The sequence below is a fragment of the Salmonella sp. 32010601201800023SM genome, from assembly GCF_017572235.1.
Taxonomy (GTDB): Bacteria; Pseudomonadota; Gammaproteobacteria; order Enterobacterales; family Enterobacteriaceae; genus Salmonella; species Salmonella enterica.
On sequence record NZ_JAGEQS010000005.1, the window covers coordinates 1 to 57,047 of the forward strand.

General features: G+C 52.3%; 58 protein-coding genes, 2 pseudogenes and 1 other annotated feature (1 of these 61 running past the window's edge). Of the genes and pseudogenes, 44 read left to right on the forward strand and 16 right to left on the reverse strand.

Features of this window, described 5'->3' with window-relative positions; all coding sequences use genetic code 11:
- Both J4617_RS23060 and J4617_RS15310 read left to right on the forward strand, forming a co-directional pair.
- Positions 1-106, forward strand: a pseudogene (locus tag J4617_RS23060) (hypothetical protein); the annotation flags it as partial.
- 121 nt (positions 107-227) lie between these two features.
- On the forward strand, positions 228-1,454 hold the full coding sequence (locus tag J4617_RS15310) for a DUF3748 domain-containing protein (protein ID WP_000809945.1): 1,227 nt from the start codon (positions 228-230) through the stop codon (positions 1,452-1,454).
- Position 1,455: 1 nt separating this feature from the next.
- Here J4617_RS15310 and J4617_RS15315 read toward each other — a convergent pair whose 3' ends face one another.
- Positions 1,456-1,788 carry a YceK/YidQ family lipoprotein gene (locus J4617_RS15315; protein ID WP_001675643.1) on the reverse strand — a complete coding sequence of 111 codons (333 nt, stop codon included), beginning with the start codon at positions 1,786-1,788 and terminating at the stop codon, positions 1,456-1,458.
- A 242-nt stretch (positions 1,789-2,030) separates the two neighbouring features.
- Positions 2,031-2,104: a sequence feature (ROSE (Repression Of Heat Shock gene Expression) occurs in the 5'-region of heat shock genes and acts as an RNA thermometer to modulate expression.), on the forward strand.
- Here J4617_RS15315 and ibpA point away from each other — a divergent pair.
- The 6 genes from ibpA to J4617_RS15345 all read left to right on the forward strand — a co-directional run bounded on the left by ibpA (position 2,098) and on the right by J4617_RS15345 (position 6,569).
- Positions 2,098-2,511 carry a small heat shock chaperone IbpA gene (ibpA, locus tag J4617_RS15320; RefSeq protein WP_001532742.1) on the forward strand — a complete coding sequence of 138 codons (414 nt, stop codon included), beginning with the start codon at positions 2,098-2,100 and terminating at the stop codon, positions 2,509-2,511. (Overlaps the previous feature by 7 nt.)
- A 109-nt stretch (positions 2,512-2,620) precedes the next feature.
- Positions 2,621-3,049: a small heat shock chaperone IbpB gene (ibpB, locus tag J4617_RS15325; protein WP_001246919.1), complete on the forward strand. Its 429-nt coding sequence runs from the start codon at positions 2,621-2,623 to the stop codon at positions 3,047-3,049.
- A gap of 188 nt (positions 3,050-3,237) precedes the next feature.
- Positions 3,238-4,899, forward strand: coding sequence for a putative transporter (locus J4617_RS15330; RefSeq protein ID WP_001279787.1), 1,662 nt, complete (start codon positions 3,238-3,240; stop codon positions 4,897-4,899).
- A gap of 443 nt (positions 4,900-5,342) precedes the next feature.
- Positions 5,343-5,690, forward strand: coding sequence for a YidH family protein (locus tag J4617_RS15335; RefSeq protein ID WP_000703964.1), 348 nt, complete (start codon positions 5,343-5,345; stop codon positions 5,688-5,690).
- Positions 5,680-6,042 carry a DUF202 domain-containing protein gene (locus J4617_RS15340; protein ID WP_017465922.1) on the forward strand — a complete coding sequence of 121 codons (363 nt, stop codon included), beginning with the start codon at positions 5,680-5,682 and terminating at the stop codon, positions 6,040-6,042. The genes J4617_RS15335 and J4617_RS15340 overlap by 11 nt, the downstream gene beginning before the upstream one ends.
- Entirely contained in the window at positions 6,039-6,569 is a 531-nt protein-coding gene (locus J4617_RS15345) for a radical SAM protein (protein ID WP_000147830.1), read from the forward strand. Before J4617_RS15340 ends, J4617_RS15345 begins: the two co-directional genes overlap by 4 nt.
- An 81-nt stretch (positions 6,570-6,650) precedes the next feature.
- On the opposite strand, the gene dsdA is transcribed toward J4617_RS15345, so the two are convergent.
- Positions 6,651-7,973 (reverse strand): D-serine ammonia-lyase, encoded by a 1,323-nt coding sequence (dsdA, locus tag J4617_RS15350; RefSeq protein WP_000427986.1) that lies wholly within the window; start codon positions 7,971-7,973, stop codon positions 6,651-6,653.
- Between the two features lie 17 nt (positions 7,974-7,990).
- Positions 7,991-9,328: a D-serine transporter DsdX gene (dsdX, locus tag J4617_RS15355; RefSeq protein WP_000543317.1), complete on the reverse strand. Its 1,338-nt coding sequence runs from the start codon at positions 9,326-9,328 to the stop codon at positions 7,991-7,993.
- Between the two features lie 225 nt (positions 9,329-9,553).
- Between dsdX and dsdC the strand changes: the two genes are divergently transcribed.
- Complete coding sequence (dsdC, locus tag J4617_RS15360; protein WP_001522218.1) at positions 9,554-10,477, forward strand: DNA-binding transcriptional regulator DsdC; 924 nt, start codon at positions 9,554-9,556, stop codon at positions 10,475-10,477.
- Between the two features lie 63 nt (positions 10,478-10,540).
- The gene (locus J4617_RS15365) at positions 10,541-11,626 is read left to right on the forward strand and encodes a cellulase family glycosylhydrolase (protein ID WP_000238925.1); all 1,086 of its coding nucleotides are present in this window, start codon (positions 10,541-10,543) and stop codon (positions 11,624-11,626) included.
- Here J4617_RS15365 and emrD read toward each other — a convergent pair.
- The 4 genes and pseudogenes from emrD to J4617_RS15385 form a co-directional block, all read right to left on the reverse strand.
- Positions 11,553-12,737, reverse strand: a complete 1,185-nt coding sequence (emrD, locus tag J4617_RS15370; protein ID WP_000828737.1) for a multidrug efflux MFS transporter EmrD — start codon at positions 12,735-12,737, stop codon at positions 11,553-11,555. The genes J4617_RS15365 and emrD overlap by 74 nt on opposite strands.
- 202 nt (positions 12,738-12,939) lie before the next feature.
- The gene (locus J4617_RS15375) at positions 12,940-13,800 is read right to left on the reverse strand and encodes a DMT family transporter (RefSeq protein ID WP_001531658.1); all 861 of its coding nucleotides are present in this window, start codon (positions 13,798-13,800) and stop codon (positions 12,940-12,942) included.
- A 92-nt stretch (positions 13,801-13,892) separates the two neighbouring features.
- Positions 13,893-13,982: a type I toxin-antitoxin system toxin TisB gene (gene tisB, locus J4617_RS15380; RefSeq protein WP_000117642.1), complete on the reverse strand. Its 90-nt coding sequence runs from the start codon at positions 13,980-13,982 to the stop codon at positions 13,893-13,895.
- Positions 13,979-14,093 (reverse strand): annotated as a pseudogene (locus J4617_RS15385) (hypothetical protein). Before J4617_RS15385 ends, tisB begins: the two are co-directional and overlap by 4 nt.
- A gap of 522 nt (positions 14,094-14,615) precedes the next feature.
- Here J4617_RS15385 and ivbL point away from each other — a divergent pair.
- The 3 genes from ivbL (at position 14,616) to ilvN (ending at position 16,803) form a co-directional block, all read left to right on the forward strand.
- Complete coding sequence (gene ivbL, locus J4617_RS15390; protein ID WP_001541152.1) at positions 14,616-14,714, forward strand: ilvB operon leader peptide IvbL; 99 nt, start codon at positions 14,616-14,618, stop codon at positions 14,712-14,714.
- 106 nt (positions 14,715-14,820) lie between these two features.
- Entirely contained in the window at positions 14,821-16,509 is a 1,689-nt protein-coding gene (ilvB, locus tag J4617_RS15395; RefSeq protein WP_000168439.1) for an acetolactate synthase large subunit, read from the forward strand.
- Between the two features lie 3 nt (positions 16,510-16,512).
- On the forward strand, positions 16,513-16,803 hold the full coding sequence (gene ilvN, locus J4617_RS15400) for an acetolactate synthase small subunit (protein ID WP_001171826.1): 291 nt from the start codon (positions 16,513-16,515) through the stop codon (positions 16,801-16,803).
- 1 nt (position 16,804) lies between these two features.
- Here the strand turns inward: ilvN and J4617_RS15405 are convergent, their stop codons facing one another.
- A complete protein-coding gene (locus tag J4617_RS15405) occupies positions 16,805-17,590 on the reverse strand; it encodes a DeoR family transcriptional regulator (protein ID WP_000448642.1) in 786 nt (261 codons plus the stop codon).
- Positions 17,591-17,914: 324 nt separating this feature from the next.
- Between J4617_RS15405 and rbsK the strand changes: the two genes are divergently transcribed.
- From rbsK to J4617_RS15480, 15 genes are all read left to right on the forward strand, one after another.
- Positions 17,915-18,835, forward strand: coding sequence for a ribokinase (gene rbsK, locus J4617_RS15410; protein WP_000350272.1), 921 nt, complete (start codon positions 17,915-17,917; stop codon positions 18,833-18,835).
- A 30-nt stretch (positions 18,836-18,865) separates the two neighbouring features.
- Positions 18,866-20,182, forward strand: a complete 1,317-nt coding sequence (gene fucP, locus J4617_RS15415) for an L-fucose:H+ symporter permease (protein WP_000998358.1) — start codon at positions 18,866-18,868, stop codon at positions 20,180-20,182.
- An 11-nt stretch (positions 20,183-20,193) separates the two neighbouring features.
- The gene (locus J4617_RS15420; protein ID WP_000213210.1) at positions 20,194-21,207 is read left to right on the forward strand and encodes an aldose 1-epimerase family protein; all 1,014 of its coding nucleotides are present in this window, start codon (positions 20,194-20,196) and stop codon (positions 21,205-21,207) included.
- 74 nt (positions 21,208-21,281) lie between these two features.
- Positions 21,282-21,872: a transcriptional regulator UhpA gene (gene uhpA, locus J4617_RS15425; protein WP_000633672.1), complete on the forward strand. Its 591-nt coding sequence runs from the start codon at positions 21,282-21,284 to the stop codon at positions 21,870-21,872.
- The gene (gene uhpB, locus J4617_RS15430) at positions 21,872-23,374 is read left to right on the forward strand and encodes a signal transduction histidine-protein kinase/phosphatase UhpB (protein ID WP_001091264.1); all 1,503 of its coding nucleotides are present in this window, start codon (positions 21,872-21,874) and stop codon (positions 23,372-23,374) included. The genes uhpA and uhpB overlap by 1 nt, the downstream gene beginning before the upstream one ends.
- Before the next feature lie 9 nt (positions 23,375-23,383).
- Complete coding sequence (locus J4617_RS15435) at positions 23,384-24,712, forward strand: MFS transporter (RefSeq protein ID WP_017465921.1); 1,329 nt, start codon at positions 23,384-23,386, stop codon at positions 24,710-24,712.
- Between the two features lie 142 nt (positions 24,713-24,854).
- Complete coding sequence (gene uhpT, locus J4617_RS15440; protein WP_000879181.1) at positions 24,855-26,246, forward strand: hexose-6-phosphate:phosphate antiporter; 1,392 nt, start codon at positions 24,855-24,857, stop codon at positions 26,244-26,246.
- Positions 26,247-26,438: 192 nt separating this feature from the next.
- On the forward strand, positions 26,439-26,891 hold the full coding sequence (locus tag J4617_RS15445; protein WP_001519640.1) for a DUF1198 domain-containing protein: 453 nt from the start codon (positions 26,439-26,441) through the stop codon (positions 26,889-26,891).
- Positions 26,892-27,267: 376 nt separating this feature from the next.
- Positions 27,268-28,011: a GntR family transcriptional regulator gene (locus tag J4617_RS15450; RefSeq protein WP_000854956.1), complete on the forward strand. Its 744-nt coding sequence runs from the start codon at positions 27,268-27,270 to the stop codon at positions 28,009-28,011.
- A gap of 17 nt (positions 28,012-28,028) precedes the next feature.
- The gene (locus tag J4617_RS15455; protein WP_001152237.1) at positions 28,029-28,502 is read left to right on the forward strand and encodes a PTS sugar transporter subunit IIA; all 474 of its coding nucleotides are present in this window, start codon (positions 28,029-28,031) and stop codon (positions 28,500-28,502) included.
- Positions 28,499-28,786: a PTS sugar transporter subunit IIB gene (locus tag J4617_RS15460; protein WP_000041396.1), complete on the forward strand. Its 288-nt coding sequence runs from the start codon at positions 28,499-28,501 to the stop codon at positions 28,784-28,786. Before J4617_RS15455 ends, J4617_RS15460 begins: the two co-directional genes overlap by 4 nt.
- A 75-nt stretch (positions 28,787-28,861) precedes the next feature.
- Positions 28,862-30,220 carry a PTS galactitol transporter subunit IIC gene (locus tag J4617_RS15465; protein WP_000997824.1) on the forward strand — a complete coding sequence of 453 codons (1,359 nt, stop codon included), beginning with the start codon at positions 28,862-28,864 and terminating at the stop codon, positions 30,218-30,220.
- Positions 30,213-31,697, forward strand: coding sequence for an FGGY-family carbohydrate kinase (locus J4617_RS15470; RefSeq protein WP_001113549.1), 1,485 nt, complete (start codon positions 30,213-30,215; stop codon positions 31,695-31,697). Before J4617_RS15465 ends, J4617_RS15470 begins: the two co-directional genes overlap by 8 nt.
- Before the next feature lie 62 nt (positions 31,698-31,759).
- The gene (locus J4617_RS15475; protein WP_001131802.1) at positions 31,760-32,620 is read left to right on the forward strand and encodes a class II aldolase; all 861 of its coding nucleotides are present in this window, start codon (positions 31,760-31,762) and stop codon (positions 32,618-32,620) included.
- Between the two features lie 9 nt (positions 32,621-32,629).
- A complete protein-coding gene (locus tag J4617_RS15480) occupies positions 32,630-32,899 on the forward strand; it encodes an HPr family phosphocarrier protein (protein ID WP_000621109.1) in 270 nt (89 codons plus the stop codon).
- A 350-nt stretch (positions 32,900-33,249) separates the two neighbouring features.
- On the opposite strand, the gene J4617_RS15485 is transcribed toward J4617_RS15480, so the two are convergent.
- The 3 genes from J4617_RS15485 to J4617_RS15495 all read right to left on the reverse strand — a co-directional run bounded on the left by J4617_RS15485 (position 33,250) and on the right by J4617_RS15495 (position 34,880).
- Positions 33,250-34,029 carry a hypothetical protein gene (locus J4617_RS15485; RefSeq protein ID WP_000353908.1) on the reverse strand — a complete coding sequence of 260 codons (780 nt, stop codon included), beginning with the start codon at positions 34,027-34,029 and terminating at the stop codon, positions 33,250-33,252.
- A gap of 184 nt (positions 34,030-34,213) precedes the next feature.
- The gene (locus tag J4617_RS15490; protein ID WP_001274841.1) at positions 34,214-34,537 is read right to left on the reverse strand and encodes a DNA-binding transcriptional regulator; all 324 of its coding nucleotides are present in this window, start codon (positions 34,535-34,537) and stop codon (positions 34,214-34,216) included.
- Complete coding sequence (locus J4617_RS15495; protein ID WP_001217953.1) at positions 34,521-34,880, reverse strand: type II toxin-antitoxin system RelE/ParE family toxin; 360 nt, start codon at positions 34,878-34,880, stop codon at positions 34,521-34,523. The genes J4617_RS15490 and J4617_RS15495 overlap by 17 nt, the downstream gene beginning before the upstream one ends.
- 215 nt (positions 34,881-35,095) lie before the next feature.
- On the opposite strand from J4617_RS15495, the gene nepI reads away from it, so the two are divergent.
- Complete coding sequence (gene nepI / locus J4617_RS15500; RefSeq protein ID WP_001004798.1) at positions 35,096-36,289, forward strand: purine ribonucleoside efflux pump NepI; 1,194 nt, start codon at positions 35,096-35,098, stop codon at positions 36,287-36,289.
- A 59-nt stretch (positions 36,290-36,348) separates the two neighbouring features.
- Here the strand turns inward: nepI and J4617_RS15505 are convergent, their stop codons facing one another.
- A complete protein-coding gene (locus J4617_RS15505; RefSeq protein ID WP_017465920.1) occupies positions 36,349-37,731 on the reverse strand; it encodes a glycoside hydrolase family 1 protein in 1,383 nt (460 codons plus the stop codon).
- A 105-nt stretch (positions 37,732-37,836) separates the two neighbouring features.
- Positions 37,837-38,130 carry a YicS family protein gene (locus tag J4617_RS15510; RefSeq protein WP_000824212.1) on the reverse strand — a complete coding sequence of 98 codons (294 nt, stop codon included), beginning with the start codon at positions 38,128-38,130 and terminating at the stop codon, positions 37,837-37,839.
- Positions 38,131-38,326: 196 nt separating this feature from the next.
- Here J4617_RS15510 and dagR point away from each other — a divergent pair, with 196 nt between their 5' ends.
- The 8 genes from dagR (at position 38,327) to J4617_RS15550 (ending at position 47,037) form a co-directional block, all read left to right on the forward strand.
- A complete protein-coding gene (gene dagR, locus J4617_RS15515) occupies positions 38,327-41,125 on the forward strand; it encodes a transcriptional regulator DagR (protein WP_001252672.1) in 2,799 nt (932 codons plus the stop codon).
- Between the two features lie 218 nt (positions 41,126-41,343).
- Entirely contained in the window at positions 41,344-41,769 is a 426-nt protein-coding gene (locus tag J4617_RS15520; RefSeq protein WP_000214106.1) for a PTS sugar transporter subunit IIA, read from the forward strand.
- 10 nt (positions 41,770-41,779) lie between these two features.
- Complete coding sequence (locus tag J4617_RS15525) at positions 41,780-42,265, forward strand: PTS system mannose/fructose/N-acetylgalactosamine-transporter subunit IIB (RefSeq protein ID WP_001284295.1); 486 nt, start codon at positions 41,780-41,782, stop codon at positions 42,263-42,265.
- Between the two features lie 145 nt (positions 42,266-42,410).
- The gene (locus J4617_RS15530; protein WP_000380259.1) at positions 42,411-43,160 is read left to right on the forward strand and encodes a PTS sugar transporter subunit IIC; all 750 of its coding nucleotides are present in this window, start codon (positions 42,411-42,413) and stop codon (positions 43,158-43,160) included.
- Positions 43,157-44,017, forward strand: a complete 861-nt coding sequence (locus J4617_RS15535; RefSeq protein WP_001519740.1) for a PTS system mannose/fructose/sorbose family transporter subunit IID — start codon at positions 43,157-43,159, stop codon at positions 44,015-44,017. Before J4617_RS15530 ends, J4617_RS15535 begins: the two co-directional genes overlap by 4 nt.
- 3 nt (positions 44,018-44,020) lie before the next feature.
- Positions 44,021-45,130 (forward strand): D-glucosaminate-6-phosphate ammonia lyase, encoded by a 1,110-nt coding sequence (gene dgaE / locus J4617_RS15540; RefSeq protein ID WP_000188468.1) that lies wholly within the window; start codon positions 44,021-44,023, stop codon positions 45,128-45,130.
- Positions 45,117-45,860 (forward strand): 2-dehydro-3-deoxy-phosphogluconate aldolase, encoded by a 744-nt coding sequence (locus J4617_RS15545; RefSeq protein ID WP_001186147.1) that lies wholly within the window; start codon positions 45,117-45,119, stop codon positions 45,858-45,860. Before dgaE ends, J4617_RS15545 begins: the two co-directional genes overlap by 14 nt.
- Before the next feature lie 235 nt (positions 45,861-46,095).
- Entirely contained in the window at positions 46,096-47,037 is a 942-nt protein-coding gene (locus J4617_RS15550) for an Rpn family recombination-promoting nuclease/putative transposase (protein ID WP_000749540.1), read from the forward strand.
- A 42-nt stretch (positions 47,038-47,079) separates the two neighbouring features.
- Here the strand turns inward: J4617_RS15550 and J4617_RS15555 are convergent, their stop codons facing one another.
- A complete protein-coding gene (locus J4617_RS15555) occupies positions 47,080-47,982 on the reverse strand; it encodes an EamA family transporter (RefSeq protein ID WP_000535970.1) in 903 nt (300 codons plus the stop codon).
- Positions 47,983-48,487: 505 nt separating this feature from the next.
- On the opposite strand from J4617_RS15555, the gene J4617_RS15560 reads away from it, so the two are divergent.
- The 5 genes from J4617_RS15560 (at position 48,488) to cigR (ending at position 52,923) form a co-directional block, all read left to right on the forward strand.
- Entirely contained in the window at positions 48,488-49,183 is a 696-nt protein-coding gene (locus tag J4617_RS15560; protein WP_000392694.1) for an MgtC family protein, read from the forward strand.
- Between the two features lie 219 nt (positions 49,184-49,402).
- Positions 49,403-52,129, forward strand: coding sequence for a magnesium-translocating P-type ATPase (mgtA, locus tag J4617_RS15565; protein WP_000131288.1), 2,727 nt, complete (start codon positions 49,403-49,405; stop codon positions 52,127-52,129).
- A gap of 21 nt (positions 52,130-52,150) precedes the next feature.
- Complete coding sequence (gene mgtR / locus J4617_RS15570) at positions 52,151-52,243, forward strand: protein MgtR (protein ID WP_001082117.1); 93 nt, start codon at positions 52,151-52,153, stop codon at positions 52,241-52,243.
- 12 nt (positions 52,244-52,255) lie between these two features.
- A complete protein-coding gene (gene mgtU, locus J4617_RS23145) occupies positions 52,256-52,342 on the forward strand; it encodes a magnesium transporter protection protein MgtU (protein ID WP_252515021.1) in 87 nt (28 codons plus the stop codon).
- Between the two features lie 101 nt (positions 52,343-52,443).
- Positions 52,444-52,923, forward strand: a complete 480-nt coding sequence (cigR, locus tag J4617_RS15575; RefSeq protein WP_001065324.1) for an anti-virulence regulatory inner membrane protein CigR — start codon at positions 52,444-52,446, stop codon at positions 52,921-52,923.
- 228 nt (positions 52,924-53,151) lie between these two features.
- On the opposite strand, the gene J4617_RS15580 is transcribed toward cigR, so the two are convergent.
- Complete coding sequence (locus J4617_RS15580; protein WP_000106461.1) at positions 53,152-53,832, reverse strand: isochorismatase family protein; 681 nt, start codon at positions 53,830-53,832, stop codon at positions 53,152-53,154.
- Positions 53,833-54,615: 783 nt separating this feature from the next.
- On the opposite strand from J4617_RS15580, the gene J4617_RS15590 reads away from it, so the two are divergent.
- Complete coding sequence (locus J4617_RS15590) at positions 54,616-55,473, forward strand: transcriptional regulator (RefSeq protein ID WP_001278062.1); 858 nt, start codon at positions 54,616-54,618, stop codon at positions 55,471-55,473.
- Between the two features lie 10 nt (positions 55,474-55,483).
- A complete protein-coding gene (locus J4617_RS15595) occupies positions 55,484-55,948 on the forward strand; it encodes a hypothetical protein (RefSeq protein ID WP_001521985.1) in 465 nt (154 codons plus the stop codon).
- A gap of 94 nt (positions 55,949-56,042) precedes the next feature.
- Here J4617_RS15595 and misL read toward each other — a convergent pair whose 3' ends face one another.
- A protein-coding gene (misL, locus tag J4617_RS15600) for an intestinal colonization autotransporter adhesin MisL (RefSeq protein WP_017465919.1) crosses the window boundary here: on the reverse strand, positions 56,043-57,047 show its final stretch. Its footprint extends 1,848 nt past the window's final position; 1,005 of the gene's 2,853 nt are visible here — the last part of the coding sequence; its start codon lies off the right edge, out of view; its stop codon occupies positions 56,043-56,045.

Below are 57,047 nucleotides of genomic sequence, written 5' to 3' on the forward strand. Positions count from 1 at the left end.
TGGCGAGGCGGTGGCGGCCTGGGAGATGATGCTGAAGTTACTGCCGGCGGGTGACGCCCGGCGGGCGGTGATAGAGCGCAGTATCCGGCTGGCGCAGGAGAAATAAGACCCTGACGGCCCGGTGGCGTGACGCCATCGGGCCTGGCTATCCCAACGATACGCTAAAGCCTGAAAGTGAAGCCCGTGTGCAGTATGATGACGAGCATCGTCTCTTATCAGGACATCCCATGAAACAAATCACCTTTACGCCGCGCCATCACCAGCTTACCAACACCAATACCTGGACACCTGACAGCCAGTGGCTGGTTTTTGATGTACGGCCTTCAGGCGCGTCATTTACGGGCAAGACCATTGAGCGTGTCAATGTGCATACCGGCGACGTGGAGGTGATTTATCGCGCCGTGCAGGGCGCGCATGTCGGTGTGGTGACGGTGCATCCTGCCGACAATCACTATGTGTTTATTCATGGCCCTGAAAACCCTGATGAGACGTGGCATTACGATTTCCACCACCGCCGGGGCGTTATTGCAACGCCGGGGGGCGTGACTAACCTCGATGCGATGGATATTACTGCGCCGTATACTCCCGGCGCGCTGCGCGGCGGTAGCCACGTCCATGTGTTTAGCCCGAACGGCGAGCTGGTGAGTTTTACCTATAATGACCACGTTCTGCATGAGCGAGATCCGGCGCTGGATCTACGTAATGTCGGCGTGGCCGTGCCGTATGGGCCGGTAACGGTACCGGTTCAGCATCCGCGCGAATACAGCGGTAGCTACTGGTGCGTACTGGTTAGCCGCACGACGCCTGCGCCGAGACCTGGCAGCGATGACATTAACCGCGCCTATGAAGAGGGCTGGGTGGGCAACCGCCAGATCGCCTTTATTGGCGATACGCTGTCGCTGACGGGCAAAAAAGTCCCGGAGCTGTTTATTGTCGATTTACCGTGTCATGAAAACGGCTGGAAACAGGCAGGCGACACGCCGCTGACGGGAACCGAATCAACGATGCCATCGCCGCCGTTGGGCGTAGTTCAGCGGCGTCTTACCTTTACTCACCAGCGTGTTTATCCTGGACTCACTAACGAACCACGCCACTGGGTCCGCAGTAATCCGCAGGCGACGGCGATCGCCTTTTTGATGCGGGACGATAACGGCGTAGCGCAACTGTGGCTGATATCGCCGCAGGGAGGCGAGCCCCGGCAGTTAACGCATCATGCGACCGGCGTACAGTCAGCGTTTAACTGGCATCCGTCGGGTAAATGGCTGGGACTGGTGCTGGAAAACCGGATTGCCTGCTGCGACGCACAAAGTGGGAGGATCGACTTCTTAACCGCCAGGCACGACAACCCGCCGTCTGCGGACGCCGTCGTTTTTTCACCGGATGGGCGACACGTCGCATGGATGGAAGAGGTGAAAGGGTTCCGTCAGCTATGGGTGACGGAAACCGGGCGATAAATCAGGGAGGAGGCATCTTCGCCGGGGGGATGACGGCATTGGTCATTTTCGTCTCCTCCTCGCTTTTCTCGACGCGCGATCTTACCGAACTGTCTTTGCGGAAGATGTCCCACGGCAGAAGGATCGTATCCATCACGGCGGTAAACGGCATATCCAGGATGGCCAACGATTTGGTGCCCCAGTTTGTCTCATCGTTACCGATCATCGTAGCGCTGGCGCGCGTGCCAGGATAAGTACCCTCTTTACCGCCGGTGTGCGACATGACGCTTGAACAACCGCCTAATAAAAGCATCCCATTCCATATTATCAGCGTTAACCACACGTTTTTTATCATCACTCATTCATCTGTTGGTTGTCGTTATTTGCATGATGAGTTATAGCGATCCGTTGCTAAAAATAACATCACCAGTACGTGGCACTGTGGCGGTAATCGCACTTTAACAATCAGTGCTGTCCCAACCAGTCTATGCAATAGCCAATAAACTGCAAAAAAAAGTCGGATTAAAATACTTGAAAAGTACGTATTCAGACCCATTTATAAGACGTAGTGAATAGAAGGGCACGCCTGATGGGTGTTCTGGCAATCCTGGCCTGTCCATGATGGAAGGTCTGACATTCTCGCTGATTTCAGGAGTTTATGATTATGCGTAACTTTGATTTATCCCCGCTGTACCGTTCTGCCATTGGTTTTGATCGTCTGTTTAACCTGCTTGAAAATAACCAAAGCCAAAGTAATGGCGGCTACCCTCCGTACAACGTTGAGCTGGTAGACGAAAACCACTACCGCATCGCCATTGCCGTTGCCGGTTTCGCGGAAAGCGAACTGGAGATTACTGCCCAGGATAATTTACTGGTGGTAAAAGGCGCTCATGCGGACGAGCAGAAAGAACGTACTTACCTGTATCAGGGCATTGCCGAGCGTAACTTTGAACGTAAGTTCCAGTTAGCGGAGAACATTCACGTTCGCGGCGCAAACCTGGTCAACGGGCTGCTGTATATCGAACTGGAGCGCGTGATTCCGGAAGCGAACAAACCGCGCCGTATCGAAATTAACTGATTCCGTCGGGTCGCGTTGCGCGGCCTGTCATCCCATGCTCGCCGTCAGGGAGCATATTCGCACGTAAAGTGTGAAGGTAAAAACTCGCTTCTTAGAAGGAGAAATGATTATGCGTAACTACGATTTATCCCCACTGCTGCGTCAATGGATCGGTTTTGACAAGCTGGCCAATGCGCTGCAAAACAGCGGCGAAAGCCAGAGCTTCCCGCCCTATAACATCGAAAAAAGCGACGATAACCATTATCGCATTACCTTAGCGTTAGCCGGTTTCCGTCAGGAAGATCTGGATATTCAACTGGAAGGCACGCGCCTGACGGTGAAAGGTACGCCGGAACAGCCGGAAAACGAGCCCAAATGGTTACATCAGGGCCTGGTCATGCAGCCTTTTAGCCTGAGCTTTACGCTGGCTGAGAATATGGAAGTTTCCGGCGCGACGTTTACCAACGGCCTGCTGCATATTGATTTAACCCGTAACGAGCCGGAAACCATTGCGCCGCAGCGTATCGCCATTAACGAACGCTCCGCATTAAATAGCTAATAAGCTCCTTGCCTTGCCCCGCCAGAGATGGCGGGGCTTTTTTGTGCTACGAAAAAGGGTAAGACGCTGCCGAAGTCAGGACGTCTGGGCGGTTTTGTAACATGAGAATGTGCGCCATGCTGTATATATGCCTTAACGGTTCAGTCATAATCCCTATAAATTGAAATGTTACTCACAGGGAAGAAAAGATGAGTGATATCGCATTGACGGTCAGCGTTCTGGCGTTGGTGGCGGTTGTCGGTTTATGGATCGGCAACATTAAAGTGCGCGGTGTCGGCTTTGGTATTGGCGGCGTTCTGTTCGGCGGTATTATCGTCGGCCACTTCGTCGATCAGGCTGGGGTGACGCTGAGTGGCGATATGCTGCACTTTATCCAGGAATTCGGCCTGATCCTTTTTGTTTATACCATCGGCATACAGGTGGGGCCGGGGTTTTTCGCCTCGCTGCGCGTTTCCGGGCTGCGTCTCAATCTGTTTGCTGTTCTGATTGTGATTATGGGCGGGTTGGTCACCGCGATTCTGCATAAAATTTTCGCTATTCCGCTGCCGGTGGTGCTGGGGATTTTCTCCGGCGCAGTCACCAATACGCCTGCGTTAGGGGCGGGTCAGCAAATCCTGCGCGATCTGGGAACGCCAGTGGATCTGGTGGATCAGATGGGGATGAGCTATGCGATGGCGTATCCGTTTGGCATCTGCGGTATTTTGCTCACCATGTGGCTGATGCGGCTGATTTTTCGCGTTAACGTCGAGGCGGAGGCGCAGAAGCACGAATCCTCTCTCGCTAACGGTCATTCATTAATTCAGACAATGAATATCCGTGTCGAGAATCCGAACCTCAATAATATGGCTATCCAGGATGTGCCGATCCTGAACAGCGATAAAATCATTTGCTCACGCCTGAAACGCGATGACACGCTGATGGTGCCGTCGCCGGGGACGATTATCCAGGCAGGCGACCTGCTGCACCTCGTCGGCCAACCTACCGACCTGCATAACGCGCAACTGGTGATCGGTAAGGAAGTGGACACCTCGTTGTCGACGCGCGGCACGGATTTACGTGTCGAGCGTGTGGTCGTCACCAACGAAAAAGTGCTCGGCAAACGTATCCGCGATTTGCACTTTAAAGAGCGTTATGACGTGGTTATCTCCCGCCTTAACCGCGCGGGCGTTGAGCTGGTCGCCAGCAGCGACGCTAGCCTGCAGTTTGGCGACATTCTCAATCTGGTGGGGCGTCCTGCCTCGATTGATGCGGTAGCCAATGTGGTCGGCAACGCGCAGCAAAAACTCCAGCAGGTGCAGATGCTGCCGGTGTTTATCGGCATCGGATTAGGGGTTCTGCTTGGGTCAATCCCGTTGTTTGTGCCGGGATTCCCGGTCGCGCTAAAACTGGGGCTGGCTGGCGGGCCGCTGATCATGGCGCTAATTTTGGGGCGTATCGGCAGCATCGGTAAGCTGTACTGGTTTATGCCGCCGAGCGCCAACCTCGCGCTGCGTGAATTAGGCATCGTTTTGTTTCTGGCGGTCGTTGGGCTGAAATCCGGCGGCGATTTTGTCGATACGCTGACACAGGGCGAAGGATTAAGCTGGATTGGCTACGGTATTTTCATCACCGCTATTCCGCTGATTACCGTCGGTTTGCTGGCGCGAATTTTTGCCAAAATGAACTACCTGACGCTGTGCGGGATGCTGGCCGGTTCGATGACCGATCCGCCAGCGCTGGCATTTGCCAACAATCTTCATGCCACCAGCGGCGCGGCGGCGCTCTCTTACGCGACCGTCTATCCGTTAGTGATGTTCCTGCGTATTATCACGCCACAACTGCTGGCGGTGATTTTTTGGGGAATGGGTTAGCGCCTGATGGCGCGTTGCTTATCCGGCCTATGCACTGTGTTAAATCCAGGCTGGATAACGCGCGCCGCACCGGCCACACTTCTGCTCTTCTTCTTATCTTCTTCCTCAATGAACGCGCTAATCAGCGTAATGGCAACGAGCATAATTCCAATTTTTTTCAGTTAGTTATCAATCTTCATCGCCTTTTTTTTCGGCGCGACGGGTGGTTTTTCAGCTTTTAATTCGGCAATAATGCCTTTCCTGGCGGTGGCGTTGAAAAAGGTCGCAACTGAAATGAAAAATAGCGGGAATGAGCGCGGTTGCGCCGAAACACGTCACCAGTGAACTACAGTTATTTTGCAATAAGATTCCCTTGCTGCGGGATAATGTGAAGCATATCAGCAACAACGTGAGTGGTATTCTGAAAACGAACGGGAATACATAAGAACGTAAAAGGAGTCGTCATGAAGATTTCCCGCCTCGGAGAAGCGCCGGATTATCGCTTCTCACTGGCAAATGAGCGCACCTTTCTGGCGTGGATTCGCACCTCGCTGGGATTTCTGGCGGCAGGCGTCGGTCTTGATCAGCTCGCCCCGGATTTTGCCACGCCGGTGATCCGTGAACTGCTGGCGCTACTGTTGTGTCTGTTTGCGGGCGGCCTGGCGATTTATGGCTATCTACGCTGGTTACGTAATGAAAAAGCGATGCGCCTGAAAGAGGATTTGCCTTATACCCATAGCCTGTTGATCATCAGCGTTATTTTGATGATTGTCGCGGTGATAGTGATGGGGCTGGTACTGTATGCCGGATAGTCGTAAAGCCCGTCGGCAGAACGATCCGGGACTGCAACCGGAGCGTACGTCGCTGGCCTGGTTTCGCACGCTGCTGGGATACGGGGCGTTAATGGCGTTAGCCGTCAGGCACCACTGGCATCAGGCGGGGTTCTTGTTCTGGGTGTCAATCAGCGTTCTGGCGATAGTGGCGGTGATTCTTTGGCGTTATACCCGGAGTCGTAATTTGATGGATGTCGCGCATAGCGATTTTTCCGAAACTCATGTCGTGCGTGACAAATTTTTGATCTCCCTCGCGGTGTTGTCGCTCGCAATCCTGTTTGCTGTTACCCATATTCGCCAACTTATTGCATTTATCGGGAATTTTATATGACAGGACGTCAGGACATTGTCGTGAGTGATGACCAGATTCAGGTCGTCGTAAATCGCCAGAATAGCCAGCGCCCTCAGCAACTGTACCGTAACTTACAACGGCTCGGCATTCGCAATGTCCATTTTATCCCATTGTTGGAACATGACCGGAACGGAATGTTGACCGAGGATTCATTGTGTTCAGCAGACTGGGGGCGGTTTTTAAATAGCGTATTTGATATTTGGGTACGTGAAGATATTCAGCGTATCTCGGTTCGCCTTTTTGATGAGACGCTACAGCAGTGGTGCGGCGGCAGGAATGGCGCTGAAGCGCCGGACAAGGCGCCGCTAAGCGCTGAATGTCAGAAGTGTTCTTTATTACGATTTTGCGGCGGCGGATGCCCTGAGCATCGGGATAGCCAGGGGAAAAATCAGCTTTGCGAGGGCTACCAGACCTTTTTTAACTACTCCTCGCCGCATATGCGGGTGATGCGGGATTTACTGAAGCAGCATCGCTCGCCGGAGGAGTTGATGGCGATGCTGCGTTAACGTCACAGGCCTGATAAGCGTAGCGCCATCAGGCGATGGCGTGCCGGATGGCGTTGCCGTCTTTCCGGCACTGAGCGAGTATTAGCGTCCTTTCGCCAGGTATTGTTCCATTTCATCTTCCGGCACCATGCCGCCCCCGGTTGCCCATACCAGATGCGTCGCGTTGCCGAGCTGCGTCTGACTGAATCCATGCCTTTGCTGATACGCGGCGGCGGCGCAAATGCGCTGTGGCCCGGCCATCCCCGCCAGAGCTGATGGCTCCAGTCGAATTCCTTCCTCCTGCGCCAGCCAGCCCAGCATGTCGTACATTGTTTGATCGTCTAAGGTATAGAGGCCGTCAAGCAGACGCTCCATTGCCCGCCCAACAAAGCCCGAAGCGCGACCTACCGCCAGGCCGTCAGCCGCCGTCAGGTTATCAATACCGATATCTTGTACTGAGATGGCATCGTGCAGACCGGTATAAACGCCGAGTAACATGCAGGGTGAATGGGTCGGTTCGGCAAAGAAACAGTGGACGTTGTCGCCAAACGCCAGTTTCAGGCCAAAGGCGACGCCGCCAGGGCCGCCGCCAACGCCGCACGGCAGATAAACAAACAGTGGGTGACTGGCGTCAACGACGCGTCCCTGTTGAGCGAATTGCGCTTTCAGACGCTGACCCGCTACCGCATAGCCCAGAAATAGCGTGCGGGAGTTTTCATCATCGATAAAGAAACAGTTTGGATCGGATTGCGCTGCTTTACGGCCCTGCTCAACCGCCACGCCGTAATCATCTTCGTATTCTACGACCGTCACGCCGTGGCTACGCAGCTTCGCTTTTTTCCAGGCGCGGGCGTCGGCAGACATATGTACCGTCACTTTAAAACCGATGCAGGCGCTCATGATACCGATCGATAGCCCCAGATTGCCGGTTGAACCGACGGCGATACTGTACTGGCTGAAGAATTGTTTAAATTCCGGCGAAAGCAACACGCTATAGTCATCGTCGGTGGTTAACAGACCCGCCTCCAGCGCCAGTTTTTCCGCGTGCGTTAGCACCTCGTAGATGCCGCCGCGCGCTTTAATGGAACCAGAGATTGCCAGGTGACTGTCTTTTTTTAACAGCATTTCACCGTCGATCGTTTGCCCATACTCTTTTTCCAGCCGCTTTTGCATGGCCGGAATAGCGACCACGTCAGATTCGATCATGCCGCCAGCGGCAGCGGTTTGCGGAAACGCTTTCGCCAGATACGGCGCAAAGCGCGCCAGACGGTCATGGGCGGCGTTTACGTCCTGCTCCGTCAGGCCGACATACGGTAGACCTTGTGCAAGAGAGGTGGCGCCCGGGTTAAACCAGGTGGTTTCTTTGAGGGCGACCAGATCCTCGACCAAAGGATACCGGGCGATGAGCTTTTGTATGTTTTCCATAGTACGTCTCTTTACGATCAGATGATAAAGGAAAGCAGGAATGTGCCAGCCAGTGCAACGACAGATGCGATAAACGTGGCCGTCGTATAGTATTTAAACGTTTCATTCAGCGTAGCGCCGCAATACTGCTTGACCAGCCAGAACAGGGAATCGGTCACGATCGTGCAGCCAATGGCGCCGGAACCGATGGCAATAGCGATGATCTCCGGGCTGACGTCAGGATAGAGCGGCAGCATTGGCGCAACAATCGCCGTGGCGCCCATCATCGCCACCGTCGCAGAGCCGACCGCCGCGTGCAGAATCAGCGCTACCAACCATGCCAGCAGAATCGGGTGCATATGCATATTTGAGAGGATCACCGCCAGCGTGTCCGCCAGCCCGCTACTTTTGAGAATGGCGTTGAACGCGCCGCCCGCGCCGATAATCAGCAGGATGTTCGCAATGGCGCCAAAGCCGTTTTCGGTGTGGGTAAGTAGCGCGCTCATACCCATATGCTGGCGCAGACCGAGTATGTAATACGCCACAAAGACAGCGATAAACATCGCGGTGATCGGATTACCGATAAACTCCAGCAGCGTATACAACGTGCCGTCTTTCGCCATATTCAGTTCAGCGACGGTTTTCACCAGCATCAGGCCAATCGGCAGCAGAACGGTAAACAGCGTTGCGCCCAGCGACGGCAGGGTGTTTTCGGCGCGCACTTCAAGATCCGCAAACTCTGTCGGTACGGGCTTGAACGGCAGACGATTACCCAGAAACTTTAAGAACAGCGGACCGCCGACCAATGATGCCATCAGTCCGACCAGCAGACCGTAGACAATCACCGAGCCGATATCCGCCCCCAGTTTATTTGCGACAAACAGCGCAGCCGGATGCGGCGGTACCACGCAATGGACGGCCATCAGCGCGGTACACAGCGGAATGGCCAGCTTCAGCAGCGAGGTATGGGTTTTTTTAGCGATAGAAAACGCCAGTGGGATGAGCAACACGACGCCCACTTCCACGAACAACGTGATACCGCAAATCAGCCCCACCAGTACCATGATCACGTCAGCAGAGAGCCAGCGGCAGCGCTGGAGCGTAAGCCCGATGCGTTCCGCCGCGCCGGAAACCTCCATCATTTTGCCGAGGATGGTGCCAAGACCGATAACGGCGGCCAGAAAACCGAGCGTACCGCCTATTCCGTTTTCTATCGCCGTGACCATCTCCAGCGGCCCCATGCCCATCATCGCGCCGACAAAGAAACTGGCGAGCAGTAACGCCAGGAAGGGGTGGAATTTAAACTTCACGATGGTCAATACGATTAACACGATGCTGATCAGCAGCGTGCTCACTACCCAGATTTGAGCGTGCATATCTCACCTACCCTGTGATTAATCTGTTCTTATTGGACAGAAAAACAGCACACCCTGACAAACGATATAATTTGCCATTCACATGATGTAAATTGAATCAACTATGTGATTTCCATCTAATATTGCCTTTATTTTGCGATATGGTTCATTTTGCTTCATCTATGTGCGGATTTTTTCAGCGTGTTTTTTTACACTTCGGGAAATTAAAAGATGACTGAGGTTGCCATGGAACCCCTTCGCGATACCCGAAACCGCTTACTCAACGGTTGGCAGTTATCCAAACTCTATACTTTTGAAGTCGCGGCCAGACACCAGTCCTTTGCTCTGGCGGCAGATGAGCTGTCGTTAAGCCCAAGTGCGGTAAGCCATCGTATCAATCAACTGGAAGCCGAGTTGGGAATCCAGCTATTTGTCCGCTCTCACCGTAAAGTGGAGCTTACCCATGAAGGCAAACGGGTATTCTGGGCGTTGAAATCGTCGCTGGATACGTTGAATCAGGAAATCCTCGATATCAAAAATCAGGAACTGTCCGGCACGTTGACCGTGTATTCCCGTCCCTCTATCGCCCAGTGCTGGCTGGTGCCCGCGCTGGGGGACTTTACCCGTCGCTATCCGTCAATTTCTCTCACTATGCTGACCGGCAACGATAACGTTAACCTACAGCGTGCCGGCATTGACCTGGCTATCTATTTTGACGATGCGCCGTCGGCGCAGCTCACGCACCATTTTTTAATGGATGAGGCAATTTTGCCCGTTTGCAGCCCGGATTACGCCCATCGTTTCGCCTTGCAGGACAACCTGAATAACCTGCGGCACTGTACGCTCTTACACGACAGACAGGCGTGGAGTAACGATTCGGGCACCGATGAGTGGCACAGTTGGGCGCAGCATTTTGCAGTAAATTTGCCGGATTCATCCGGCATTGGCTTCGATCGTTCTGATTTAGCGGTGATTGCCGCGATGAACCACATTGGCGTGGCGATGGGGCGTAAACGGCTGGTGCAAAAGCGTCTCGACAGCGGTGAACTGATTGCGCCTTTTGGTGACATGAGGCTGAAATGTCATCAGCATTATTATGTCACCACTCTGCCTGGCAGGCAGTGGCCGAAAATCGAGGCATTTATTCGCTGGTTGCAGGAACAGGTGTGAAGATTTATTACGCTTTGTCGCTACACCTGCCGGGAGTGAATATGCTAAATACGTGCTATCACCGTGGTAAAAATTTTAGGGGGCGTCGTGTTTAAACCGCTTATTGCCTCTCTCATGCTGACCAGCGCGGTCGTCTATGCGAAACCGATGCCTTTGACGGCGGCGCGCTATGCGCAGCAGCTTGGCGTTGGGATGGATGTTGACTGGGCGCGAACGGAACGGGGTATCCGCGAGTTTGATCCGCTGGTCGTGCGGGATTTTAAGGCAAAAGGGTTAACGCATGTCCGTATTCGTGTGGCAGGCGCGCCGACGGAAGCGCGCCTCATCCATTTGCGTAAGCTGGTAGAGGCCTGCGAATACTATGGCGTCATACCCATTATTGCCTATCAGGCGGATGCGTATAAAACCGATCCCAGCGCCAGCCATGAAAAGGAGCTGATCAACTGGTGGAGCGTGGTCGCGCGCTATTTTGGTCAGACATCCCCGCTTCTGGGGTTCGATCTCATTTATGAGCCTGCCGACAAACTTAATCATAATATGGCGTCGCTGAATCGCGTATATGACAAAACCATCCGCCTGATTCACGCCATTGACCCACAGCGGATGATTTTCGTTGCCCCCCGCATGCGCGCCGCGCCGGAGGATTTGTCGGCGCTTAAACTGCCGGCGCAAAGCCAGAACTATGTACTGGCGGAGTGGCACATCTTCCCGTGGGGCCCCCTGAAAAGCGGCGGTAAATATCCGTGGACGTCAGGCACGGCGGCGGAAAAAGCGGCGATTCGGGCACGGATTAACGCTGCGGTTCGCTGGCAGCATAAGACCGGCCATGCAAGCTGGGTGGGCGGATGGGCGCCGGGAGAGTCGATAAAAATGACGCCGGTCGCTTCACAGTTCGCGTTTGCCCGTTTTATGGCCTGCGAGCTGAAAAAAGCGCATATTCCGTATGCGATAAACGCGGACACTCAGTTTTATGACGGCGAAGAAGGGGCGTGGCGTCCGGCGCAGGAGCCCCTGCTCAATGCGATGATCGCGCCGGAGTGTGAAACGCCCGGCAAAAAGCCGGGCGAGGGGAACGTTAAACCGTCTGTCCCTGATGCGATATCCGTGACGCCAGCGGCAGCCAGCACGCCAGGATCAGCAATCCCATAAGGGTCATCAACAGTCCCAGGCTGCCCTGACCGGTTTGCGGCAGCATTGCCGAAAGCCACGCCAGTACGCCGGAACCAATATTTTGCAGCCCGCCGACCAGCGCGCCAGCGGTGCCTGCGAGGAACGGAAACGGCTCCATCGCGCCGCTGGTAGCCAGTGGAAATAACATCCCGGCGCCGAAGAAAAACAGCGCAGCGGGGATGAGTAGCGTCCAGACGTTCATCACGCCAAACCAGCCGGGAATCCACATCATAAGGCCTGCCAGCAGACAGCAAATAACTGACTGCCACATCAGGGTTGAGAAGCGTTTATTCGGGCGTCCGGCAAACCAGGCGCCGAAGAACGCCGCCGGAATCGGCAGAATAAACAGAATGCTTACCACCATACTGCTGAGACCTAATACTGCCCCCATCAGCACGCCGGAACAGGCTTCAAAGACCGCAATGCCAGCCAGCCCGCCGATTAGCATCAACAGGTAACAGTTAAATGCGCCGTTGCCAAACAGCGTTTTATAGCTGGCGATCAGCCGTGTGCGCGGCGCGCCGGCGGGGCGGGTTTCCGGCATCCAGCGCGCCATGCTGAAGGTGACGCCAGCGCAAAGCACCAGCAGGAAAGCGTAACACGCGCGCCAGTTCCACAGGGTATCCAGCAGGCCGCCAATCAGCGGCGCTAACAGCGGGCTGACCAGAATCCCCATATTTAACAGGCTATTGGCGTGACGAAGTTGCGTTCCTTCATACAGATCGCGCGGGAGCGTTCTCGCCATTACTCCGCCAACGCCGGTTCCCATCCCTTGCATGGCGCTGGCGGCAATCAACACCGTCAAACTATGCGTGGTCATGGCGAACAGGGTCGCTACCATAAAAATAGACATGCCGACGAGGATTACGGGGCGGCGCCCAACCCGGTCGGAAAGTGGGCCGTAAAACAGTTGCGAGACGCCGTAGGTCAGGAGGTAAGCAGCCATTACGCTCTGGACGGCGCCTTCCCGGACGTTTAGCGCTTGTGCCATATCGGCGATGGCGGGAATATAAATGGTTTGCGCCATCTGCCCTACGGCCACCAGTAACACCAACATCAACAACAAATTGACGTTTCTCTGCCTTTTCATTTCGCTGATTACTTTTCAAAAAAAGAAAAAATAAGAATAACTTGCTGCGCATTCCCATAAATGCGAGAGGAATCTATCACACCAGAAAAAGAAGGCCAGACAGCAACCAGCAATGGCAGACGAAGGAACGGCAGGATATGTAAACAAAAGCGGCAACAAATGTTGCCGAGAATGTGTTACGTCTGCAGCTGTTATTGGGCAATCATGACAGACGGAGTAAAATCGCCCCGAGGGCAATCCCGCCCGCCGCCACCAGACGTAGCCCGGCCACTTTCTCTTTAAGCAACAGCCAGGCTATCAGCGCGCCGAATAAAATCGACGTCTCACGCAGCGCGGCGACCACCGCCAGCGGCGCCTGGGTCATGGCCCATAGCGCCAGCCCATAAGATCCCATAGTGCCAATCCCGCCAAAAATGCCTTTTTTCCACTGTTGCGCCAGATAACGCGACGCTTCCCGCCGCCGCGCAATCATCGCCCAGGTTAACAGGCAGGCGCCGTTGAGAAAAAATGACCATAGCGTATAGCCCAGCGCCGTTTCTGAGAGTCTTACGCCGGTCCCGTCCACCAGCGTATATCCGGCAATAAAACAGGCGTTAGTTAATGCCAGCACGACACCACGTTGAGAGCTGGCGCGGCCATTACAGGCCATCCCAAGTATCGCCATGCAGATCACTGCGATGCCGACCCAGGCCATCGACGACAGGCTGTCGCCAAGAAACAGAACGCTAATGAGCGCCACCAGCAGCGGCGCGGTGCCGCGCATAAGAGGATAGGTCTGGCTCATGTCCGAGACCTGATAGGTTTTCGCCACCAGGACGGTATACACCACCTGGAGCGCGGTAGAGGCCGCTAAAAAAGGGATACTGGCGTGAGCTGGCTGCGGCGAGAAGGGCAAAAGGATCAATGCCATGACCGCCGCGGAACCGCTGACGCCGATCGCGGCGTAGAGCTTATCGTTTCCCGCTTTGACAATGGCGTTCCAGCTGGCATGTAGCAGCGCGGCGAACAGCAAAATGCAGAAAACGGAAAGGGTCATAGCGTCAGGCGTCGTTGAGGGTGTCATAAAAACGTAACATACCCGGGAAGCGAAAGACCAGCGGATAAGGTGAAAGGGGAGCGGTTGCCCGCTCCCCTTCGGTGCGGCTTGAATCTGAATTACTTAAGGTATTTCAGAACAGCATCAAGCAGTTGCAGTGCTGCAACAATGAGTTTCAGGATAAGAATGGTGATATCCACTACGCTCATACGCGTCTCCTGTGGTTAAGGAGCACTGCCAGCCGACGTACCTTTCCGCTGCCTGTTGCCAGCTGTTGCGCACGCGATCCCTTTTGCGAGGAATAGTGTGCGTGTTGACATAACACAGTGTGCTCACGAGGGGGTTAAGGCGCTGACGGCACCACCCGTTTCAGCCAGGACTTCGTTGCGCCGGTTTACGATGCGGCCCCCGCATAACACATTGTGTCAAAGACATTATAGTTAAGCACTGTATAAATGAACAGTAATTTATAGACAGAACGGAGCTTCTGATCCATACTCAAATTCATCAAAATTCGCGCCGAAATTGCGCGTTCTGCACAGAACGCGTATACTTCTGCTGTTGACATAACACAGCGTGCTTCGCGGCTACCACCCGCATTACGCTGTAAGAACCTCGCTTCGGCGAGGTTTTTTGTTTTCCGGCATTGTGAAACGCGTGATCATCAATCCCGGCGATTACCGGAGGGCGCTACGCTTATCACGCCTATACTCAAAGCGTGTAAATTCGTAGAAAAATGTGATCGCTGACGCATTTTTGTGCAGATGAAAATTTTTCCGTTGTCATGCTGAAAGCGCTGTGCTTGTATAAAACGTGTTAATAACAAACAGACAAGGCCCCTAATGAACCCTTCCATGCTGAACGCGACCCTACTAACAACTGCGCCATCTCGCGCAGTGGTCGTCGTGCGTGTGGTGGTGGTCGTCGGCAATGCGCCGTAGGGTCCGGAACACACACGATTCCAAAACCCCGCCGGCGCAAACCGGGCGGGGTTTTTTGTTTAAGACACCTTCCCGGAACGTCGGCTCAGAATAAAAGGAATGGAGCATGGCAAGTTCGGGCACAACATCTACACCTCAGCGCTTTACGGGCGCGGAATTTATAGTTCATTTTCTGGAGCGCCAGGGGATTCGTATCGTCACCGGCATTCCCGGCGGTTCGATCCTCCCCGTTTACGACGCGTTAAGCCAAAGCACGCAAATCCGTCATATTCTGGCGCGCCACGAACAAGGCGCGGGGTTTATTGCGCAGGGGATGGCGCGAACGGAGGGTAAACCTGCTGTTTGTATGGCCTGTAGCGGGCCGGGCGCGACCAATCTGGTCACGGCCATTGCCGATGCGCGCCTGGATTCCATTCCGTTAATCTGCATTACCGGGCAAGTTCCGGCGTCCATGATCGGTACTGACGCGTTTCAGGAAGTGGATACCTACGGTATCTCTATCCCCATCACCAAGCACAACTATCTGGTCAGAAATATCAACGAGCTGCCTCAGGTGATGAGCGATGCTTTTCGTCTGGCGCAGTCGGGGCGTCCCGGCCCGGTGTGGATAGACGTTCCTAAAGATGTGCAGACGGCGACAATTGAGCTGGATGCGTTGCCGTCGCCGGCGGAAAAATCACCCCCGCCGGAGTTTAGCGCGGAGAGTATCCGCGAGGCCGCCGCAATGATTAACGCGGCGAAGCGTCCGGTGCTGTATCTGGGCGGCGGCGTGATCAATGCGCCGACACGCGTGCGCGAACTGGCGGAAAAAGCGCAACTGCCGACGACAATGACCTTAATGGCGCTGGGAATGCTGCCTAAGGCGCATCCGCTGTCGTTAGGAATGCTGGGGATGCACGGCGCGCGCAGTACCAATTTTATTCTGCAAGAGGCCGATTTACTGATTGTTCTGGGCGCGCGTTTTGATGACCGGGCGATTGGCAAAACGGAGCAGTTTTGTCCGAACGCCAAAATCATCCATGTGGATATCGATCGCGCCGAGTTAGGCAAAATTAAGCAGCCGCATGTGGCTATTCAGGCGGATGTCGATGATGTACTGGCACAGTTAATTCCCCATATCGAGGCACAGCCGCGGGAAGCATGGCATCAGTTGGTGGCGGACTTGCAGCAAGAATTCCCTTGCAGTATTCCCCAGGAAAATAACCCGCTTAGTCACTATGGGCTGATTAATGCGGTCGCCGCCTGTGTGGACGACAACGCGATTATTACCACTGACGTAGGTCAGCATCAGATGTGGACCGCGCAGGCTTATCCGCTCAACCGTCCGCGTCAGTGGCTGACTTCCGGCGGGCTGGGCACCATGGGGTTTGGTCTGCCCGCGGCGATTGGCGCGGCGCTGGCGAATCCGGGCAACAAGGTGCTGTGTTTTTCCGGCGACGGTAGTTTGATGATGAATATTCAGGAGATGGCTACCGCCAGTGAAAACCAGTTGGATGTGAAAATCATCCTGATGAATAACGACGCGCTGGGACTGGTACATCAGCAACAGAGTCTGTTCTATAAACAGGGCGTTTTTGCGGCGACCTATCCGGGAAGCATCAACTTTATGCAGATTGCCGCCGGGTTTGGTCTGGACACCTGTGATTTGAATAACGAAGCCGATCCGCAGGCGGCGTTGCAGGCTATCATTCGTCGTCCTGGACCGGCGTTGATCCATGTGCGCATTGATGCAGAAGAAAAAGTGTATCCGATGGTGCCGCCGGGCGCGGCAAATACAGAGATGGTGGGGGAATAAGCCATGCAGAAACAATCACATGATAACGTTATTCTGGAGCTGACCGTTCGCAACCATCCTGGCGTGATGACCCACGTCTGCGGGCTGTTCGCCCGACGCGCTTTCAACGTTGAGGGTATTCTCTGTTTACCGATTCAGGGTAGCGATCAGAGCCGCATCTGGCTTCTGGTCAATGACGATCAGCGGCTTGAACAGATGATCAGTCAGATCGATAAACTGGAAGACGTGGCGAAGGTGGTACGAAACCAGTCCGATCCCACCATGTTCAATAAAATTGCCGTCTTTTTTGAGTAAGTTATTCACTTTCCGAATCAGGCGTGATGACTTTGACGGAACCATTCCGACAGTGAACGGCATAATCTGTCGGTAATGGGCGATCGCTAATCAGGACATCAAAGGCAGAAAGCGGACCAATGCTGGCAGGCGCGACCTCATCAAACAGGGCGTGACGCGCCAGCAAAATTTTGCGCAGACCGCGCTCCATCGCTTTACGTTTGGCGGCAAGATCATCCGGGTTAAACCAGCTCACGCCAAAATGTTCATGTACGCCGCTGGCGGAAATAAACACTTTGCGCGGATTGAGCGAATCCAGCGCCGAAGGATTATTGGCATCATAAAAGGCATCGCTCTTGGCCCGATAGGTGCCGCCGCACAAAATCGCCGTGGCATTAGGCTTTTCATTCAGCGCGATAAATACCCGATGCGAGTAGCAAATCCCGGTAAAGGTAATATCATCCGGTATCATGCTGATAACTAATGGCATTTCCGGACCGTTATCAAAAAAAACCAAATCGTTTTCACGCACCAGGCCGGCGGCCAGGATCGCAACGGGAAGGTCGTCCCTATGATGCGTCTTTTTCGCCGGCAGCGGCATATTGGTTGAAGACGTAGGCTTATTTACCATGACGATATAGCCGCCGAGCAGCGTCAGCGGTAAAGGGTCATCATCCTGGCTGAGATCGCGGCGAATGGTCATCACCGAAACTTCCAGCATCCGCGCGGCGTCTTTCAGATGGATTCGATCGGTCTTTTTCAGTAACTCCATCAAGCGTCGGATACGTTCTTTTTGCTTGGTCTCCATTCACCCTCTCCGCAAATCATGTTGTTATGTTCCATCAGTAACATTTATGTGTTTCTGAGAACATTACAGTGTGGCACTACTATACGTCCGGCCGTCAGGAAATAAAAGTGGGTTTATTCGCGTTTTATAACAATAAATAGTTAATTTTCAGTAAATTGTAACCCTAAAAATGATTTAATGCGCGTATGTTCCGCCAGGGATTGTTCACGAAGTAAATGGCAAAATGATCCTCTAATCGCGATCATAGTCACAAATGATACGGAAGTAACATGATAATGTTATTTTAATATCATTGTCGTGTGACGATTTCTGAGAGGGAGTAAAATGGATATCGCGGTTATTGGCTCTAACATGGTGGACCTTATCACCTACACCAACCAGATGCCCAAAGAAGGGGAAACTCTGGAAGCGCCGGCGTTTAAAATCGGCTGCGGCGGAAAAGGGGCGAACCAGGCCGTGGCGGCCGCTAAGCTCAATTCAAAAGTATTGATGTTGACCAAAGTGGGCGACGATATTTTTGCCGACAACACCATTCGTAATCTCGAATCCTGGGGGATCAATACGACGTATGTAGAAAAAGTACCGTGTACCAGCAGCGGCGTAGCGCCGATTTTCGTCAACGCCAACTCCAGCAACAGCATTCTGATCATCAAAGGCGCTAACAAGTTTCTCTCGCCGGAAGATATCGATCGCGCGGCGGAAGATTTAAAAAAATGCCAGCTTATTGTTCTGCAACTGGAAGTTCAGCTTGAAACGGTTTATCACGCAATAGAATTTGGCAAGAAACATGGGATTGAAGTGTTATTAAACCCTGCGCCAGCATTACGGGAATTAGATATGTCTTATGCCTGTAAATGCGATTTCTTTGTACCCAATGAAACCGAGCTGGAAATATTAACCGGTATGCCAGTGGATACCTATGACCATATTCGCGCAGCGGCACGTTCGCTGGTGGATAAAGGGCTGAACAATATTATCGTCACCATGGGTGAGAAAGGCGCGCTGTGGATGACGCGTGACCAGGAAGTCCATGTCCCGGCGTTTAGAGTGAACGCTGTCGATACCAGCGGCGCGGGCGATGCCTTTATCGGCTGTTTCGCGCATTACTACGTCCAGAGCGGGGATGTGGAAGCCGCCATGAAAAAAGCCGTCCTTTTTGCCGCTTTCAGCGTCACCGGGAAAGGCACCCAATCCTCTTATCCAAGCATTGAGCAATTTAATGAGTATCTTTCGTTGAACGAATAACAATCACCCTGCACTGTTAAAGGTAGCACTATGAACGATAAAAACATCGTTCAGATGCCCGACGGGTATCTGAATAAGACACCTCTGTTCCAGTTTATTTTGTTATCCTGTTTATTCCCATTATGGGGATGCGCAGCCGCGTTAAATGATATTCTGATTACGCAATTTAAAAGTGTATTTTCGCTGAGCAACTTTGCTTCGGCATTAGTACAAAGCGCCTTTTATGGCGGTTATTTTTTAATTGCTATTCCGGCCTCGCTGGTCATTAAAAAAACCAGTTATAAAGTGGCGATACTTATCGGTCTGACGCTATACATTGTCGGCTGTACGCTCTTTTTCCCGGCGTCGCACATGGCGACCTACACCATGTTCCTCGCGGCGATTTTCGCCATTGCGATTGGCCTGAGTTTCCTGGAAACGGCGGCGAATACCTACAGTTCGATGATCGGGCCGAAAGCCTACGCCACGCTGCGGCTGAATATCAGCCAGACCTTTTATCCGATCGGCGCGGCGGCAGGCATTTTATTGGGTAAATATCTGGTCTTTTCCGAAGGGGAAAGCCTGGAAAAACAGATGGCGGGCATGAATGCCGAGCAAGTCCACAACTTCAAGGTGCTGATGCTGGAAAACACTCTGGAACCCTATAAGTACATGATTATGGTTCTGGTAGTGGTGATGGTACTGTTCCTGCTGACGCGTTTCCCGACCTGTAAAGTCGCGCAAACCGCGAGTCATAAACGCCCCTCGGCGCTGGATACGTTACGCTATCTCGCCAGCAACGCCCGTTTCCGTCGCGGTATTGTGGCGCAGTTCCTGTATGTGGGAATGCAGGTGGCGGTCTGGTCGTTCACTATCCGTCTGGCGCTGGAGTTAGGCGATATCAATGAGCGCGATGCCTCAACCTTTATGGTCTACAGCTTCGCCTGCTTTTTTATCGGCAAGTTTATCGCCAACATTCTGATGACACGCTTTAACCCGGAAAAAGTCCTGATCCTTTACTCTGTGATCGGCGCGCTGTTCCTGGCCTACGTGGCGCTGGCGCCCAGCTTTAGCGCGGTATACGTGGCGGTGCTGGTCAGTGTTCTGTTTGGCCCCTGCTGGGCGACCATTTATGCCGGAACGCTCGATACCGTCGATAACGAGCATACCGAAATGGCGGGGGCGGTGATCGTGATGGCGATTGTCGGCGCGGCGGTGGTTCCCGCGATTCAGGGCTACGTGGCGGACATGTTCCACTCGCTACAGCTCTCATTCCTGGTTTCCATGCTGTGCTTTGTTTACGTTGGCATTTACTTCTGGCGCGAAAGCAAAGTGCGCGGCAACCTGGCTGAAGTCGCAGCGTCCTGAGGAGAGCAACCATGACAACACGTATTACATTATGGCGGGAGCTTTTTAGCGAGCAGCCGCGTATCTTGCTGGAAAATGACGATTTTACGGTTACGGCGTTTCGTTACGCCAGCGGCGTGGAAGGACTGAAAATACAAAACAGCCGCGGTCATCTGGTGATTCTGCCCTGGATGGGGCAGATGATTTGGGACGCGCAGTTTGACGGTCATGACCTGACTATGCGCAACATGTTCCGCCAGCCGAAGCCGGCTGCGGAAGTGGTGGCAACGTATGGTTGCTTTGCTTTCCATTCCGGACTATTGGCGAATGGCTGCCCGTCGCCGGAAGATACACATCCGCTGCACGGCGAGATGCCCTGCGCTGCCATGGACGACGCCTGGCTGGAGTTAGAGGGCGACAGTCTGCGCGTGACCGGGCGCTACGAGTATGTGATGGGGTTCGGTCATCATTATCAGGCGCAACCTGCGGTGGTAATGCGTAAATCAAGCGCGCTGTTTGATATTCAGATGACAGTGACTAACCTGGCTTCAGTCGCCATGCCGCTACAGTACATGTGCCACATGAACTATGCCTATGTGCCGAACGCCACGTTCCGCCAGAATATCCCGGATACCGCGCTGAAGCTACGCGAGTCGGTGCCGGCGCATGTCAAACCCACGGCGCAGTGGCTGGCGTTTAATCAACGGCTTTTGCAGGGTGAAGCCTCGCTGGCAACGCTTAACGAGCCTGGCTTTTATGACCCGGAAATCGTGTTCTTCGCCGATGAACTGGACAGATACACGGACACCCCGGAATTCAGTATGATCGCCCCGGATGGCACCACGTTCGTGACACGTTTCGCCAGCGCGGAGCTAAATTACGTGACCCGCTGGATTCTTTATAACGGCGATCAGCAGGTTGCCGCCTTTGCCCTGCCCGCGACCTGTCGGCCTGAAGGTTTTCTCGCGGCGCAGCGAAATGGAACCTTGCTTCAACTGGAACCGCAGCAAACCCGGACGTTCACCGTCACGACAGGCATTGTCTGACCGCTCAAGGCTTGAACAGCCGCGCGCTTATCGTTAAGGTAAGCGCGTTTTTTTTATCCATCAGGACAGAACCCATGATCACCGTTGCCCTTATCGACGACCACCTTATCGTCCGCTCCGGCTTTGCACAGCTACTGGGGCTGGAACCTGATTTGCAGGTGGTCGCCGAATTTGGTTCCGGGCGCGAAGCGTTGGCAGGCTTACCGGGGCGCGGCGTACAGGTATGTATCTGCGATATCTCAATGCCGGATATTTCCGGACTGGAGCTGCTAAGCCAACTGCCAAAAGGGATGGCGACGATCATGCTCTCGGTTCACGATAGCCCGGCGCTGGTGGAACAGGCGTTGAACGCCGGCGCGCGCGGTTTTCTCTCTAAACGCTGTAGTCCGGATGAACTGATCGCCGCGGTGCATACGGTGGCGACGGGCGGCTGCTATTTGACCCCCGATATTGCCGTGAAACTGGCGGCGGGTCGGCAAGATCCGCTGACCAAACGCGAGCGTCAGGTGGCGGAAAAACTCGCCCAGGGTATGGCGGTAAAAGAGATTGCCGCCGAGCTGGGGCTGTCGCCAAAAACGGTGCATGTCCATCGCGCGAATCTGCTGGAAAAATTAGGCGTCAGCAATGACGTTGAACTGGCGCATCGCATGTTTGACGGTTGGTAATGAACACCTTTTTTTCCCGTTTAATCACCGTTGTTGCCTGCTTTTTTATCTTCTCCGCCGCGTGGTTCTGCCTGTGGAGTATCAGCCTGCATCTGGTAGAGCGCCCGGAGCTGGCGGCGCTACTCTTTCCCTTCGGCCTGCGCCTGGGACTTATGCTGCAATGCCCGCGCGGATACTGGCCAGTATTGCTGGGCGCGGAGTGGCTGCTGGTGTACTGGTTGGCGCAGGAAGTTGCGTTGGCCCATCTGCCGCTTTTGATGATCGGTAGTGTGTTGACGCTACTGCCCGTGGCGCTGACTTCGCGTTACCGCCATCAGCGCGACTGGCGCACGTTATTGCTTCAGGGCGCGGCCCTCACCGCCGCGGCGCTACTGCAATCCCTGCCCTGGCTGGGGCAGGGGGAAGAGGCATGGAACGCGCTACTGCTGACCCTCACGGGTGGTCTGACGCTGGCCCCCATCTGCCTGGTTTTCTGGCACTATCTCACCAGCACTACCTGGCTGCCGCTGGGACCATCGCTGGTATCGCAGCCGGTAAACTGGCGCGGGCGGCATCTGATCTGGTATCTGCTGCTGTTTATCGTCAGTCTGTGGCTGCAACTGGGTTTACCTGCTGAACTTTCGCGCTTCACGCCGTTCTGCCTGGCGTTGCCGATTATCGCGCTCGCCTGGCATTATGGCTGGCAGGGCGCGCTCATTGCCACACTGATGAACGCTATCGCGTTGATCGCCAGCCAGACCTGGCACGATCATCCCGTCGATTTATTACTTTCGCTGTTGGCGCAAAGCCTGACCGGGCTACTGCTTGGCGCGGGCATTCAGCGCCTGCGCGAGCTGAACCAGTCGTTGCAAAAGGAGCTGGCGCGCAACCATCGGCTGGCGGAGCGTCTTCTGGAGACCGAAGAGAGCGTGCGGCGCGATGTTGCGCGTGAGCTGCACGATGACATCGGACAGACCATCACCGCGATTCGAACCCAGGCGGGCATTGTGCAACGACTGGCGGCGGATAACGGCGGCGTGAAGCAGAGCGGGCAACTTATCGAGCAGCTTTCGCTGGGCGTGTATGACGCCGTGCGTCGCCTGCTGGGGCGCTTGCGCCCGCGCCAGCTAGACGACTTAACGCTGGCGCAGGCCATCCGTTCGCTGCTGCGCGAAATGGAGCTGGAAAGCCGCGGTATTGTCAGTCACCTCGACTGGCGAATTGACGAAACGGCGCTGAGTGAAAGTCAGCGCGTGACGCTGTTTCGCGTCTGTCAGGAAGGGCTGAATAACATCGTAAAACATGCCAATGCCAGCGCGGTGACGCTCCAGGGCTGGCAGCAGGATGAGCGGCTGATGCTGGTGATTGAGGATGACGGCAGCGGCCTGCCGCCGGGCTCTCACCAGCAGGGCTTCGGCCTGACCGGAATGCGCGAACGCGTGTCGGCGCTCGGCGGGACGCTAACCATCTCTTGTACCCACGGTACGCGGGTGAGCGTCTCGTTGCCCCAGCGTTACGTTTAAGGAAGGATAATGCTTTCGTTTTTAAAAGCCCCGGCCAACGCGCCGCTCATCACCGATAAGCACGAGGTTGACGCCCGCTATCGCTACTGGCGGCGGCACATCCTGATCACCATTTGGTTGGGTTATGCGCTGTTCTATTTCACCCGTAAAAGCTTTAACGCCGCCGCGCCGGAAATCCTTGCCAGCGGCATTCTGACCCGCAGCGATATCGGCCTGCTGGCGACGCTGTTTTACATCACCTACGGGGTGTCGAAATTTGTCTCCGGCATCGTTAGCGATCGCTCTAACGCTCGCTATTTTATGGGTATCGGGCTGATTGTGACCGGCGTAGTGAATATTCTGTTCGGCTTCTCGACCTCGCTGTGGGCCTTTGCTCTGCTATGGGCGCTGAACGCCTTTTTCCAGGGGTTTGGATCGCCGGTTTGCGCCCGTTTGCTGACTGCCTGGTACTCGCGTACCGAGCGCGGCGGCTGGTGGGCGTTATGGAATACCGCGCACAATGTCGGCGGGGCGCTGATCCCTCTCGTCATGGCCGCTGTCGCCCTGCATTATGGCTGGCGCGTCGGGATGATGGTGGCCGGATTGCTTGCCATCGGGGTGGGCATGGTCCTCTGCTGGCGGCTGCGCGACCGTCCGCAGGCGATTGGTTTACCGCCGGTAGGCGACTGGCGGCACGATGCGCTGGAGGTTGCCCAACAGCAAGAGGGCGCGGGGCTAAGCCGCAAAGAAATCCTCGCTAAATATGTGCTGTTGAATCCCTATATCTGGCTGCTTTCGCTGTGTTATGTCTTAGTGTACGTGGTGCGCGCGGCGATCAACGACTGGGGCAACCTGTATATGTCCGAGACGCTGGGCGTGGATTTGGTCACGGCCAACACGGCAGTATCGATGTTTGAGCTGGGGGGATTTATCGGCGCGCTGGTGGCGGGCTGGGGCTCGGACAAACTCTTCAACGGTAACCGCGGACCGATGAATTTAATCTTCGCCGCCGGGATTCTGCTCTCTGTGGGTTCGCTGTGGCTGATGCCGTTCGCCAGCTACGTGATGCAGGCGGCCTGTTTCTTCACCACCGGTTTCTTTGTCTTCGGCCCGCAGATGCTCATTGGCATGGCGGCGGCGGAGTGCTCGCATAAAGAGGCGGCGGGCGCGGCCACCGGCTTTGTCGGCCTGTTCGCCTATCTCGGCGCGTCGCTTTCCGGCTGGCCGTTAGCGAAAGTACTGGAGATCTGGCACTGGACCGGTTTTTTTGCGGTCATCGCCATCGCGGCGGGGATCTCTGCGCTATTGCTGCTGCCATTTCTGAACGCTCAGGCCCCGCGCGAGACCAGCGAAGCGTGATGCACCTCACCTTTTTGCGCTGAATGGGGCAAAACTAAGAAATTTTCCCGGTTTTGCCTGGACGCTGTCGCAGGCCCCTTTTCCTGTGGATTTTTACAATGCCTGCCATTCGCAGGTATAAAAATTAGCTCAGGAGTAATCCATGCTGGCCTTCTTAAACCAGGTGCGCAAGCCGACCCTGGATCTGCCGCTCGATGTGCGGCGTAAAATGTGGTTCAAGCCGTTCATGCAGTCCTATCTGGTGGTTTTTATCGGCTACCTGACCATGTACCTGATCCGCAAAAACTTTAACATCGCGCAGAACGACATGATTTCTACCTACGGGTTGAGCATGACCGAGCTGGGGATGATTGGCCTGGGCTTCTCGATCACCTACGGCGTGGGGAAAACGCTGGTTTCCTACTACGCTGACGGTAAAAATACCAAGCAGTTTCTACCGTTTATGTTGATCCTCTCCGCTATCTGTATGCTCGGCTTCAGCGCCAGCATGGGCGCGGGGTCAACCAGTCTGTTTCTGATGATCGCTTTCTATGCCCTGAGCGGTTTCTTCCAGAGTACCGGCGGATCGTGCAGCTACTCGACCATCACCAAATGGACTCCGCGTCGTAAACGCGGCACCTTTCTCGGCTTCTGGAATATCTCCCACAACCTCGGCGGTGCGGGCGCGGCAGGCGTGGCGCTGTTCGGCGCCAACTACCTGTTCGACGGTCACGTCATCGGCATGTTTATCTTCCCGTCGATTATCGCGCTGATCGTTGGCTTTATCGGTCTGCGTTTTGGCAGCGACTCCCCGGAATCTTACGGTCTGGGTAAAGCTGAAGAACTGTTCGGCGAAGAGATCAGCGAAGAGGATAAAGAGACTGAAGAAAACGAAATGACCAAGTGGCAGATCTTTGTTGAATATGTGTTGAAAAACAAAGTGATCTGGCTGCTGTGCTTCTCCAATATCTTCCTGTATGTGGTACGTATTGGTATCGACCAGTGGTCAACCGTCTACGCCTTCCAGGAACTGAAACTTTCTAAAGAGGTGGCGATTCAGGGCTTTACCTTGTTTGAAGTGGGCGCGCTGGTCGGCACGTTGCTGTGGGGCTGGCTCTCTGACCTGGCGAACGGTCGTCGCGCGCTGGTAGCCTGTGTGGCGCTGGCGTTAATCATCGCCACCCTCGGCGTCTACCAGCACGCCAGCAACCAGTATGTCTATCTGGCCTCGCTGTTCGCGCTCGGTTTCCTGGTGTTTGGGCCGCAGCTGTTAATTGGCGTGGCGGCAGTCGGTTTCGTACCGAAAAAAGCCATCGGCGCTGCGGACGGTATCAAAGGAACCTTCGCTTATCTTATCGGCGATAGCTTTGCCAAGCTGGGTCTGGGCATGATTGCCGACGGCACCCCCGTTTTTGGTCTGACCGGCTGGGCGGGCACCTTCGCCGCGCTGGACGCCGCCGCGATCGGCTGTATCTGCCTGATGGCGATGGTCGCCGTGATGGAAGAGCGCAAAATCCGCCGTGAGAAAAAAATTCAGCAAGTCAATATCGCTTAAATGTGTGCATTTGGTAACGTTTTGCCCGGCTTAACGCCGGGCTTTTTTATGCCTTGCGTTCGTCAGACAGGACATCCGGCGTCTGGCGTAAATGAAGACAGGCGTTAATAAATCACATCCTGACAGGCCAGAACGTCGACAGTTATAAATTTACCGTTATGATGGGCATCCTGTTTGGTGACGGATGTGCGCATGATTTGGTTGATTCTGGCCACGTTTGTGGTGGTGTTTATTGTGGGGTTTCGGGTGCTGACATCGGATACCCGCCGGGCGATTCGCCGCCTGAGCGAACGTCTGAATATTGATGTAGTGCCGATAGAATCGATGATTGATCAGATGGGTAAAACGGCGGGCGGTGAATTTTTACAGTATCTGCATCGCCCTGATGAGTCGCATTTGCAAAATGCCGCTCAGGTGTTACTTATCTGGCAAATGGTGATTGTCGATGGCGGCGATCAGAATTTGCAGCGGTGGCATCGCTTGCTGCAAAAAGCGCGTTTAGCCGCGCCGATCACCGACACACAGGTACGGCTGGCGCTGGGCTTTTTGCGCGAAATGGAACCCGATATGCAGGAGATCAACGCGTTTCAACTGCGCTATAACGCCTTTTTTCAGCCGGAAGAGGGTGTCCACTGGCTGCATTGATACTCTTCACTATCTCGTTAACAAAAGACGAGATGAATGAGGCTGGCAAGGGCGGCGAGCCACGATTAACGGCCGGGTGGCGCTGCGCTTATCCGGCCTGGAGACGCGATTCATCGTTAGCCAAATAAAGCGTAGCCGCCATCGTATTTGCTAAGGGTGAACCACAGAAGTAACGCACCGAATAACCGCTAATGACGCCAAAACGTCAGAGACTTATAGCTCATCATTTCCGTGACATATATCACGGAAATGTGATCTTGTTTTGAACACTAAAACTGTGACTCCTTGCCATACCTCCTGTCTCAAAATTTCTTATCATAAACTCGAAGTTGTACATGATTGTCTATAGACAACTCTAAATGTTTAGGCGCGCACCATGAAAACATTGAGTAAAAGTTCACACATCCCACTGTATCAACAAGTTGTGGAGTGGATAAGGGAAAGTATTTATAGCGGAGAATTGGTTGAGGATGACAGGATACCTTCAGAGTTTCAAATCATGGATATGCTGGAGGTGAGTCGCGGTACCGTTAAAAAAGCGGTTGACCAACTTGTCCGGGAAGGTGTTCTTGTGCAAGTGCAGGGTAAAGGAACTTTCGTAAAGAAGGAAAATGTTGCTTACCCACTGGGTGAAGGTTTGCTCTCCTTTGCTGAAGCCTTAGCCAGCCAGAAGATAAACTTCACAACCAGTGTTATAACCTCCCGACTGGAGCCCGCTAACCGCTTTGTAGCAGAGAAACTGAGTATCAAACCGGGACAAGATGTTTTATTTCTTAAACGCCTTCGTTGTATTGGCGATGAAAAAGTCATGTTGATTGAAAATCGTATCAACATTGATCTCTGCCCCGGTATTATTGATGTAGATTTTACCAGGGAGAATTTATTTTCAGCAATAGAAAGATTATCTGATAAGAAAATAAGTTTTTCTGAAAGCCGTTACGCAGCTAAATTAATTGGTAATGAGCGAGGCCATTATCTTGATATTGGTGAAGACGCACCTGTTTTGCATTTGGAACAGTTGGTGTTTTTTTCTAGAGGATTGGCCATTGATTTTGGTAACGTCTGGTTAAAAGGTAATAAATATTATCTTGGCACTATTTTACAGCGCCTGGATGCCTGACTAGCAAAGAGGAATCTATGCAGGATATTCATTTTCGCCGTCATTATGTTCGACACCTCCCTAAAGAGGTGAGTCAGAATGACATAATCAAGGCTCTTGCCAGTCCGTTAATTAACGATGGTATGGTTGTATCTGATTTTGCCGATCACGTCATTACGCGAGAACAGAATTTTCCAACGGGTCTACCGGTTGAGCCTGTAGGTGTCGCTATTCCACATACTGATCACAGGTATGTTCGCCAAAATGCCATTAGCGTTGGAATACTGGCAGAACCCGTCAATTTCGAAGATATGGGCGGGGAACCAGATCCCGTACCTGTCAGGGTGGTGTTTATGCTTGCTTTAGGTGAAAGCAATAAGCAGCTCAACGTACTGGGTTGGATTATGGATGTGATCCAGGATGAGGATTTTATGCAGCAGTTACTGGTCATGAATGATGATGAAATTTATCAGTCAATTTACACACGCATATCTGAAAGAGGTGAAGTATGAGTAAAATGATACTATTCGTTTGCGCAACGGGTGTTGCTACTTCCACGGCTGTGGCAGAAAAAGTAATGGAATATTGTAAAGACAATGGGCTTGATGTTAATTATTCCCAAACTAATGTAGCCTCATTGCCAAACAATACCGATGGTGCAGCTTTGGTTGTATCAACAACGAAAGTTCCTTATGAACTGGATATTCCGGTTGTTAGTGGTCTGCCAATCATTACCGGAGTAGGTGAAGATAAAGTTCTTGAAAAAATAGTTTCAATCCTTAAAGGCCAAGCCTGATTTCATAAATAAAAAACAGATAAATTACCCAGGCGCTAACGCGAGGTCTGGTCACATCTGAATAAGAGGTCGGATATGAATGATATAGCACATACTCTCTATACCGTTGTGCAATATGTCCTGGGATTTGGCCCAACGGTTTTATTGCCGCTGGTCCTTTTTTTCCTGGCATTGTTCTTCAAAGTAAAACCCGCTAAAGCACTTCGCTCATCGTTAATTGTCGGAATAGGGTTTGTCGGAATTTATGCCATCTTTGACATACTTACCAGCAACGTAGGCCCGGCTGCACAGGCAATGGTTGAGCGAACTGGTATTAGCCTTCCTGTTGTCGATTTAGGCTGGCCACCATTGGCCGCAATTACCTGGGGCTCACCAATCGCACCCTTTGTCATTCCGCTGACGATGCTGATTAATGTCGCCATGCTGGCCCTGAATAAGACACGTACTGTTGATGTCGACATGTGGAACTACTGGCACTTTGCCCTGGCTGGAACGCTGGTTTACTACAGCACAGGGAGTTTTGTTTTGGGTCTGTCCGCAGCCGCTATTGCCGCGATCGTGGTTCTCAAACTGGCGGACTGGTCTGCGCCATTAGTGGCAAAGTACTTCGGTCTGGAAGGTATTTCACTTCCGACCCTGTCATCTGTCGTCTTCTTTCCGATTGGATTGCTGTTCGATAAAATTATCGACAAGATCCCAGGCGTTAACCGTATTCATATTGATCCGGAAAACGTTCAGAAAAAAATGGGAATCTTCGGCGAGCCTATGATGGTGGGTACTATTCTGGGGGTCTTGTTGGGCATCATTGCCGGATATGACTTTAAACATATCCTGTTGCTGGGGATCAGCATTGGCGGTGTCATGTTCATTCTTCCGCGTATGGTACGAATTTTGATGGAAGGTTTATTACCTCTGTCTGAAGCCATTAAGAAATATTTGAATGCCAAATATCCTGGCCGTGATGATCTCTTTATCGGACTGGATATCGCGGTAGCAGTAGGTAACCCAGCCATTATATCTACAGCACTGATTCTGACACCTATCTCTGTCTTTATTGCATTCCTTCTTCCTGGCAATAAAGTCCTGCCACTCGGAGACCTTGCGAACCTGGCAGTCATGGCTTCCATGATTGTACTGGCATGTCGTGGCAATATTTTCCGGGCTGTGATAACCGCAATTCCTGTTATTGTCGCCGACTTGTGGATTGCGACCAAAATTGCGCCATTTATTACCGGTATGGCTAAAGATGTCAATTTCAAAATGGCTGAGGGGTCAAGTGGTCAGGTATCAAGCTTCCTTGATGGCGGTAACCCCTTCCGTTTCTGGCTGCTTGAAATATTCAACGGAAATATTATTGCTATCGGGCTGATTCCTGTGCTTGCGCTGATTATTTATGGTGTTTTTCGCCTGACAAAAGGAACGGTCTATGCCTGATTACCACGCAGCGCTTGTCATTGACATTGGTACAACTAACTGCAAAGTCAGCTGCTATTCCTGTCATGACGCGTCAGTTCTGGAAGTCCGCAAGTTTCCGACGCCAACAATATCGTCGGACAAAGGCGAGGTAGACTTCGATATCGAAGCGCTGTGGCAGGCACTGCGACTGGTAATGGCTGAACTGGTGGCTTCAGTACCGTTTCCGGTAAAAAATATCAGTATTGCGAGTTTCGGTGAGTCTGGCGTCTTTGTGGATAAGGAGGGCGTCATTCTTACCCCGATGCTGGCCTGGTATGATCGACGTGGTGAATCTTATCTCTCGTCATTAAGCAAGGCAGAGGCTGAAGAACTGTATTCTATAACGGGATTGCCACCTCATAGTAATTACTCAGCATTTAAAATGAGATGGTTGCTTGATAATTACTCCTTGCATGAAAGAAAAGATATCTGCTGGTTACATGCACCAGAAGTGTTGTTGTGGCGAATGACAGGTGCGAAAAAGACGGAAATATCGCTGGCCAGTAGAACGTTGTGTCTGGACATTGCTCGCCGTACCTGGTCTCGTAATGCTGCCGGGATTCTCGGCATACCGTTCGGTGTACTGGCTCCGTTGATAAAGCCGGGTGAAGTGGCTGGATGGGTGACGGCAACGCTCAGGCAGGAGTTGGGATTACCACATGAGGTAAAAGTCACACTCGCTGGACACGATCATATGGTCGGTGCCCGCGCATTACAGATGCAACCGGGCGATGTGCTGAATTCTACCGGCACGACAGAGGGTATTTTACTGCTGAATACACAGCCAACGCTTGATGTGCAGGCTCGCAGGGATAAGCTGGCAAATGGTTGTTACTCCGATGGTGAATTTTTCACGCTTTTCGCTTCTCTGCCTGTCGGCGGTTATGCGCTTGAATGGGTGAAAAAAACCTTTCGTTTAACTGATAAGGAAATAAGCACAGGCCTGGAAAAAGTCATGGAGCAATACCTCAAACCTTCCTGGTCTGTCGAGCATGTGCCGGTATTTATTCCTCATTTGCGGGGCTCGGGTTCGCCAAATAAAAATCGGCACACTCGTGGCCTGCTTTTTGGGCTGACGGATTCACTTCCTCCGGAGTCTCTGCTTGAGAGTGTCTTTATTGGCCTGGCGATGGAGTTTGCACACTGTCATGGGTGCTTTAATATCCCGGCGGGCAGGACAGTAAAAGTCATTGGCCCTGCGGTGAAAAACCCATACTGGCTCCAGTTGAAGGCTGACATCCTCCAGTGTCCAATTGAGGCCATTGCTTTTGATGAAACCGTCTCCCTTGGAGCATTGTTGATAGCCTGTCCGAATGTTGTCCCCCCGACTGTTCCTGTAGCTGAGCGATATTTTCCTGACGCGGTTCGTTCTGCAAAGTTGAAAATATATCAGCAGCAATGGCTGTCATTTTACCAATTTAAACTGCGGCAAGAAGGGGCGCTTATTGGTGAATAACTGTGATAACTCAATAGTTCGATAATTTACTTACACTGCTCACATAAATATCTGGAGTTAATATGCCTTTAGTCAATGGTAGGATTCTGCTCAATTGTATTCAGGAAAAACATGTCCTTGCGGGGGCATTTAATACAACGAACCTGGAGACAACAATTTCCATTCTTAATGCAATAGAACGTTCCGGATTGCCCAATTTTATTCAAATTGCTCCTACTAATGCACAGCTTTCAGGTTACGATTACATTTATGAAATTGTTAAGCGGCATGCCGACAAAATGGATGTTCCTGTCAGCCTGCATCTGGATCATGGGAAAACTCTGGAAGATGTTAAGCAGGCTGTCCGGGCCGGATTTACCTCAGTAATGATTGATGGCGCGGCGCTACCGTTCGAAGAAAATATTGCATTTACCCGAGAAGCTGTCGATTTCTGTAAATCATTTGGTGTTCCCGTCGAAGCGGAATTAGGCGCTATTCTGGGTAAGGAAGATGATCATGTCAGCGAGGCTGACTGCAAAACTGAACCTGAGAAGGTTCAGCGCTTTGTTGAGGAGACAGGGTGCGACATGCTGGCAGTGTCAATTGGTAATGTACATGGTCTTGAAGATATCCCACGCATTGATATCCCGCTATTACAACGCATCGCGTCTGTCAGTCCGGTACCTTTGGTTATTCATGGAGGTTCTGGTATTGACGCGGATATTCTTCGCAGCTTTGTTAATTACAAAGTAGCCAAAGTGAATATTGCGAGTGATTTGCGCAAAGCCTTTATTACTACTGTCGGTAAGGCTTGGGTAAATAATAACAACGAGGCTAATCTGGCGCGTGTCATGGCGAACGCAAAACAGGCAGTTGAGGATGATGTTTATTCTAAAATTAAGATGATGAATAAACATCACTCAGCATTCCGCAAAGTCTCTTAAGGAAAATATATGATTAGACAAACAGTACGCGTTATGAACAGTACGGGGCTTCATGCGCGGCCAGCCGCGACACTTGCGAAAATTGTCAAAAAATACCAGTCTTCATTAACGCTAGTTAATAATGACAAAGAAATTCCTATTAAAGGAATGATGAGTATTTTGGGGGCTGGCGTAAAGGGAAACACAATGATTGATTTAATTTGTGATGGACAGGATGAACTGGCTTTTATGGATGAATTAAAATCTGCATTTGCTGATGGCTTTGGTGAGTCAGTATAGTGCAATTCCCGTCAAACGGCGCAGGAAGTTGTAGAGGCTTCCTGCACCCATTATCGTATGAATCGTCTCCACCCGGAAAACAATCCCGTCTGAGACTGTTATTAAATTTGTTTAATTACCCGTTGTTGAAGTGCTCATTTCAACAACGGGACAGGCAAATTATAGATGAAAAGAAACTCAAAGCTCTTGCGGCGGAACTGACTAAAGGGATGACCCCGCGCGAAATTGTCGCTACGTTCGAAAAAATGGAGTATGCCGATCCAAAACTGGCGGTGAGTCGTTTTATTCTCAAGTTAGGTGACCACCTGAGCGATCACCTTTAAAGTTATACAGAATTACTGACAGACTCTTTAGAAATCGAAACCAGGAGAATATCTCACAGGAGACATCGCACCTTTCTTTCTAAGATCCTCTGGAATCTTTTTACCGAGATAAAGCTGTGCTATCGCAGGTGGCGCTACTTTTCCTCGAAATCCAAAGCGGGAATTTTGAGTAGCTTCAAACTCCTCGTCTTCATCCCATGAGGATATCTCTGGGAAATTCTCACGGGTAGATTTGAGCCACTCATCAGCGACATATACACCCCTTACGATTCCCTTCACTGTAGCCAATATAACTTCAGCCTTACGGGCACGCTCAACGCTGACCCGCCAGCTAAAACGTACGGCATCATAAAGGTCCACATCTTTTGAACTTCTGTTAACAGAGATCATCAGGGCTTTATGTTGGAATACAATTGTTTCAGGTTGGTATGTGGCGATTAACTCTTTGATGTGTGCAGCACCATATTCATTACTGCCAGCACCGTTCATGATATTAGTTAAACCGGGGTAGGCGTCTATAAGGGCGGCTTCAACCTCGTAAGCGGTCTTTTCATCAGCTATACCGTGTCGGTGAATAACATGAATGACCTCAAGACCAGCTAATCTTATCTCTCGAAGTTGCTTGAGCTTGTTACTAAGTAACTCATCATCATCCACTGCTGCGACCTCACCGCGCATATGAGCAAATACACGATTGCCTTTTCCCTTCCCCACGTAGAAGGTACTTCCGTCCCTTGGATCAATTAATCGATACACATACCAGCCAAGGTGTTCAATTACTCCCGGTGGAAACTCATTAATATCCATGTCATAACGCCCATCAATTGATTCATAAAACCATGATACTGTCGATTAACAACTTATAGTACTCATTAATCTTTCCCGATGATTGATAAAGTGAGCAGCGTCTGCTGTTGGCGCTTAGCGGACATTTTAACTTTGCCCACCCTCAGACATCCGACTTAGCCTTAACAGACCATCGGTAAAACCCTCATACCAGCACCTTTAGCCCGTGTTTTTGGACAACATTAAGTAGTTTCAGTGACATCCCGCTGGGACGCTTGGCGCCGCTTTCCCACTTTTGAACCGTTGATACGCTGGTATTCAGGTACCGAGCGAAAACCGGCTGGCTAACGTTGAGTTCTTCTCGTAACGCTTTTATTTCAAGTGGCTGCAGGTCTTTGATGCTGCTTAAGCAGGCCGTGTCAAAACTGCGCATTGTCTCCTGGGGAATGGCATCCACGCTAAATAATCCAGATGCCGCGCTATGAATCGCTTCAAAGGCAGGGCTTTTGAATTTAGTTTTTGCTGACATGGCGCACCTCTACCAGTTCTTTGTTATTAATGAGTGCCGTTATCTGATCTTCGGTCAGGCAAGCATAGTGTTTTGCTAACTCACGGAAACCCGCAAGTTCGCGATAGCTAATGTTGGCCATATCCTGTTTGGCATACAGGAAGGTGTAAAACCAATGTTCGCCTCCCTTTGCCAACACGATTGCGCGATCGCGATTTTGATTGAGACGTTTTTTATAAACCCCGCCGCCGAGATTATCTGCTTTTCCTTGCAGTACGGCGTTGATGGCCTCGCTTAACTCGTCATCTTTTATCGTGTGGGACTTCGCTTCTCTGTTAAACCACCTGGTTTTGAAGATTCGCATCAGGTTGACATCCTGTAATCTAAAGTATAGCACCAGGTGATACACTATGTCTTACCTTTTGGTTTTACACGCAGCGAGAGAAGATAATTCTCAACGCTCGACCAGCCTCGCAAAATGCAGCGCAACAATGTCAGTTGCTAAAATGTTAATCAGATCACATTTTGTAATGTTACACTGCGTGGATTTTCCGCACTAAAACGACGCAGGTAACCACAATGAATGAAAATATCGCAGAAAAATTCCGCGCTGATGGGGTTGCCAGGCCTAACTGGTCAGCCGTTTTTGCCGTGGCGTTTTGTGTCGCCTGCCTGATTACCGTTGAGTTTTTGCCCGTTAGTCTGTTGACGCCGATGGCGCAGGATCTGGGGATCTCCGAGGGCGTCGCCGGTCAGTCGGTCACCGTTACGGCGTTTGTCGCGATGTTTTCCAGCCTGTTCATTACCCAGATTATTCAGGCGACCGACAGGCGTTATATCGTTATTCTGTTCGCCGTTTTGCTGACGGCTTCTTGTCTGATGGTCTCCTTTGCCAACAGCTTTACGCTGCTATTGCTGGGCCGCGCCTGTCTTGGGTTGGCGCTGGGCGGATTCTGGGCGATGTCGGCGTCGCTGACCATGCGACTGGTTCCCGCGCGTACCGTGCCGAAAGCGCTGTCGGTGATTTTTGGCGCGGTCTCCATCGCGTTAGTGATCGCCGCGCCGCTGGGCAGTTTTTTGGGCGGTATTATTGGCTGGCGTAATGTCTTTAACGCCGCTGCGGTGATGGGCGTACTGTGCGTCATCTGGGTGGTGAAATCACTGCCGTCGCTGCCGGGCGAACCTTCTCACCAGAAACAGAATATGTTTAGCCTGTTGCAACGCCCTGGCGTGATGGCCGGGATGATCGCCATCTTTATGTCTTTTGCCGGGCAGTTCGCTTTCTTTACCTATATTCGCCCGGTCTATATGAATCTGGCGGGCTTTGACGTTGATGGTCTGACGCTGGTGTTGCTCAGTTTTGGTATTGCCAGCTTCGTTGGCACTTCTTTCTCATCTTATGTCCTGAAACGTTCGGTAAAACTGGCGCTGGCCGGTGCGCCGCTGCTACTGGCGCTGAGCGCGCTGACGCTCATTGTGTGGGGGAGCGACAAAACCGTGGCGGCGGCAATAGCGATTATCTGGGGGCTGGCGTTTGCGCTGGTGCCGGTGGGATGGTCAACGTGGATCACTCGTTCTCTTGCCGATCAGGCGGAAAAAGCCGGTTCCATCCAGGTCGCGGTGATTCAACTGGCAAATACCTGTGGCGCGGCGGTGGGCGGTTATGCGCTCGACAATTTCGGGCTGCTTTCGCCGCTGGCGCTTTCCGGCGGACTGATGCTGTTGACGGCGTTAGTCGTGGCGGCGAAAGTCCGTATTACGCCAATGAGTTGATATTGCTACCATTTTTAGGCCGGATACGACGTTAGTCGTTATCCGGCAATAATAAACGCTTAATCAAAACCGTTATGCTCTGCGGTGGCGGCAAACCATTCTCCGCTTTTTTTCACCGTGCGCGTTTGGGTGGTTAAATCCAGTTGTACAAAACCATAGCGATTTTTATAGCCGTTCAGCCATGACCAGTTATCGATAAAGGTCCACATGTGGTAGCCAAGACAGTGACAGCCCTCGCTAATGCCTTTATGCAGCCATTTAAGATGCTCAGAGATAAAGTCAATCCGGTAATCATCGTGAATCTGTCCCGCTTGCACAAAACGCTGCTCGTTCTCAACGCCCATCCCGTTTTCGGAGATAAAACAGCGCGGATTGCCGTAATTATCCCGCAGGTTGGTGATGATGTCGTAAATTCCTGGCGCGTAAATTTCCCAGCCGCGGTAAGGGTTCATCTTGCGCCCCGGCATGTCGTAATAGTCAAATAACCACTCCGGCATAAACGGCGCTTGCGGATTCACCGCCGTATCACGGCATTTCACGCGGCGCGGCTGATAATAGTTAATCCCCAGTAAATCGATTTTGCCGTCGGCAATAAGCTGACGGTCGCCTGGCTGACAGGCAGGCAGCTGGTCATAGGTTTTCAGCAGCGCCACCAAGTCCGCCGGGTATTCTCCCTTTAATACCGGGTCAAGAAAACTGCGGTTGAATAACAGATCCGCATGATGCGCGGCTTGCACATCGGCGGGATGCTGCGAGCGTGGGTAGGACGGCGTCAGATTCAGCACCACGCCGATTTCACCGTCGTAGCGCCCGGCGCGCCAGGCGCGCACGGCGGTCGAGTGCGCCAGCACGGTATGGTACGCCACGGTGGCCGCACGTTTAAAATCCACCACATTGGGATAGTGGAAGTCGTACAAATAGCCGCCTTCCACCGGCACAATCGGCTCGTTAAAGGTAAACCAGTGCTTCACGCGGTCGCCAAACAAGGTAAAACACGTTTGCGCGTACCGACCAAACGCCTCTACGACGTCGCGATTTTCCCAGCCGCCTTTCTCCTGCATGACCATCGGCATATCAAAATGGAACAGCGTAATAAACGGCGTGATGCCCTGCGCCAGTAGCTCGTCGATGACGTGATTGTAGAAGCTCACCGCTTGTGGATTCACCTCGCCTACGCCATCTGGAATGAGCCGCGCCCAGCTTAGCGAGGTGCGAAAACTGTTATGTTTTAACTGTTTCAGTAGCGCGATGTCTTGCTTCCAGTGGCGATAGAACGTTGAGGTTTCCGCTGGACCGACGCCCTGATGAAAACGACCCGGCTGGCGCTCGAACCACACATCCCACGTGGTCTGGCTTTTACCGCCATTCAGACTATCCCCTTCGGTTTGCAACGCTGAGCAGGCGCTGCCCCACCAGAAGTTATCGGGAAAACGGTATCGCATTGTCGTACTCCTTGATCGCGTAAATTCGCTCCAGAATACGCGCTTTTAGCGAACAGAAACCGGTTACAGTCCGCATTTTCGCGACCAAAAAGCGGAAAAGCTGTGCTACATCTCCGGGCATTCCACCTTGCCGAGAGCCTGCCAGTAGTTATGCTGATTGTTGCGCTCTATCGCGATCATCGCCTCCCGAATATGCTGCTGGTTCCCCTCGCTTGCCATGATTTTTTTCTCCCAGGCTTCATCGGTTAGCGCGCCTTTGGGCGTACACATTTTGCGCAAATCCTTTAAAATCGTATTTTTTTCATGCGCCGACTGGAGTGAGCTAAACGGAGAGTCGGCATACGTGACGCCCGGTAGCGCGACAAGCGCGGCAATAAGCAGAAGCGTTTTTCGTTTCATAAACGGTATCCTTATCGGTTTGCACTTTTTCAAGAGTAAGTGTAGACCGCGCGACGCTCACTCATCGGGGCGTGCTATCCGTTGGCGTTGAAGTCAGGCAAAAGTGGGAAGGCGGTTTCTCGCTGCGCCTTCACTTTCTTGCGTGGCAGAATAGTGTATGTTCTGAACACTCTTTTATTTCGTAAGCGGTAGTGTAATGAGACGTATTGAGATCGTACTGGGAGAGCTGGAACGGCTGACGCGCGGGCTATGCCTTGCCGATTTGGCGCAGGAGACGGCGTTTACGGCGGAGGCGATAGGTTTCAATCTTGGGCTGGCGCGTAACTCCGTCAGCAAAGATCTCAATCAGTTATGGAATGACGGCCTGGCAATCAAAAGCCGTGGCCGCCCGGTCTATTTTCTGCATCGCCAGGCGCTGGAAACGTTGCTGGGACGACAGCTGGAAGAGTCTGAACGCGAAGTGCGGTCGGTGGCGGATGTGCTGCCGCATGAAGAGCATTACGCGCCCGACGATCCGTTTACCAGCCTGATTGGTTACGATCGCAGCCTGCGCGATGCGGTAGAAAAAGGCCGTGCGGCGGTGCTCTATCCGCACGGTTTACACGTTCTGCTTACCGGGCCGTCCGGCGTCGGTAAAACCTTTTTTGCGGAACTGATGCACCGTTTCGCCTGTGAACAGGCGAGCGGCGCTATCCCGCCGCTGGTCTACTTTAACTGCGCGGAATACGCCCATAACCCGGAACTGCTCTCCTCGCATCTGTTTGGTCATCGGCAGGGGGCGTTTACCGGCGCGAATGAACATAAAACAGGCCTCGTGGAGCAGGCGGACGGTGGTTATCTGCTGTTGGACGAGGTGCACCGTCTGTCTTATGAAGGGCAGGAAAAGCTGTTCTCTATTCTGGATAAAGGCGAGTACCGTCCGCTCGGCGTGAGCAGCCAGCCGCGATCAATTTCGGTACGCCTGATTTGCGCCACTACCGAACCGGTCGGGTCGGCGCTGTTACGTACTTTCCAGCGGCGTATTCAGGTATGCATTGATTTGCCGGGTATTCGCCAGCGCTCCGTTGAAGAACAGATCGAACTGATCGTGGGGTTCTTACAGCGGGAAAGCCGCAAAATAGAACGCACGGTCAGCATTGATAAACCGTTGTTGCTCTGGTTGCTGAATAAACCCCTGGAAGGCAATATCGGCCAGCTAAAAAGCGATATTCAGTTTCTCTGCGCTCAGGCGTGGGCATCGGGAATGACCGAGCATAACGACACGCTACAACTGGATAAGCGGCTGGCGGAGATGTCGGTTAACCCGACGCCGGAACAGCGTCTATTGGTGGATACTCTGTTTGACGGTAAAGCGCGGCTAAATATAGACGCGCGCACGCTGCCCGCATTGAAGACGTCGCTGGCGACCGGGGCGGAAATTGAAGAGAGCGACCTCTTTTACAGCTTCCTGACGCGCGAATATGTTAATTTGCGCAACAGTAACGTCCCCCCGGCGGAGACGCTGGCGATCCTGAAAAATAAACTCAGCTCGATTTTTGAATACGGTCTCTACAGCCGCGACAGCGTGGCGCATCCGCCGCGCTATGGCGACCAGATTGAAGAGCGCGTGACGCTGCTGATTGGCTGCGTAGAGCAGGTGTTGGGATTTTCGCTGCCGGAAAATCTGGTTAACCCACTGCGTAAACACTTCCTGGCGCTGATAGGCTACGTGCAGCGCGGCCTGATCCCGCAGCTTTACTCTTCCAGTTTGATCCTGGATCGCTGCAAAGACGAATATGACAACGCCACGCTGCTGTGTCGAAAAATCAACGAACTGTTGCATATTCAGTGTCCGGCGACGGAAGTGGTCTGGCTATGCCTGTTCCTGAAAGAGTGCCGCCATTATCGCCAGCGCATCGATGCCAGCCCCGACTGCGGGGTCATTTTGATCGCTCACGGCGCGACCACCGCCACCAGCCAGGCGCAATATGTCAACCGCGTGCTGGAGCGCGAGCTGTTCAGCGCCATCGACATGCCGTTTGAACAGTCGGTGCATGACACGCTGGAAACGCTGACCCAAATGATTCAAACCCGCCAATATCGGCGGCTTATCCTGTTGGTGGACATCGGTTCATTGATCCATTTCGGCAGCACCATCAGTAAATTATTCCAGATAGATGTTTTGCTCATGCCGAACATCACGCTGACCAGTCTACTGGAAGTCGGGCTGGATTTAAGCTATGAAACCAGCGACTTACCACAGTTGACGGCGCTCCTGCAGAGTAAAAATATCCCCTGCCAGCTTTGTACGCCGCAGCAGGAGAACGGCGGCAAAGTGCTGGTCATCTCCTGTATTACCGGCATGGGAACGGCGGAAAAAATCAAAAAGGTGCTGGAGGAGAGCTTTGGCGAGCTGATGTCGCAGGACACCAGGATGGTGATCCTTGATTATAACGAGGTACGTAGTCTGGAGCGCGTTCAGCAGGCATTGAATGCCAGCGAGCGGCTGGCGGGGATTGTCGGTACTTTCCAGCCGGGGTTGCCGGATATTCCGTTTATTTCGCTGGAAGAGCTTTTCTCCGAACAAGGGCCGGAACTGGTGTTGAGCCTGTTAACGCCCGATCTGTCCAACGCTGAACGCCGTCTGGAGATGGAGCGCAGCGCCATGCGCTTTATCAGCGCGCTAACGATGGAGAGCATCATCAACCATATTTCCGTGCTTAACCCGCAGCGTATTCTGAAAGAGATGGAGGGCGTTTTTAACCATCTGACGTCTTCGCTTTCCCTGAAACCAAGTCGCCAGGTGACACTGCGCTTCCTGATCCACTGCTGCTGTATGGTAGAGCGTATTGTGATTAACCGTAAACCGTTACAGATGGCGCTGGAAAGTCAGCCGAATCTGGACGCGCGCGCGTTTAGTGTCATCAAATCCGCTTTTCTGCCGATCGAAGACGCCTACGCCATCCGTTTATCGGATGCGGAATATTTTTATATCTACGAACTGCTCTATAGCTAATCCTTTTACTGGCGGGGCTTCGCGCCTCGCCAGACCTTTCTTCTTCCTCGCGTGACACAAATTCTGGCACAACCTTTGCTCTTCTGATGATGCGTTATGCCGGATAGCGGCGTAAACGCCTTATCCGGCCTACCGGGAGCGTCCTGTAGGCCCGGTAAGCGCAGTGCCACCGGGCAATATATGCCGGTGTTCTCATGTAATTGCGCCAGGAGGCCATTTTGACTACCACACAACCGTTGCCCCACATCCTGCTGCTGACGCATGGCGGCTGGGGACAACCGCTTTGCAACAGCCTGCGTATGGTCACGGGCGAAATTAAAGGCGTGACGGAAATCGCGCTAATGCCTGTCGATACGCTGGGCGAGTTTTATCAACGCGTCGAGGCCGTGGTGAAAACGCTGCCGGAAGGCTCGCTGATCCTGACGGATTTTGTCGGCGGCACGACATCCAACGTCGCGGCGCGACTAAGCGCCGATTATCCGGTGGCGGTGATTGCCGGACTGAATGCGTCGCTACTGCTGGAGGCGCTGGACAGGCGCGAACAAGGGATGCTAACCGCCTGCGTGGACGAGTTAGTTGAGGCCGGGCGCAGTAGCTGCCTGGATGTGGTCGCCCATGTACGTCAGCTACAACAATCACTCTAAGGAAAACATCATGGCCAATATCGTTTTATGCCGCATCGACAGCCGTCTCATTCATGGACAGGTTGTCACGAAGTGGGTCGGACAATCTCAGGCGAACCGGATAGCCGTTGTGAGTGATGAACTGGACGCCGATCCGTTTATGAAAAATATCTACCTGATGGCGGCGCCGCCAAATATCAAAGTGGATTGCTTCGGCAACCAGAGTTTTGCCGCTGCATGGAAAGAAAATCAGCTTGGCGACGGTAACGTGCTGGTGCTTTTTCCGTCACTGGCGGCGGTGCAGGACGCCATACAACTGGGCTTTGACGTCACCCGCATTCAGGTTGGCGGTCTCGGCGGCGGGCCAAACCGCAAGGCGGTTTTTCAGAATATTACGCTGGATGAAAAAGACGTCGGCATTCTTAACGACCTGAAAAACCGTGGCGTTCAGGTATTTTTCCAGACCATTCCGGAAGATAAGCCGCAGCCGCTCGACGATATCCTGAAAAAATTCTAACCCTTTAATAGACACAAAATCATTCTGGATGCATCAAGGCGGCAACTGAGTGAATCCCCTGGAGCTTACTAAAGTAAGTGACTGGGGTGAGCGAAGGCAGCCAACAAAGAGGCAGCCTGAAGGATGAAGTGTATAGGATAACACTATGGATACCTTACTCTTTGCAAGCCTGATGGGGTTGTATTACTGGTTTGCCCGTTTACGCCTCGGCTACACCTTCTCCGCGATGCTGTTACAACCGGTGGTGATCGCGGTATTTGTCGGGCTTTTGCTTGGCAATATGCAGACTGCGATGATCATCGGCGCAGGGATGCAGCTCGTTTATTTGGGCGTGACCTCAACGCCGGGCGGCAACGTGCCGTCGGACCCGGCGCTGGCGGCCTGTATCTCCATTCCTATCGCGGTGAAGGCCGGTATGGACCCAAACCTGGCGATCGCACTGGCAATCCCGTTTGGCGTGATTGGCGTGTTTCTCGATCAGCTTAGGCGCACGCTGAACGCCGCCTGGGTGCATATGGCGGATAAACACGCGGAAACGGCAAACATGGCGGGCATCATGCGTTGCGCCTTTCTTTACCCGGCATTGCTGGGGCTGGTGCTGCGCTTCCCGGTGGTCTTTGCCGCTAACTACTTTGGCCAGGATGTGGTGGAAAGTTTCCTTAAACTGATGCCGCACTGGTTAACCCACTCCTTTGAAATCATGGGCGGCATTCTGCCGGCGCTGGGCTTTGCCATCACCATTATGGTGATCGGTAAAAAGAGCCTGTTGCCGTGGTTTATCGGCGGGTTCTTCGCGGTGTTGTACCTCAAGGTCGACATCATGGCGATGGCCATCTTCGGCACCTGTGTCGCCTTCCTGATTAAAGGCCTGGCGAAAAATGAAGGAGCAGCATGATGAGCAGTGACGTAATGCAACATGAACTGGTTGAGCGCGCGCGGGAAAGCGGGGCGCTGACCAAAGCAGATATCACCAAAGCCTGGTTTATCTACTGGCTGGGCGCCGAGGTTTCCAGCTCCTATGAGCGCTTACAAAGCCTGATTTTCTGCGCCTCGATGACGCCGATCATCAAAAAACTTTACCCGCAAAAAGAGGAGCAGGTAGAAGCGCTAAAACGCCACCTTAACTTCTTTAACTCCGAGCAGACCTTCGGCGCGGTGATTCAGGGCATCTCTATTGCCATGGAAGAACAAAAAACGCGCGGCGAGCCGATTAACGACTCGTCTATCACCGGCATTAAAACTGGCCTGATGGGGCCGCTTGCCGGGATGGGCGACTCGATTATCTGGGCGGCGGTGATGCCGCTGTTGATAGCGATCTTTATTCCGTTCGCGGCAAATGGCAGCGCGATGGGTGGTATTATCCCGCTGATTCTCTACCCGGCGATCACCCTGGCGATCAGCTACGGTATGGTCCACAAGGGATATACGCTGGGGCGTGATTCGATTATCGGCCTGCTGCAAGGGGGGCGAATCAAAGAACTGATCTACGGGGCCAACGTGCTGGGTTTGATCATGATGGGCGCGCTTTCCGCCAGCTACGTCAAAATCACCACGCCGTTAAAAATTAGCGCCTTGAAAGGATCTGAAGTGGTGGTTCAGCAGATCCTCGACTCTATCGCGCCGGGCTTACTGCCACTGGCGGCGGTATTCGCCATCTACTTCTATCTGGTAAAAAAAGGGCCGCGCTACACCACCATTTTGCTGTCGATTGTCGCACTGAGCATAATCTGTTCGTTGTTGGGAGTGCTGTAAATCATGACGCCGAATATCTATCAACAACTGGGGTTGAAAAAGGTCATTAACGCCTGCGGCAAAATGACCATTCTGGGCGTCTCAAGCGTCGCGCCGGAGGTCATGCAGGCCACCGCGCGCGCGGCTTCCGCTTTCGTCGAGATTGATGCGCTGGTGGAAAAAACCGGCGAACTGGTATCGCGCTATACGGGTGCTGAAGATAGCTATATCACCTCGTGCGCCTCGGCGGGTATTGCCATTGCCGTCGCTGCCGCTATCACCCACGGCGATCGGGCGCGCGTCGCCCTGATGCCGGACAGTACCGGTATGGCCAATGAGGTAGTGATGCTGCGCGGGCATAATGTGGACTACGGCGCGCCAGTCACCAGCGCCATTCGTCTTGGTGGCGGGCGCATAGTGGAAGTGGGGTCGAGCAATCTGGCGGCCCGCTGGCAACTGGAAAGCGCCATTAACGAAAAGACCGCCGCGCTACTGTATGTGAAATCACACCATTGCGTACAGAAAGGCATGTTGAGCATTGACGATTTTGTACAGGTGGCGCAGGCCAACCACCTGCCGTTGATTGTCGATGCCGCGGCGGAAGAGGATTTGCGCGGCTGGGTGGCGAGCGGCGCGGATATGGTTATCTACAGCGGCGCGAAAGCCTTTAATGCGCCAACCTCCGGGTTTATCACTGGTAAGAAAACGTGGATTGCCGCCTGCAAAGCGCAGCACCAGGGGATTGCCAGGGCAATGAAAATCGGCAAGGAAAACATGGTTGGGCTGGTGTATGCGCTGGAGAATTACCACCAGGGCCAGACGACCGTGACCGCAGCACAGTTACAGCCGGTCGCGGAAGCGATTTCCGCCATCCATGGACTTTATGCCGATATCGAACAGGATGAGGCCGGGCGTGCAATCTGGCGTATTCGTGTGCGGGTGAACGCATCTGAATTGGGGCTGAACGCGCAGGACGTCGAAGCGCAGTTGCGCGGCGGCGAGATAGCGATTTACGCCCGCAAATATCAGCTTCATCAGGGGGTTTTTAGCCTCGATCCACGCACGGTAGCCGAAGGGGAAATGGCATTGATTGTGGCGCGACTCAGGGAGATTGCAGAACATGCAGCAGATTAATTTTTATCGTCAGCGGGTAGCGATTAACGTGCTGGCAAAGGATATCGCCAACGCGAAGGCTATCTATGAAGCCGCCGAAGGCCATGCGGTCATTGGCGTACTTTCCGCGCAGTTCGCTACGGTAGAAGAGGGCGTGCCGGAGGTGAAACGCTGGATGGCGGAGGTGCCGTCTATCTCAGTGGGTCTGGGCGCAGGCGACCCGGCGCAGTACTACAAAGCGGCGATGATTGCCGCCCATACTCACCCGGCCCATGTCAACCAGACCTTTACCGGCAGCGGCTTCGCGGCGGGCGCGCTGGCGGCGACGGGCGGCGAGCAAACGCATATCAACGCCCTGGTCAGCCCGACGGGAACGCCTGGCGAGGTGGTGATTTCTACCGGCGTCAGCAGCAGCCAGGGAACGCCAGCCCGCGTTTCCTGTGAAGCGGCGGTACGCATGATGCAGGATATGGGCGCACATGCGGCGAAGTTTTTCCCGATGGGCGGCGAAAAGTCGTTACCGGAACTCTATGCGCTGGCGACAACCGCCGCCCGCCACGGCATGACGCTCATCGAGCCGACCGGTGGTATCTCACTGGATAATTTCGGTATTATCCTGCAAACCTGCCTGGAAGCAGGCGTGCCGCGCGTCATGCCGCATGTTTACAGCTCGATTATCGATCCGCAAACCGGCAATACGCGCCCCGAAGACGTCATTCGGTTGATGGAGATAGTCAAAGCGCTGGTGTGAGATTTATCGCCGAAGAGCGCTACGTTTACCGGGCCTACAGATGACGTGTATTTGTAGGCCCGGTTAGCGTTACGCTATCGGGCGATAATGCGTAGCAGGCTGGGCAAAAATGTACGTATTGCAGCCGTCAGTGATTCCCTTTCGAGCCTCCTCGCAGGGTTAAATTTTCCTGAATGCTGTCTGTATTTTTGGCGAGTACAGTGGCGTCATCTTATTCCTCAGGTGACGGATCGCCATGAAAAAAAGCCCCACGTCCACGCCTCATGATGCGGTATTCAAAACGTTTTTACGCCATCCGGATACCGCGCGGGATTTTCTCAATATTCATCTTCCCCATTCGCTAAGAATACGTTGCGATCTGACGACGTTGAAACTGGCGCCGGACAGTTTTATCGAGAAAAATTTACGCGCGTTTTATTCCGATGTCCTTTGGTCACTAAAAACGTGTGAAGGCGACGGTTATATCTATGTCGTTATAGAGCATCAGAGTACGCCGGACGCGCATATGGCGTTCCGGTTAATGCGTTACGCGACTGCCGCGATGCAGCGCCATCTGGATGCTGGCCATAAAACGTTACCGCTGGTGATTCCCATGCTGTTTTACCATGGCGCGAAAAGCCCGTATCCCTTTTCGCTGTGCTGGCTGGATGAGTTTGACGATCCTGCACTGGCGCGTCAGCTTTATGCGACGGCATTTCCACTGGTAGACATTACGGTGGTGCCGGATAACGAGATTATGCAGCATCGACGTATCGCGATGCTGGAGCTGGTACAAAAGCATATACGTCAACGCGACCTGATGGGATTGGTCGAGCGCTTAGCGGTACTTCTGATTACGGGAAACGCTAATGACAGTCAGCTAAAAGCGCTGTTTAATTATTTGCTAATACAGCATGGCAGCACGCCTCGTTTTGGCAAGTTTATCCGCGAGGTGGCGCGTCGTGTTCCCCAACACAAGGAGAGATTAATGACGATCGTAGACAGAATACGTGAATCGGGGCGCAGAAAAGGTAAGCGTGAAGGCGTGCAACAAGGCATACAGCAAGGTATACATCAAGGTAAGCAGGAGGAAGCCTTGCGTATTGCGCATACGATGCTGGAACAGGGGATCGAGCGAGAGATGGTGCTGATGATTACCGGGCTTTCTGACGAAGAGATTAAGGCAAAGCGCCATTAAACTTTTCCCTTTTCCGCCCGGTCATCGTGATTATCAACGGCGTTAAGCGGCACGCGCGCGTCGACGGGAATCGAGGGAGATCAGAATCACTGACGAGAGAATGAGCAGCGTGCCCAGCCAGTCCGGCAAGGTAAAACTAATCCCCAACAGCAGTAGCGACAGCAGGGCGCTGCTTAACGGTTCCGCGCAGCTTAAAATGCTGGCTTTGGGGCCACCAATCAGTTGCGCGCCTTTCAAATACAGGCTGAACGTCAGCGACGTACCGATCACCACCAGGTAGAAAAAGGCCAGAATCAGGCTGCCGCTCACCGCAAAGTGCGTTCCTTCTTTAGCGTAGAAGGGCAGCAGAATAAGGCCGCCAAAGGACATACTCCAGCCGACCACTGGCAGTGTGCCGTATTGGGCGATTAGCCTGGAAGGCCAGGTCGTATAAAAGGCGGCGGCAAATGCGGAGGCGATACCCCAGAACAGCGCGCCTGAAGAGATCGACAGCGATGTTGGATTGCCGTGAGTCACCAGTAAAAAGGTGCCGATAAGCGATGTAAGAATGGCGGTTAAGACCAGAATGCCTGGTCGTGTTCTTCGCGCTAATGCAAACCACGCTACAATAATGGTCGGCGATAAAAATTGCAGCACTGTCGCGGTGGCGGCATTGGATTTTTCAATCGTGAGCAGGAAGGTTAGCTGAACGGTGAGCGCGCCCACCACGGAGAAAATCAGCAGACTCAGGGCATCTTTGCGGTTTTTAAGAATCGAAAATATCTTATCGCCGTGCATAAAGGAGAAGGTCACCAGTATCAGCCCGGCGAATAACAAACGTATCATCGTCAGGAACTGTGACGACATACGGCTTTGCTCCATGATGTACTGCGCGCAAACGCCTGAACTCCCCCACAATACGGCGGCAATCAGGACGTTTAGCATCCCTTTTCTGGTGGAACCCATTTTTTCCTCGTCATGTTGTTTTATTTTTTTACGTGCAGGCATCATAACAGAGCTATCGCCGGCATTAAGCAGGAATTTATTGTTTAATGATTTCAGACGAGCCTGTTATTGACATAATATTGTCATTTTTTTGTCATAGAAAATATCAAACAAACTTAAACAAATCGTCACTATCCCCGCCTTTGCACTTTACAGAACATATTGACTGACTATAATAAGCGCAAATTCATGCAGGAGTAATATGTTGGACAGTCACTTTTACGTAAATCATCTGGCAAGTTAACGCACGCTATTCCTGCGCTGCTTGCCGAACCGGTGGGCAGCAATCTCCCCTTGTGACGATTGTCATCCCAATAATGTTACAACACGCGCATTGTCGCGAGGTAATCGTCATGTTCATGTTTAAACACGCTTTATTTCCTCCGCCGTTAACACGACGCTAATTGCCTCAGGGCAGAAATTTGTCGTGTGCTAAATATAGCACGTACTTATTCTTCCAGAAAAAATGGAGGAACGTATGTTAATGTTTCCTTATATTTTAAATTTACTGGCCGCTATGCTGTTGGGCGCGCTGATTGGCGCGGAAAGACAATGGCGTCAACGTATGGCGGGATTACGCACTAATGCGCTGGTGGCGACAGGCGCCGCCGTTTTTATTCTGAGCTCCATGACGACATCGCCAGACAGCCCCGGGCGAATTGCGGCGCAGATTGTCTCTGGGATTGGCTTTCTGGGGGCGGGCGTCATCATGCGCGAAGGGATGAATGTGCGCGGGCTGAACACTGCGGCAACGCTATGGTGTTCGGCGGGCATCGGCGTGTTATGCGGCTTAGGGCAGTTCAAAAATGCGCTGGCGGCGACGATCATTATTCTTTGCGCCAATATTTTATTGCGTGAAGCGGCGCAGCGTATAAATCAACTCCCAATATCCGCTGAGGGAGAAAAACGTTATATCCTGAAAGTAACCTGTAATAAAGAAGATGAGAGCGCGGTTCGTCAGTGGTTACTGAATATCGTAAAAGAGGCCGCGATCTGTTTACAAGGGTTAGGTTCGGTCCCCGCTCAGGAACAGGGCTATAAAGAAATTCGTGCCGAGCTCGTGGGTCATGCTGATTATCGTAAAACGCGAGAGCTGATTATATCCAGAATAGGTGATAACGATAATATCACCGCAATTCACTGGAGCATTGATAGTCAATAATAGTTTTTTATTCAATTACAACATTACGCCAGGCGTATAAGGAGGGAATGATGGATATTCCCGAGTCGATAAAATAAAACCCACTCAAAATAGTGAGTAAGCAATAACCTTTTTTATGCATAGATAATTCTCCCGGGGCATTCACCTTCTAATCGTGAGTTTACTATTCCCCGGGCGTGATATGCAGGAAACACTACACCTTAATTTTGGGGATTCATCATGACTGACATGAACATTGAAAACCGGAAACTCAATCGCCCGGCGTCAGAAAATGATAAGCAGCATAAAAAAGTATTTCCGATCGAAGCGGAAGCTTTTCATAGCCCGGAGGAGACACTGGCGCGGCTGAACAGCCATCGTCAGGGCCTCACGATAGAAGAGGCCAGCGAACGGTTGAAAGTGTATGGGCGCAATGAAGTGGCGCATGAGCAAGTTCCTCCGGCGCTGATTCAGCTTCTGCAGGCATTCAATAACCCGTTTATTTACGTTCTGATGGCATTGGCAGGGGTTAGTTTCATCACGGATTACTGGCTCCCGTTACGCCGTGGCGAAGAGACCGATCTCACTGGCGTGCTGATTATTCTGACGATGGTCAGTTTGAGCGGGTTATTGCGTTTCTGGCAGGAGTTTCGCACTAACAGAGCAGCACAGGCGCTGAAAAAGATGGTTCGCACCACCGCCACGGTGTTGCGTCGTGGGCCGGGCAATATAGGCGCGGTGCAGGAAGAGATTCCCATTGAAGAACTGGTGCCGGGCGATGTGGTTTTTCTGGCCGCAGGCGATCTGGTGCCCGCCGACGTTCGACTGCTGGCGTCGCGCGATCTCTTTATCAGTCAGTCAATTCTTAGTGGTGAATCATTACCCGTAGAAAAATACGATGTTATGGCTGATGTGGCAGGTAAAGACAGCGAGCAATTGCCTGATAAAGATAAAAGCCTGCTAGATTTGGGCAATATCTGTCTGATGGGAACCAATGTAACCAGCGGCAGAGCGCAAGCGGTCGTGGTTGCGACGGGAAGCCGTACCTGGTTCGGCTCGCTGGCGAAATCCATTGTGGGTACGCGTACCCAGACGGCTTTCGATCGCGGAGTCAACAGCGTGAGCTGGCTGTTGATACGCTTTATGCTGATCATGGTGCCGGTTGTCCTGCTGATCAATGGGTTCAGTAAGGGAGACTGGGTAGAGGCTTCGCTGTTCGCGCTGGCAGTTGCGGTGGGGTTGACGCCGGAAATGTTGCCCATGATTGTCAGTTCCAACCTGGCAAAAGGCGCGATTGCGATGTCGCGGCGCAAAGTGATCGTCAAGCGCCTGAACGCTATTCAAAACTTCGGCGCGATGGATGTGCTGTGTACAGATAAAACCGGCACCTTAACCCAGGACAATATTTTTCTGGAGCATCATCTGGATGTGAGCGGTGTAAAAAGCAGCCGGGTATTGATGCTGGCCTGGCTGAATAGTAGCAGCCAGAGCGGCGCCCGGAATGTGATGGATCGCGCCATACTGCGTTTTGGCGAGGGTCGAATCGCACCATCGACAAAAGCGCGCTTCATTAAACGCGATGAACTGCCATTCGACTTTGTACGTCGCCGGGTATCGGTCCTGGTGGAGGATGCGCAGCATGGAGACAGATGCCTGATCTGCAAAGGCGCCGTTGAAGAGATGATGATGGTAGCCACCCATCTTCGCGAAGGCGATCGTGTGGTGGCGCTGACGGAAACACGCCGCGAGCTACTGCTGGCGAAAACCGAAGATTACAATGCGCAGGGATTCCGTGTATTGCTGATAGCGACACGTAAGCTGGATGGTTCCGGGAACAATCCGACATTAAGTGTGGAGGATGAGACCGAACTTACCATCGAAGGGATGCTCACTTTTCTCGATCCGCCGAAAGAAAGCGCCGGAAAAGCTATTGCCGCGTTGCGGGATAACGGCGTGGCGGTCAAAGTCCTCACCGGCGATAATCCGGTTGTGACGGCGCGTATCTGTCTGGAAGTGGGTATTGATACGCACGATATCCTGACCGGAACCCAGGTTGAGGCGATGTCAGATGCCGAACTGGCGTCTGAGGTGGAGAAACGCGCAGTATTCGCCCGGCTGACGCCGTTACAAAAAACGCGTATTTTGCAAGCGCTACAGAAAAATGGTCATACCGTTGGTTTTCTTGGGGATGGGATCAACGACGCGCCCGCGCTTCGTGATGCGGATGTGGGGATTTCCGTCGATAGCGCCGCCGATATTGCTAAAGAGTCATCAGATATTATTCTGCTGGAAAAAGATCTCATGGTGCTTGAGGAAGGCGTTATCAAAGGGCGGGAAACCTTTGGCAATATCATTAAATATCTGAATATGACCGCCAGCTCTAATTTCGGCAATGTTTTTTCGGTACTGGTAGCCAGCGCGTTTATTCCGTTTCTGCCGATGCTGGCGATTCATCTGTTGATCCAGAATTTGATGTACGACATTTCGCAGTTGTCGTTGCCGTGGGACAAAATGGATAAAGAGTTCCTGCGTAAGCCGCGGAAATGGGACGCGAAAAATATTGGTCGTTTTATGCTATGGATTGGCCCAACGTCTTCTATTTTCGATATCACAACCTTTGCGCTGATGTGGTACGTCTTTGCAGCTAATAACGTAGAGGCGCAGGCGCTCTTTCAGTCCGGCTGGTTTATTGAGGGTCTGCTCTCGCAGACACTGGTCGTGCATATGCTAAGGACGCAGAAAATACCGTTTATCCAAAGTCGGGCGACGTTGCCGGTATTATTGACGACCGGCTTGATTATGGCGATAGGCATTTATATTCCATTCTCACCTCTGGGCGCGATGGTTGGACTGGAGCCGCTGCCACTGAGCTACTTCCCATGGTTGGTGGCGACATTATTGAGCTACTGTCTGGTGGCGCAAGGCATGAAGCGCTTTTATATCAAACGCTTTGGCCAGTGGTTTTAATGATGTTTGAGGATCGACCAGATGAATCGCTCACCCGATAAAATCATCGCGCTGATATTTTTACTGATTAGCCTGTTGGTGTTGTGTTTAGCCCTCTGGCAAATCGTTTTCTAACGAGGTGACGCCATGCAAAAAAGAGGGTTGGACAAAATTTTTTATCAGGTTGTCCTGATAGCAATCATCCTGATTTTACTGACTATCTGGATACGATAAGCTGCTGTTGGCGAGCCCCGCTTAAAATAAGAATCGATGTAGTTGTTCTTTTTATGGCGGGGCGCTATTTTCATGGTATCCCACATCAGAAGGGCAATATCATGAATAATCGTCGTGGTTTAACCGCCGTCCTGGCGACGTTGATTACGTTTTCCCTGAGCGCTACGCCTGTGCTGGCGAATCCGGGAAATGGTAATGGCGGCGGACATGGTAATAACGCGGCTAATCAGGGTAATAACGGTAACGGACATAAAGGAAATGCCGGGCAAAAAACGGAACACCGTAAAAATGGCGGTAAACCGGATCACGTCGAGTCGGACATTAGCTACGCTGTCGCTAGGCAACTGGCAGTGAATTTAGGGCTGACGGGTTATCAGTCTTTACCTCCGGGGATTGCGAAAAACCTGGCGAGAGGAAAACCGCTGCCGCCGGGAATCGCTAAAAAAACGGTGCCGGCGTCTATGCTGGGACAATTACCTTATTATCCGGGCTATGAGTGGAAAATCGTTGGGGATAATCTGGTGCTGATCGCGCTCAGTACCGCGGTGGTCACGGCGATTATTAATGGCGTATTTGATTAAGAGCCTATCCCACCAGGCGTTATTGGCGCAGCCAGTTTGGACACGGACAGCGCGCAAAAACCGGAGCGTACACGTAGTACGTGAGGTTTGACTCGCTACGCTCGCCCTTCGGGCCGCCGCAAGCGGCGTTCAAAACGCTAACGCGTTTTGGCGAGCACTGCCCAGGTCCAAAATGGCAAGTAAAATAGCCCCATTAAATGGGGCTATTTAGCCTCTTCAGGGCGTTATTTATGCGCGTTGAGAATCCAGCAGTTCATTATTTTTTACTACTTCCTGCGCTTTGGTATAACTTTCAATCAGTAGCTGATAGGCCGGGAATATTTTGGTATATACATCCGCCCATTCTGCGGCATCTTCCCGATTCCAGGTACGTTGCAGCTCAGAGGCTACCGCCGCGGTATCCATTGGTACTACGCCCGCCTGTACCACGCGGGCCATCGTAATTTCCTGCGCCATTTTACTGTACGTACCGGAGGCATCAATTACCGCAAATACCTTGTACCCTTCCGCGACGGCGCTGATGGCTGGGAAAGCCATGCAGACACTGGTAATAGTGCCAGCGATGATCAGCGTTTTACGGCCTGTCGCTTTTACCGCTTGTACAAAATCGGCATTATCCCAGGCATTAATTTCCCCTTTACGCGCGACATATTGCGCGTGGGGCGCATTCGCATGGATTTCCGGAATCAGCGGACCATTCGGTCCCTGTGGTACGGATGCGGTAGTAATGACCGGCATATTGCATAAGGTGGCGATCTTAGCCAGCGCCGCGGCGCGCGCGCGTAATTCCGGCATCGGCATGTCGCCGACGGTCTGAAACAGGCCACTTTGGTGATCAATCAGCAGCATTACTGCGTCGTTAGCATCAATGGCAGGGCGTTGACCGTTAAAATTCGCGGGTGTAGACATAATTCATTCCTTGTTGTTGCCTTTCACTGATAGTCACTATCAGTGTTAAAGTCATTAATCGCTGGGGCGATTTCCGTTTTTAAGCTGATGACAGTAATCCGTTGCCGATTCTGGATTAACCTGTTGAGTTCTTTCTGAAGGAATATTCATCGGCATCACCTTCAGTCGATTTACTTTCACGCGAATTTGTTATCACAACAATATTCATATTATGAATAAATGTTTCTATTTTACATGTCAGAGAGGATTATTGATTGAAAAAACAAACTATGCCCCTACAAATTGTTTCTGATAGATAGTTTTAAAATTATTTAGTATAAATTTGAAATATGTTGGTTAAGGATTAACTTATTTATATTTAAATAACATAAAGCACAGCTTAAATATTAAGTGGGAAGCGTGCTTTTATTAAGTATGGCTACTGTAACTCTTAATAAATTGGAAACTATCCCTATATAACGAGTGCTGCTTTTTGGGATATTACAAGCCATTATAGGAACACATTGAATAAAACCTTGTCTTTCATGTGGGGTAGATTATCAGGATATTTTTTCTCATGATTTATATATAAGATATTAAAGCGTAGTGGCACAGTAAATTTGGCCACTTGATTAAAGGTGATATTCTCACCTCAATACAAAACAGGAGACTTAACGAACAAGAAAACCAAACGTACTTTCACCCCTGAGTCTGCTATAATGAGAAAAGCGGTGTCTACGCTTACCTGTTAATGTCTTATGCCTCTCGCTCTTCTATATGATCGGTATGTGCAGGGGACAATCCATGTCCTGCTACGCAGCCACAGCATCAGACTATACTCAGTGGTGTCTATTAACCCTCTCCAACTACGTTATGTTTTGGCATGGTAACAATGCGATGTTATGGATAATTAACGATAATATTGAATTTAATCCAGAAATGAATCGCCTGGCTTCATTATCGAGGCCAGATCTCAACATTATTCTGACAACGCCCGCCAGCCGCTGCTTGCGCCTTCTGCTGGAAAACGCCCCCTCCGTCGTCTCACAACAAACATTCTTTCAAAAAGTGTGGGAAGAAGACGGCATGGTGGTGTCGGCAAATACGCTTTATCAGAATATCTCCATTATTCGCCGCGGATTACGTACCGTTGGCGAAAATGAAGATACGCTGATAATCACGGTTCCGCGTAGAGGCTTTCAGATTGAGCCAGGTGTGAGCCTCATGACCATCCGCAAAGACTTCGCTCAGGCAATAGAAAAAAAGGGTGAGACGCCACCGCGTATGTCAGGGCGTTGGTTTAAACATTATGTACCTGTACTTTGGATGACCGGGACATTTGCTGTCGGTATTTTGCTTGGCACTATAAGCTGGCAAACCGTTCCCGATAAGGATTTTTACGATCGCTACACGCTGGTTGAAACAACTCAGGGCTGTCATTTTTTCTCGCGGAATGAAGATATCGAAAGCGGCAGCCGCTTTGCAAGCTATAAGTCAATGATTCTAAAAACCGGTATGGATTGTCAGAAATACCCATGGGTCTATTTCCCTTCCAGCAGTCGCACCCCAGCGGTTACGGCATTGATTTGTCAGCAACCTTATAAAACGCGCGGTGATACAGGCTGCGTGACGCTTTTTTTCCGCGGGGTGACACATGGGTAAAAAGGCACTGATGTTAGCCTGCCTGACGCTACTGTTTCTGGGAGTAGGGCTTGGGCATCTTTTTCATTTGTATACGGAAAAGAACCGGGATCCAGAGAAATGTACGGCGCCTGTGATTGTGTTTTATAACAACACTCAGGCTAACCTGACGCTGGATTTTATGTATTCGCTGAAAAAACGTACTGGGGTGGTTTCCATCAGCGGAACGTATTACGTCGATAATAAAATGAGCGGCGTGATCCGCCGTGATGTTTCCTATGTATGGAGTGAAAATAAAGACAGCACCCATTTTATATCGACGGATATCAACAAAGTCACGCGTGACGAAACACTGTCCGATGCGGTTATCGAGACGGTTTTACCCGATTTTTATGTCTATCCAGGGAAAAGCATCAGTTACACCATCCTGACTCAGGGCCATCGTGGCTTTATGTTCACCATCGGGAAACGCCCGATATTTTTCTGTACACATTAAGCTGTTTTGGGAGCCGTTCATGGAACGTATCAGCCAAATGAAAGCGCTTCCGGGTAAAAGCCGCTGAAGATCAGCGGCTCTGTTGTTACCTGAATCAAAAACTGTATTTAACCCCCAGTAGGCCTTGGGTATTACTATAGCCTTGGTCACCTACCTGTTGCGCCACGTTACCCCATACGTTCAGGCGCGAGGTAATTTGCCCTTCAATACCCACTTTCAGTTCACCAATATTTTTCGTACCACGCATATCGCTGCTGACATCGTCCATCTTCACGCTGGCAGGCTGCGTATTATGGATCCAGTTCGCCTCCACGAACGGCTGGAACTCTCGAGATTTATTGTCATCAATAGCATTGTGGCCGTTAATATAGGCTTTTACGCCCATGCGGGTTAGCAGATTACCGGCGGTATCATCCTTGACGAGGGTACCATTGGCTTCGCGATTGTCGTCAGCCTGCACGCCCATCCATACCACCTGCGCTTTGGGCTGCAACCAGTAGCTTTGATGCGCGCTTTCACCTAACCTGAAGCTGTAACCGGCTTCAACCGAGGCGGTAATTCCTTTGGATTTATATTTCTCAGCGGCCTGATCCTGACCCATCACCTTGTTATTAAACCAGTTGTACAGCATCCAGGTATCCACATAAGCCCCAGACCGATCGATATTGTTAGCATACCAGGTGCCGTAAAGGCCGACGCTGTAACCGGTGACTTGACCACGGGAATGATAGTCACTCACGGACGACAGCGTGCGGTTCTGGCTGTTGGCATAACCTGCCATTGCACCAATATGCCAACGGTCAAGACCGTCAGTGCTCCACTGTGCCAGATCGCCTCCCAGTTGTAACACATAGCTGTTGATGCGGGTTTTTAGCTGCCCGCTGCCATCGTTGAAGCGAGTATGGGCGCCGACGTTACGCATCCACAGGCTGGTGACCTTCTTCTCACCCGTCAGCATGTCGGTGTACTGGGTTTCACCCAGACGGTCATGGAGACGCGTCATGAACAGCGTATTTGCCGCATAGTTGTTGGCAAGATAGCTGCCCACTTCCGGACGGAACTGATGTTCTGTTATCGGCGGTGTGTCAGATTGCCCTAT

Coding starts and splice junctions, on each gene's coding strand:
- cigR (WP_001065324.1), top strand. CDS start 52,444: ATGAATAATCGTCGTGGTTTAACCGCCGTCCTGGCGACGTTGATTACG.
- ibpB (WP_001246919.1), top strand. CDS start 2,621: ATGCGTAACTACGATTTATCCCCACTGCTGCGTCAATGGATCGGTTTT.
- J4617_RS15455 (WP_001152237.1), top strand. CDS start 28,029: ATGCAGGATATTCATTTTCGCCGTCATTATGTTCGACACCTCCCTAAA.
- J4617_RS15405 (WP_000448642.1), bottom strand. CDS start 17,590: ATGGAGACCAAGCAAAAAGAACGTATCCGACGCTTGATGGAGTTACTG.
- J4617_RS15330 (WP_001279787.1), top strand. CDS start 3,238: ATGAGTGATATCGCATTGACGGTCAGCGTTCTGGCGTTGGTGGCGGTT.
- ilvN (WP_001171826.1), top strand. CDS start 16,513: ATGCAGAAACAATCACATGATAACGTTATTCTGGAGCTGACCGTTCGC.
- J4617_RS15530 (WP_000380259.1), top strand. CDS start 42,411: ATGGATACCTTACTCTTTGCAAGCCTGATGGGGTTGTATTACTGGTTT.
- J4617_RS15580 (WP_000106461.1), bottom strand. CDS start 53,832: ATGTCTACACCCGCGAATTTTAACGGTCAACGCCCTGCCATTGATGCT.
- J4617_RS15505 (WP_017465920.1), bottom strand. CDS start 37,731: ATGCGATACCGTTTTCCCGATAACTTCTGGTGGGGCAGCGCCTGCTCA.
- mgtR (WP_001082117.1), top strand. CDS start 52,151: ATGAATCGCTCACCCGATAAAATCATCGCGCTGATATTTTTACTGATT.
- J4617_RS15475 (WP_001131802.1), top strand. CDS start 31,760: ATGCCTTTAGTCAATGGTAGGATTCTGCTCAATTGTATTCAGGAAAAA.
- J4617_RS15595 (WP_001521985.1), top strand. CDS start 55,484: ATGTTAGCCTGCCTGACGCTACTGTTTCTGGGAGTAGGGCTTGGGCAT.
- ivbL (WP_001541152.1), top strand. CDS start 14,616: ATGAACCCTTCCATGCTGAACGCGACCCTACTAACAACTGCGCCATCT.
- J4617_RS15345 (WP_000147830.1), top strand. CDS start 6,039: ATGACAGGACGTCAGGACATTGTCGTGAGTGATGACCAGATTCAGGTC.
- J4617_RS15480 (WP_000621109.1), top strand. CDS start 32,630: ATGATTAGACAAACAGTACGCGTTATGAACAGTACGGGGCTTCATGCG.
- mgtU (WP_252515021.1), top strand. CDS start 52,256: ATGCAAAAAAGAGGGTTGGACAAAATTTTTTATCAGGTTGTCCTGATA.
- J4617_RS15555 (WP_000535970.1), bottom strand. CDS start 47,982: ATGGGTTCCACCAGAAAAGGGATGCTAAACGTCCTGATTGCCGCCGTA.
- J4617_RS15310 (WP_000809945.1), top strand. CDS start 228: ATGAAACAAATCACCTTTACGCCGCGCCATCACCAGCTTACCAACACC.
- mgtA (WP_000131288.1), top strand. CDS start 49,403: ATGACTGACATGAACATTGAAAACCGGAAACTCAATCGCCCGGCGTCA.
- dgaE (WP_000188468.1), top strand. CDS start 44,021: ATGACGCCGAATATCTATCAACAACTGGGGTTGAAAAAGGTCATTAAC.
- dsdX (WP_000543317.1), bottom strand. CDS start 9,328: ATGCACGCTCAAATCTGGGTAGTGAGCACGCTGCTGATCAGCATCGTG.
- J4617_RS15550 (WP_000749540.1), top strand. CDS start 46,096: ATGAAAAAAAGCCCCACGTCCACGCCTCATGATGCGGTATTCAAAACG.
- J4617_RS15485 (WP_000353908.1), bottom strand. CDS start 34,029: ATGGATATTAATGAGTTTCCACCGGGAGTAATTGAACACCTTGGCTGG.
- ilvB (WP_000168439.1), top strand. CDS start 14,821: ATGGCAAGTTCGGGCACAACATCTACACCTCAGCGCTTTACGGGCGCG.
- J4617_RS15420 (WP_000213210.1), top strand. CDS start 20,194: ATGACAACACGTATTACATTATGGCGGGAGCTTTTTAGCGAGCAGCCG.
- dsdA (WP_000427986.1), bottom strand. CDS start 7,973: ATGGAAAACATACAAAAGCTCATCGCCCGGTATCCTTTGGTCGAGGAT.
- J4617_RS15490 (WP_001274841.1), bottom strand. CDS start 34,537: ATGTCAGCAAAAACTAAATTCAAAAGCCCTGCCTTTGAAGCGATTCAT.
- J4617_RS15545 (WP_001186147.1), top strand. CDS start 45,117: ATGCAGCAGATTAATTTTTATCGTCAGCGGGTAGCGATTAACGTGCTG.
- rbsK (WP_000350272.1), top strand. CDS start 17,915: ATGGATATCGCGGTTATTGGCTCTAACATGGTGGACCTTATCACCTAC.
- J4617_RS15560 (WP_000392694.1), top strand. CDS start 48,488: ATGGAGGAACGTATGTTAATGTTTCCTTATATTTTAAATTTACTGGCC.
- J4617_RS15495 (WP_001217953.1), bottom strand. CDS start 34,880: ATGCGAATCTTCAAAACCAGGTGGTTTAACAGAGAAGCGAAGTCCCAC.
- J4617_RS15465 (WP_000997824.1), top strand. CDS start 28,862: ATGAATGATATAGCACATACTCTCTATACCGTTGTGCAATATGTCCTG.
- uhpB (WP_001091264.1), top strand. CDS start 21,872: ATGAACACCTTTTTTTCCCGTTTAATCACCGTTGTTGCCTGCTTTTTT.
- nepI (WP_001004798.1), top strand. CDS start 35,096: ATGAATGAAAATATCGCAGAAAAATTCCGCGCTGATGGGGTTGCCAGG.
- J4617_RS15470 (WP_001113549.1), top strand. CDS start 30,213: ATGCCTGATTACCACGCAGCGCTTGTCATTGACATTGGTACAACTAAC.
- J4617_RS15340 (WP_017465922.1), top strand. CDS start 5,680: ATGCCGGATAGTCGTAAAGCCCGTCGGCAGAACGATCCGGGACTGCAA.
- dagR (WP_001252672.1), top strand. CDS start 38,327: ATGAGACGTATTGAGATCGTACTGGGAGAGCTGGAACGGCTGACGCGC.
- fucP (WP_000998358.1), top strand. CDS start 18,866: ATGAACGATAAAAACATCGTTCAGATGCCCGACGGGTATCTGAATAAG.
- J4617_RS15445 (WP_001519640.1), top strand. CDS start 26,439: ATGATTTGGTTGATTCTGGCCACGTTTGTGGTGGTGTTTATTGTGGGG.
- J4617_RS15535 (WP_001519740.1), top strand. CDS start 43,157: ATGATGAGCAGTGACGTAATGCAACATGAACTGGTTGAGCGCGCGCGG.
- J4617_RS15590 (WP_001278062.1), top strand. CDS start 54,616: ATGTCCTGCTACGCAGCCACAGCATCAGACTATACTCAGTGGTGTCTA.
- J4617_RS15460 (WP_000041396.1), top strand. CDS start 28,499: ATGAGTAAAATGATACTATTCGTTTGCGCAACGGGTGTTGCTACTTCC.
- J4617_RS15435 (WP_017465921.1), top strand. CDS start 23,384: ATGCTTTCGTTTTTAAAAGCCCCGGCCAACGCGCCGCTCATCACCGAT.
- J4617_RS15375 (WP_001531658.1), bottom strand. CDS start 13,800: ATGACACCCTCAACGACGCCTGACGCTATGACCCTTTCCGTTTTCTGC.
- J4617_RS15335 (WP_000703964.1), top strand. CDS start 5,343: ATGAAGATTTCCCGCCTCGGAGAAGCGCCGGATTATCGCTTCTCACTG.
- J4617_RS15525 (WP_001284295.1), top strand. CDS start 41,780: ATGGCCAATATCGTTTTATGCCGCATCGACAGCCGTCTCATTCATGGA.
- dsdC (WP_001522218.1), top strand. CDS start 9,554: ATGGAACCCCTTCGCGATACCCGAAACCGCTTACTCAACGGTTGGCAG.
- J4617_RS15510 (WP_000824212.1), bottom strand. CDS start 38,130: ATGAAACGAAAAACGCTTCTGCTTATTGCCGCGCTTGTCGCGCTACCG.
- uhpT (WP_000879181.1), top strand. CDS start 24,855: ATGCTGGCCTTCTTAAACCAGGTGCGCAAGCCGACCCTGGATCTGCCG.
- J4617_RS15315 (WP_001675643.1), bottom strand. CDS start 1,788: ATGATAAAAAACGTGTGGTTAACGCTGATAATATGGAATGGGATGCTT.
- tisB (WP_000117642.1), bottom strand. CDS start 13,982: ATGAGCGTAGTGGATATCACCATTCTTATCCTGAAACTCATTGTTGCA.
- J4617_RS15450 (WP_000854956.1), top strand. CDS start 27,268: ATGAAAACATTGAGTAAAAGTTCACACATCCCACTGTATCAACAAGTT.
- uhpA (WP_000633672.1), top strand. CDS start 21,282: ATGATCACCGTTGCCCTTATCGACGACCACCTTATCGTCCGCTCCGGC.
- emrD (WP_000828737.1), bottom strand. CDS start 12,737: ATGAAAAGGCAGAGAAACGTCAATTTGTTGTTGATGTTGGTGTTACTG.
- ibpA (WP_001532742.1), top strand. CDS start 2,098: ATGCGTAACTTTGATTTATCCCCGCTGTACCGTTCTGCCATTGGTTTT.